This window comes from Micromonospora sp. NPDC007208, from assembly GCF_042869175.1.
GTDB classification, from domain to species: Bacteria; Actinomycetota; Actinomycetes; order Mycobacteriales; family Micromonosporaceae; genus Micromonospora; species Micromonospora foliorum.
This window is the reverse complement of the sequence record NZ_JBIAFG010000016.1, coordinates 113,294-170,238: the sequence shown is the minus strand read 5'-3', so window position 1 is coordinate 170,238 and position 56,945 is coordinate 113,294. Positions and strand designations below refer to the sequence as shown.

52 protein-coding genes and 2 tRNA genes (2 of these 54 running past the window's edge) are annotated in these 56,945 nt (G+C 71.2%); 22 read left to right on the top strand and 32 right to left on the bottom strand.

The genetic code is table 11. The features are described from left to right. Positions 1-668 carry the 5' portion of a hydroxymethylglutaryl-CoA lyase gene (locus ACFYL6_RS26795; protein ID WP_387175374.1) on the bottom strand. Its footprint begins 244 nt before the window's first position, so 668 of the gene's 912 nt are visible here — the first part of the coding sequence; the start codon lies at positions 666-668; the stop codon falls past the left edge of the window. Positions 669-1,539: 871 nt separating this feature from the next. Here ACFYL6_RS26795 and ACFYL6_RS26790 point away from each other — a divergent pair. Further along, on the top strand, positions 1,540-2,397 hold the full coding sequence (locus ACFYL6_RS26790; protein ID WP_387175311.1) for a hypothetical protein: 858 nt from the start codon (positions 1,540-1,542) through the stop codon (positions 2,395-2,397). A gap of 224 nt (positions 2,398-2,621) precedes the next feature. Here ACFYL6_RS26790 and ACFYL6_RS26785 read toward each other — a convergent pair whose 3' ends face one another. The 4 genes from ACFYL6_RS26785 to ACFYL6_RS26770 all read right to left on the bottom strand — a co-directional run bounded on the left by ACFYL6_RS26785 (position 2,622) and on the right by ACFYL6_RS26770 (position 9,407). Then, complete coding sequence (locus tag ACFYL6_RS26785; RefSeq protein ID WP_387175309.1) at positions 2,622-3,959, bottom strand: acetyl/propionyl/methylcrotonyl-CoA carboxylase subunit alpha; 1,338 nt, start codon at positions 3,957-3,959, stop codon at positions 2,622-2,624. 71 nt (positions 3,960-4,030) lie between these two features. Continuing rightward, complete coding sequence (locus tag ACFYL6_RS26780; RefSeq protein WP_196928917.1) at positions 4,031-4,630, bottom strand: TetR/AcrR family transcriptional regulator; 600 nt, start codon at positions 4,628-4,630, stop codon at positions 4,031-4,033. Between the two features lie 101 nt (positions 4,631-4,731). Beyond that, positions 4,732-7,617 carry a hypothetical protein gene (locus ACFYL6_RS26775; RefSeq protein WP_387175307.1) on the bottom strand — a complete coding sequence of 962 codons (2,886 nt, stop codon included), beginning with the start codon at positions 7,615-7,617 and terminating at the stop codon, positions 4,732-4,734. A 2-nt stretch (positions 7,618-7,619) separates the two neighbouring features. After that, complete coding sequence (locus ACFYL6_RS26770; RefSeq protein ID WP_387175305.1) at positions 7,620-9,407, bottom strand: HSP90 family protein; 1,788 nt, start codon at positions 9,405-9,407, stop codon at positions 7,620-7,622. Positions 9,408-9,528: 121 nt separating this feature from the next. On the opposite strand from ACFYL6_RS26770, the gene ACFYL6_RS26765 reads away from it, so the two are divergent. Beyond that, positions 9,529-10,752, top strand: coding sequence for an MFS transporter (locus tag ACFYL6_RS26765; RefSeq protein ID WP_387175303.1), 1,224 nt, complete (start codon positions 9,529-9,531; stop codon positions 10,750-10,752). Here the strand turns inward: ACFYL6_RS26765 and ACFYL6_RS26760 are convergent. Next, positions 10,749-11,906, bottom strand: coding sequence for an FAD-dependent oxidoreductase (locus ACFYL6_RS26760; protein WP_387175301.1), 1,158 nt, complete (start codon positions 11,904-11,906; stop codon positions 10,749-10,751). The genes ACFYL6_RS26765 and ACFYL6_RS26760 overlap by 4 nt on opposite strands. A 106-nt stretch (positions 11,907-12,012) precedes the next feature. Here ACFYL6_RS26760 and ACFYL6_RS26755 point away from each other — a divergent pair, with 106 nt between their 5' ends. From ACFYL6_RS26755 to ACFYL6_RS26745, 3 genes are all read left to right on the top strand, one after another. Then, positions 12,013-12,594: a TetR family transcriptional regulator gene (locus tag ACFYL6_RS26755; protein ID WP_387175299.1), complete on the top strand. Its 582-nt coding sequence runs from the start codon at positions 12,013-12,015 to the stop codon at positions 12,592-12,594. A gap of 70 nt (positions 12,595-12,664) precedes the next feature. Then, entirely contained in the window at positions 12,665-13,213 is a 549-nt protein-coding gene (locus ACFYL6_RS26750) for a SigE family RNA polymerase sigma factor (protein WP_387175297.1), read from the top strand. Further along, entirely contained in the window at positions 13,210-14,403 is a 1,194-nt protein-coding gene (locus tag ACFYL6_RS26745; RefSeq protein WP_387175295.1) for a hypothetical protein, read from the top strand. Before ACFYL6_RS26750 ends, ACFYL6_RS26745 begins: the two co-directional genes overlap by 4 nt. Before the next feature lie 50 nt (positions 14,404-14,453). Here ACFYL6_RS26745 and ACFYL6_RS26740 read toward each other — a convergent pair whose 3' ends face one another. The 7 genes from ACFYL6_RS26740 to ACFYL6_RS26710 form a co-directional block, all read right to left on the bottom strand. Continuing rightward, entirely contained in the window at positions 14,454-15,356 is a 903-nt protein-coding gene (locus ACFYL6_RS26740) for a sulfurtransferase (RefSeq protein WP_387175294.1), read from the bottom strand. Between the two features lie 96 nt (positions 15,357-15,452). Further along, complete coding sequence (locus ACFYL6_RS26735) at positions 15,453-16,844, bottom strand: hypothetical protein (protein WP_387175292.1); 1,392 nt, start codon at positions 16,842-16,844, stop codon at positions 15,453-15,455. 129 nt (positions 16,845-16,973) lie between these two features. Beyond that, positions 16,974-17,420: a hypothetical protein gene (locus ACFYL6_RS26730; protein WP_387175290.1), complete on the bottom strand. Its 447-nt coding sequence runs from the start codon at positions 17,418-17,420 to the stop codon at positions 16,974-16,976. A gap of 2 nt (positions 17,421-17,422) precedes the next feature. Next, a complete protein-coding gene (locus ACFYL6_RS26725) occupies positions 17,423-18,190 on the bottom strand; it encodes an SGNH/GDSL hydrolase family protein (RefSeq protein ID WP_387175288.1) in 768 nt (255 codons plus the stop codon). Between the two features lie 172 nt (positions 18,191-18,362). Next, complete coding sequence (locus tag ACFYL6_RS26720) at positions 18,363-19,520, bottom strand: hypothetical protein (protein ID WP_387175286.1); 1,158 nt, start codon at positions 19,518-19,520, stop codon at positions 18,363-18,365. A 226-nt stretch (positions 19,521-19,746) separates the two neighbouring features. Then, on the bottom strand, positions 19,747-20,934 hold the full coding sequence (locus ACFYL6_RS26715) for a hypothetical protein (RefSeq protein ID WP_387175284.1): 1,188 nt from the start codon (positions 20,932-20,934) through the stop codon (positions 19,747-19,749). Further along, positions 20,931-21,461, bottom strand: coding sequence for a SigE family RNA polymerase sigma factor (locus tag ACFYL6_RS26710; protein ID WP_387175282.1), 531 nt, complete (start codon positions 21,459-21,461; stop codon positions 20,931-20,933). The genes ACFYL6_RS26715 and ACFYL6_RS26710 overlap by 4 nt, the downstream gene beginning before the upstream one ends. Before the next feature lie 142 nt (positions 21,462-21,603). Between ACFYL6_RS26710 and ACFYL6_RS26705 the strand changes: the two genes are divergently transcribed. The 4 genes from ACFYL6_RS26705 to ACFYL6_RS26690 are packed head-to-tail and all read left to right on the top strand — an operon-like array spanning position 21,604 to position 24,982. After that, positions 21,604-23,373 carry a proline--tRNA ligase gene (locus tag ACFYL6_RS26705; RefSeq protein ID WP_387175280.1) on the top strand — a complete coding sequence of 590 codons (1,770 nt, stop codon included), beginning with the start codon at positions 21,604-21,606 and terminating at the stop codon, positions 23,371-23,373. 57 nt (positions 23,374-23,430) lie between these two features. Further along, a complete protein-coding gene (locus tag ACFYL6_RS26700) occupies positions 23,431-23,856 on the top strand; it encodes a CBS domain-containing protein (protein ID WP_030487636.1) in 426 nt (141 codons plus the stop codon). A gap of 35 nt (positions 23,857-23,891) precedes the next feature. Further along, the gene (locus ACFYL6_RS26695; protein WP_387175278.1) at positions 23,892-24,320 is read left to right on the top strand and encodes a SufE family protein; all 429 of its coding nucleotides are present in this window, start codon (positions 23,892-23,894) and stop codon (positions 24,318-24,320) included. 20 nt (positions 24,321-24,340) lie between these two features. Then, complete coding sequence (locus ACFYL6_RS26690; protein ID WP_387175276.1) at positions 24,341-24,982, top strand: DsbA family protein; 642 nt, start codon at positions 24,341-24,343, stop codon at positions 24,980-24,982. A gap of 73 nt (positions 24,983-25,055) precedes the next feature. Here the strand turns inward: ACFYL6_RS26690 and ACFYL6_RS26685 are convergent, their stop codons facing one another. From ACFYL6_RS26685 to ACFYL6_RS26670, 4 genes are all read right to left on the bottom strand, one after another. Next, positions 25,056-25,604, bottom strand: a complete 549-nt coding sequence (locus ACFYL6_RS26685) for a YbaK/EbsC family protein (protein WP_387175371.1) — start codon at positions 25,602-25,604, stop codon at positions 25,056-25,058. Between the two features lie 95 nt (positions 25,605-25,699). Continuing rightward, positions 25,700-25,894 (bottom strand): hypothetical protein, encoded by a 195-nt coding sequence (locus tag ACFYL6_RS26680; protein WP_030331904.1) that lies wholly within the window; start codon positions 25,892-25,894, stop codon positions 25,700-25,702. Positions 25,895-26,002: 108 nt separating this feature from the next. Continuing rightward, a complete protein-coding gene (locus ACFYL6_RS26675) occupies positions 26,003-27,391 on the bottom strand; it encodes an MFS transporter (RefSeq protein ID WP_387175274.1) in 1,389 nt (462 codons plus the stop codon). A 59-nt stretch (positions 27,392-27,450) separates the two neighbouring features. Further along, entirely contained in the window at positions 27,451-27,711 is a 261-nt protein-coding gene (locus ACFYL6_RS26670; protein WP_238661476.1) for a hypothetical protein, read from the bottom strand. Positions 27,712-27,917: 206 nt separating this feature from the next. Here ACFYL6_RS26670 and ACFYL6_RS26665 point away from each other — a divergent pair, with 206 nt between their 5' ends. Continuing rightward, complete coding sequence (locus tag ACFYL6_RS26665) at positions 27,918-32,387, top strand: HAD-IC family P-type ATPase (protein WP_387175369.1); 4,470 nt, start codon at positions 27,918-27,920, stop codon at positions 32,385-32,387. Positions 32,388-32,477: 90 nt separating this feature from the next. On the opposite strand, the gene ACFYL6_RS26660 is transcribed toward ACFYL6_RS26665, so the two are convergent. Beyond that, complete coding sequence (locus ACFYL6_RS26660; RefSeq protein ID WP_387175272.1) at positions 32,478-33,677, bottom strand: DUF418 domain-containing protein; 1,200 nt, start codon at positions 33,675-33,677, stop codon at positions 32,478-32,480. Positions 33,678-33,785: 108 nt separating this feature from the next. Between ACFYL6_RS26660 and ACFYL6_RS26655 the strand changes: the two genes are divergently transcribed. Together ACFYL6_RS26655 and ACFYL6_RS26650 are read left to right on the top strand one after the other, a co-directional pair. Continuing rightward, complete coding sequence (locus tag ACFYL6_RS26655; protein ID WP_387175270.1) at positions 33,786-34,544, top strand: TetR/AcrR family transcriptional regulator; 759 nt, start codon at positions 33,786-33,788, stop codon at positions 34,542-34,544. Between the two features lie 98 nt (positions 34,545-34,642). Next, positions 34,643-35,443, top strand: a complete 801-nt coding sequence (locus tag ACFYL6_RS26650) for an MBL fold metallo-hydrolase (RefSeq protein WP_387175268.1) — start codon at positions 34,643-34,645, stop codon at positions 35,441-35,443. 120 nt (positions 35,444-35,563) lie between these two features. Here ACFYL6_RS26650 and ACFYL6_RS26645 read toward each other — a convergent pair whose 3' ends face one another. The 8 genes from ACFYL6_RS26645 to gyrB form a co-directional block, all read right to left on the bottom strand. Further along, positions 35,564-35,983 carry a CBS domain-containing protein gene (locus ACFYL6_RS26645; protein ID WP_387175265.1) on the bottom strand — a complete coding sequence of 140 codons (420 nt, stop codon included), beginning with the start codon at positions 35,981-35,983 and terminating at the stop codon, positions 35,564-35,566. A 79-nt stretch (positions 35,984-36,062) separates the two neighbouring features. Further along, positions 36,063-36,371: a hypothetical protein gene (locus tag ACFYL6_RS26640; RefSeq protein WP_387175263.1), complete on the bottom strand. Its 309-nt coding sequence runs from the start codon at positions 36,369-36,371 to the stop codon at positions 36,063-36,065. Positions 36,372-36,402: 31 nt separating this feature from the next. Beyond that, positions 36,403-36,478, bottom strand: a tRNA-Ala gene (locus ACFYL6_RS26635). A gap of 43 nt (positions 36,479-36,521) precedes the next feature. Beyond that, a complete protein-coding gene (locus ACFYL6_RS26630; protein ID WP_209444550.1) occupies positions 36,522-36,650 on the bottom strand; it encodes a DLW-39 family protein in 129 nt (42 codons plus the stop codon). A gap of 42 nt (positions 36,651-36,692) precedes the next feature. Continuing rightward, positions 36,693-36,766: transfer RNA gene (locus tag ACFYL6_RS26625), tRNA-Ile, on the bottom strand. Between the two features lie 151 nt (positions 36,767-36,917). Beyond that, complete coding sequence (locus ACFYL6_RS26620; protein WP_387175261.1) at positions 36,918-37,829, bottom strand: DUF3566 domain-containing protein; 912 nt, start codon at positions 37,827-37,829, stop codon at positions 36,918-36,920. Between the two features lie 4 nt (positions 37,830-37,833). After that, positions 37,834-40,356, bottom strand: coding sequence for a DNA gyrase subunit A (gyrA, locus tag ACFYL6_RS26615; protein ID WP_124776802.1), 2,523 nt, complete (start codon positions 40,354-40,356; stop codon positions 37,834-37,836). A gap of 130 nt (positions 40,357-40,486) precedes the next feature. After that, on the bottom strand, positions 40,487-42,433 hold the full coding sequence (gyrB, locus tag ACFYL6_RS26610; protein ID WP_238657700.1) for a DNA topoisomerase (ATP-hydrolyzing) subunit B: 1,947 nt from the start codon (positions 42,431-42,433) through the stop codon (positions 40,487-40,489). Between the two features lie 522 nt (positions 42,434-42,955). On the opposite strand from gyrB, the gene ACFYL6_RS26605 reads away from it, so the two are divergent. Then, on the top strand, positions 42,956-43,510 hold the full coding sequence (locus tag ACFYL6_RS26605; RefSeq protein ID WP_387175258.1) for a hypothetical protein: 555 nt from the start codon (positions 42,956-42,958) through the stop codon (positions 43,508-43,510). Here the strand turns inward: ACFYL6_RS26605 and ACFYL6_RS26600 are convergent. Then, positions 43,495-43,971 carry a MarR family winged helix-turn-helix transcriptional regulator gene (locus ACFYL6_RS26600; RefSeq protein ID WP_387175256.1) on the bottom strand — a complete coding sequence of 159 codons (477 nt, stop codon included), beginning with the start codon at positions 43,969-43,971 and terminating at the stop codon, positions 43,495-43,497. The genes ACFYL6_RS26605 and ACFYL6_RS26600 overlap by 16 nt on opposite strands. 125 nt (positions 43,972-44,096) lie before the next feature. On the opposite strand from ACFYL6_RS26600, the gene ACFYL6_RS26595 reads away from it, so the two are divergent. Then, complete coding sequence (locus ACFYL6_RS26595) at positions 44,097-44,324, top strand: hypothetical protein (protein ID WP_387175254.1); 228 nt, start codon at positions 44,097-44,099, stop codon at positions 44,322-44,324. A 9-nt stretch (positions 44,325-44,333) separates the two neighbouring features. Here ACFYL6_RS26595 and ACFYL6_RS26590 read toward each other — a convergent pair whose 3' ends face one another. From ACFYL6_RS26590 to dnaA, 5 genes are all read right to left on the bottom strand, one after another. Further along, positions 44,334-44,945: a DUF721 domain-containing protein gene (locus tag ACFYL6_RS26590; RefSeq protein ID WP_387175252.1), complete on the bottom strand. Its 612-nt coding sequence runs from the start codon at positions 44,943-44,945 to the stop codon at positions 44,334-44,336. After that, positions 44,935-46,068, bottom strand: a complete 1,134-nt coding sequence (recF, locus tag ACFYL6_RS26585; protein WP_387175250.1) for a DNA replication/repair protein RecF — start codon at positions 46,066-46,068, stop codon at positions 44,935-44,937. The genes ACFYL6_RS26590 and recF overlap by 11 nt, the downstream gene beginning before the upstream one ends. Before the next feature lie 16 nt (positions 46,069-46,084). Continuing rightward, positions 46,085-46,957 carry a phosphogluconate dehydrogenase (NAD(+)-dependent, decarboxylating) gene (gene gnd / locus ACFYL6_RS26580; RefSeq protein WP_112583933.1) on the bottom strand — a complete coding sequence of 291 codons (873 nt, stop codon included), beginning with the start codon at positions 46,955-46,957 and terminating at the stop codon, positions 46,085-46,087. A gap of 40 nt (positions 46,958-46,997) precedes the next feature. Next, a complete protein-coding gene (dnaN, locus tag ACFYL6_RS26575; RefSeq protein ID WP_387175248.1) occupies positions 46,998-48,131 on the bottom strand; it encodes a DNA polymerase III subunit beta in 1,134 nt (377 codons plus the stop codon). 775 nt (positions 48,132-48,906) lie between these two features. After that, positions 48,907-50,736, bottom strand: coding sequence for a chromosomal replication initiator protein DnaA (dnaA, locus tag ACFYL6_RS26570; RefSeq protein WP_387175367.1), 1,830 nt, complete (start codon positions 50,734-50,736; stop codon positions 48,907-48,909). Between the two features lie 625 nt (positions 50,737-51,361). Between dnaA and rpmH the strand changes: the two genes are divergently transcribed. The 8 genes from rpmH to ACFYL6_RS26530 form a co-directional block, all read left to right on the top strand. Beyond that, positions 51,362-51,499 carry a 50S ribosomal protein L34 gene (gene rpmH, locus ACFYL6_RS26565; protein ID WP_007453904.1) on the top strand — a complete coding sequence of 46 codons (138 nt, stop codon included), beginning with the start codon at positions 51,362-51,364 and terminating at the stop codon, positions 51,497-51,499. 34 nt (positions 51,500-51,533) lie between these two features. After that, entirely contained in the window at positions 51,534-51,950 is a 417-nt protein-coding gene (gene rnpA, locus ACFYL6_RS26560; protein WP_387175246.1) for a ribonuclease P protein component, read from the top strand. Further along, positions 51,947-52,243 (top strand): membrane protein insertion efficiency factor YidD, encoded by a 297-nt coding sequence (gene yidD / locus ACFYL6_RS26555; protein WP_238660497.1) that lies wholly within the window; start codon positions 51,947-51,949, stop codon positions 52,241-52,243. The genes rnpA and yidD overlap by 4 nt, the downstream gene beginning before the upstream one ends. Positions 52,244-52,245: 2 nt before the next feature. Continuing rightward, positions 52,246-53,235: a membrane protein insertase YidC gene (gene yidC, locus ACFYL6_RS26550; RefSeq protein ID WP_387175365.1), complete on the top strand. Its 990-nt coding sequence runs from the start codon at positions 52,246-52,248 to the stop codon at positions 53,233-53,235. A 212-nt stretch (positions 53,236-53,447) separates the two neighbouring features. Next, entirely contained in the window at positions 53,448-54,065 is a 618-nt protein-coding gene (locus ACFYL6_RS26545) for a R3H domain-containing nucleic acid-binding protein (RefSeq protein ID WP_091397533.1), read from the top strand. A gap of 4 nt (positions 54,066-54,069) precedes the next feature. Beyond that, positions 54,070-54,924, top strand: a complete 855-nt coding sequence (gene rsmG / locus ACFYL6_RS26540) for a 16S rRNA (guanine(527)-N(7))-methyltransferase RsmG (protein ID WP_387175243.1) — start codon at positions 54,070-54,072, stop codon at positions 54,922-54,924. Between the two features lie 256 nt (positions 54,925-55,180). Beyond that, positions 55,181-56,506, top strand: coding sequence for an AAA family ATPase (locus ACFYL6_RS26535; RefSeq protein WP_387175242.1), 1,326 nt, complete (start codon positions 55,181-55,183; stop codon positions 56,504-56,506). A 27-nt stretch (positions 56,507-56,533) separates the two neighbouring features. Beyond that, positions 56,534-56,945: the 5' end (the start) of a ParB/RepB/Spo0J family partition protein gene (locus ACFYL6_RS26530; protein ID WP_387175240.1), read on the top strand. The gene runs 605 nt beyond the window's last position; only the first 412 of its 1,017 coding nucleotides appear in the window; the start codon lies at positions 56,534-56,536; its stop codon lies beyond the right edge, outside the window.

The following is a 56,945-nucleotide window of genomic DNA, read 5'->3' as shown; positions in this document are numbered from 1 at the left end:
CCCAGCTCCAGCGCGGTCAACAGGTTGGCCAGTGCCGTACCCCTGGTGTTGTGGAAGTGCAGCAGGACCGGCACGTGCGCGTTGCGGTCGCGTACCGCGGTCAACAGCTCGCGGACCCGACGCGGGGTGCCCATGCCGGTGGTGTCACCGAACGCGACCCGGTCCGCGCCGTCGCGGACCACCCGGTCCACGATCCCGGCCACCCGCTGCGGGTCGATGTCACCCTCGTAGGGGCAGCCGAAGCTGGTCGCCACGATCACCTCGACCCGCGCCGACGCACCGTGCAGCAGGTCGATCAGCTCGGCGATGTCGTCAAGCGACTCGTCGGTGGACCGGTTGACGTTGCGCCGGTTGTGCGTGTCGCTGGCCGAGACCACCACCTCGATCTCGGCGAACCCGGCGGCGAGGGCGCGCTGGGCGCCCCGGGTGTTCGGCACCAGGGCGGAGTACCGCACCCCGTCGGCCTTCACCGCCCGCTGCCACACCTCGTCGGCGTCGGCCATCTGCGGAATCGCCCTGGGGTGCACGAACGACACCGCCTCGATTCGGCGTACGCCGGTGCCGGAGAGGGCGTCGAGCAGCCGCACCTTGGCGTCGACCGGGATCGGGTCCTCGTTCTGCAACCCGTCCCGCGGCCCAACCTCGCGGATCGACACGGAGTTCGGCAGGTCCGTCACGGGGTCACCTCACTGTCTGCTCTGTTGCGGCAACGGTAGCGACACCGGCACGCGTAGTCGCAACCACCAGGGGCGGCACGACACGATGCGCGATGGCCACCCGCTCGGATGGCCCTTTTGGCCAGCAATCGACCACCCTTTGGCGGATGAATCAGGTCAGAAGGATGTCATCACCGGCAGCGCCATGGATGTGCGGGCGGCAGGGTGGCTACGTTGGTGCCGGCGTGACGACAGGGCCGGCCATCGGCTCGACCCCATCGTCAGGACGCCTCCGGTGGTCAGCGCTGCGTCGGTCCTTCCAAGAGCTCCGCAGCGCATCGGAGTGCGGTCGAGAGGGCGCTGGCGCATGCGGCGGCGTCCTCCCGACCCACGATCAGGGCCATCACCACGGCACCATCGGTGCCGAGCGACGCTTTCCGCAAGGTTCCGACCATACGTCGTTCCGTGCTCGGCGACCGCCCACCATTACCGTTCATCCGTCTGCCTCCCCGGCGTCAGTCGACAATTGCGATGGGGTTATCAGTCGCTGGAACTTCCACGACTGTTCCCGCAATCCGGATTGAGCGCGGGACGTTTCCCATCCGCTACGACAACGACGTGATCCGACGGACATGACGATCTTCTGACCGGGTTCTCGCCAGGCCGCCCGGCCAACCACCAGGAGCAAGCGGCAGTCCAACAAGGACCGAGCCAGAACCGTTCCGATACAAGGGTTCAGCCCCCGGCCAGCGACCCGGCCAGAATCTGACTGGCGACACAGCGCGCAATACCCGGATGGTTGATCGGAGGCGGTACAAATACTGGTCCGAGTCATGTGAGCTCTTGGAAGGACCCGCATGACCACCGCATTGAGGGGACCGACGTGACCACCGAAGCCGATCCACCGCTCCCATCCGAGGAACGCACCCAGAGACACCGACTCGTCCCCCGAGCCATACTCGAAGCGCAATACCGCAAGCGCTATCACAACCTTGCCGTGTCGGCGTACGGGCTGGCGGTCCGCGAGATCGTGGAGGCCTGTCCCGAGATCGGGCCGATCGACACCTGGCAGAAGTTGGCCGACCGGAGCTTCCCACCCCGACCCGATCGGGACGGAGCCAGTCGGGCCAAGAAACTGACCCGACTGCGTAAGAAGCTGTCGCGCCACTTCACGGCCGAAAGCAAGGGCCCGCCCTGGCAGACGGTGATGCTGGTGGTGGATCACGCACTACCGGCAGAGCTCCGGCGGGAGAAGCTGGCCCAGCTCGCCGATCTGTACGAGCTGGCGCGCGGGGAGAAGCCGCCGATCGGGACTCGCGACGAACGATCCGAGGAGGCGACCAGGGCGCAGGGCGGACAGGATCTCGTACAACGACTACGCCAGAGGATCGCCGAGCTGGAACGGCGCGAGCTGGCCCTCATGGTGGAGGTCAGCGAGTTGCGGGGCGAACAGGTCGGCCAGCCGGTCAGCCATGCACCGAGGTCAGACGAACTGCCCCGGCAGCGCGAGCCGTTGAAAGGCCCGCCTACCGGGACTCCCAACACGAGGCACTTCCCGACCAGCCAGACCAGAACGGGCGATCCAGCACAGGGCCACTATCGAGGGGCACCATGGCTGGACACCAGCTTCGTCGCGCTACGCGAGCAGAGCAGAGTGGAGCCGCCGAGTCTGGTCGATCGGCCCTGGCACAGCCAGCGGCCGAAGATCGACGGCGCCAACGACTTGCGCCACCGCCGGTAACCCGACCACTCGACGGCCGTACAGCCCGCACCGCCTCGTCGATCACGGAGTTGTGGTGGGTGACAAAGTGCCCGCATCACAACAATTCAGGCAGCACAACTCCATGATCGACGGACCGCCCCCGCGATCTTGCACTTACTGTCCCGACTGAAGGGGCATTCAGCGCTTTTCGACGACCGAAACTGCAAGATCGGCGCGGGTGGGCGTTGATCAACAAGGACGGGTCAGCGCATGCGGGAGACGATTCCGGTGTCGTAGGCGCCGGAGAGGAACTCCTCGTTGGTCAGCAGCTCGGCGAAGAAGGGGACGTTGTTCTTCGGGCCTTCGATCTGGAAGGCGGCCACCGCCTCCTTCGCACGTTCGAGCACCTCGTCGCGGGTCGCGCCGCTCACGATCAGCTTGGCCAGCAGGCTGTCGTAGAACGGGGTGACCGTGTTGCCCTCGGTGTAGCCGGAGTCCACCCGGACACCCTCGCCCGTCGGCTCGACCCACGTCCTGATCACACCAGGGCCGGGCAGGAAGCGCTTCGGGTCCTCCGCGTTGATCCGCATCTCGACGGCGTGGCCGCGCGGGGTCAACGCGTCCGGGTCGAACGTCGGCGCCAGCCCGGAGGCTACCCGCAGTTGCTCCTCGACCAGGTCGATGCCGTAGACGTACTCGGTCACCGGGTGCTCCACCTGCAACCGCGTGTTCATCTCCAAAAAGAAGAACTCGCCGGTGGTTGGGTCGAGCAGGCACTCCACAGTGCCGGCGTTGCGATAGCCGACCGCCTCACCGGCCCGCACCGCCGCCGCCAGGAGACGCGACCGCAGCTCCGGCGAGACCGCCGGCGACGGGGACTCCTCGACCAGCTTCTGGTTGCGCCGCTGCACCGAGCACTCCCGCTCGCCGAGCGCCACCACCCGACCATCGGCCAGGCCGAGGATCTGCACCTCTACGTGCCGTACCCGGGGAAAGTACCGCTCGATCAACACCGAACCGTCGCCGAACATCCGCTCGGCGAACGCGCGCACCTTGTCGTACTCGGTGCGCAGCGCCGCCTCGTCGACGGCCACCCCCATGCCCATGCCGCCACCGCCGGCGGCGGCCTTGACCATCACCGGGTAGCCGATCTCGGCGGCGGCGGTCACCGCCGCGTCCAGGTCGGCCGCCGGGTCGGTGGTGCCGGGCGCGACCGGAACGCCGGCCGCCGCCATCAGGTTCCGGGCGTTGATCTTGTCGCCCATCGCGGTGATCGCGTCCGCGTCGGGCCCGACCCAGATCAGGCCGCTCGCCTCGACGGTACGGGCGAACTCGGCGTTCTCCGACAGGAAGCCGTACCCGGGGTGGATGGCCTGCGCGCCCGTCGACTTCGCGGCGGCGAGGATCGCCTCGGTGTTGCGGTAGCTCAGCGCCGGGTTCGGTGGACCGATGAGGACCGCCTCGTCCGCCTCCGCGACGAACGGCAGGTCGGCGTCGGCCTCCGAGTGCACCGCGATCGCGCGGATGCCGAGCCGCTTGGCGGTCCGGATGATCCGGCGTGCGATCTCGCCCCGATTGGCGACCAGCAGTGACTCGATCATGTTTCCTCCCGGCGTCCGGATGGTGGGACGATGTCAGGGAATCATGACCGGCACGGTTCTGACGAGTCGGCTCAGGCCAGCAGTGCGGCCAGGGTCGCGCCGCGCAGCAGCTCGGCACGGCGTCGCCGGTCCACCTCGCCACCGAGGAACGGGGTCGAGTTCATCAGGCCGAACGCCGCGTGCGCGAGCACCCGCGCCTCACCGTCGGGCATGCCCGGGTGCAGCGCGGTGAGCACGGTCACCCACTCCTCGACGTAGAGCCGTTGCAGGCGACGGATCCGCCGCCGCGGCTCCTCGGGCAGGCGGTCCAACTCGTGCAGGTGCAACGCGATCACCGCCGGGTTGGCCAGCGCGAACTCGACGTGGTAGTCGATCAGCGACTCCAGTACGCCGCGCGGGTCGTCCGAGCGCCCGGCCGCGCGTTCCCGCCCACCGGCCAACAACCCCTCACTGACCGGAATCAGCGCGGCGGCCAGCATGGCCTCCTTGCCGGCGAAGTGGTGGTAGAGCGCCGGACCAGTGACTCCGGCGGCCGCGCCGATGTCGTCCATCGACACGCCGTGATAGCCACGCGCCGCGAACAGACCTACCGCGATCTCCAGGATCTCGTCCTTGCGGGACCTGCGCCGGCCCGCACCCGCCGCGCCCCGTGCCTGCTGCTCCACCGTCACCGGACAAGCCTAGACCGCGAGGAGCCCGCGATGGTTGCCGGTCAGTTCCGCCCACCCCGGGCCGGGCCGCCCCTGACCTGGCCAGGGGCGGCCAGCGAGGGTCAGTCGTCCTGGTCCAGGTCGTGCTCCGCCCGCACCGCGGCGGCCTCCGTGGGCCGATCGAGCAGATCCAGCGCCCGAGCCAGCAGCCAGGCCGTCTGGCGGACCTGCCGCGATCCGGCCGGCAGCCCACCGAGTACGCGGCGCAGCAGCGGTTCCGCCTCGGCCGGCCGGTCCAGGCGCAGCAGCAACTCACCGACCAGGACCTCAACCTGGGCGGCCTCGCCGAACGCCTCGATCGACCGCAACCGGTCCGGCACCCCGGTAAGCCGGCCCAGCGCCTCGTCCAGCCGGTCCTCCCCGGTGAGGACCCGCGCTCCGGCCTCGGCCGCCATCGCCAGCTCGTACGTCACCGGCGGCTCGGCCTGCCCGGCCAGCTTCGCCGCCAACCCGTCCACCACCTCGACGGCGCGCAACGCCGCGTCCCGGTCGTCGGCCCAGAACCAGGCGTACGTCTCCCGCCGGCGGGCGCGCAGCTCGTCCAGCGGCAGGTCACCGAGCCGGTACGCCTCAGCGGCGGCGGCGAACCGCTCGCCCGCCGCCGCGTCCCGGTCGGCGTCGTAGAGGATCCCGCCGGCCTCCTCCAACACCTGCGCCCGGTGCGGAAGGTTGTCCGGTCCATCCAGGTTGCTGGCCAACTGCTCCAGCAGCGCCAACGCCGGGTCGATCTCACCAAGTCCGGCGTAGACGCCGGCCAGCAAATGCCGGCAGCGATCGGCCTCCGCCTGGGCGCCCAGCCGATCCAGACCGAGCACGGCCTCCTCGGCGACCTCGGCGGCCTCGGCGAGCCGGCCCACCATCCGGTACGCGTTCGCCAGCTCCCACCGCAGGAACGCGTCCCCCTCGGCGCCCCGCTCCACGCACAGCGTCACCGCCTCGACGAAGTCGTCCACCGCGTCGACGGCCCGGCCGGCCGACAACAACGCCCGCGCTCGGGCGACCCGCACCGGCAGCTCCGCGTCGGCCGGTGCCGCCTCCAACGCCTCGTCGCAGGCCGCCACGGCGTCCGCCGGATCATCGACCAGCCGCGCGTACGCCAGGCAGGCACCCGTGATCAGCTCGTCGACGCCCAGCTCCCGGCCGATCCGGCGAGCCTCGTCGACGACGGCGCGGGCCTCGTCGACGCGGTCCAACTGCTCCAGCAGGTGCCCCCGGTGCAGTGCGATCCGGGCCATCAGGTGCCGGTCACCGCCCGCGTCGGCCGGTACCCGGTCGAGTGCGGCGAGCGCGTCCGCCCAACGCTCGCGATGCAGCAGCGCCAACGCCACCCGGTCGTGTCCGGCCGCCCGCTGCCGGGCGTCGCCGAGCCGGTCCAGGACCTCGGCCGCCTCTCGGGCCAGCAGCAGCCCTTCCTCGCCGGCCTCGTCGGTGCGGGTCAACAGCACACCGAGCCGCCCGGCGACCGTCTGGGCGGGCACCTCCTCGCCCGCCTCCCGGTACAGCTCCAGCGCCGCCCGGTTCAGCTTGACCGCGCCCTCGATGTCGTCCTCGTCGCCACGCTCCGCCGCCCGCAGCGCCAGCCGGTGCGCGGACGTGCGTGCCGGCAGCTCAGCGGAGCCGAACCGGTCGTCGAAGGCGACAAGCGCCGCCCGGAAGGTGGCCCGGTCGTGCCGGCCCCAGCTCTGCTCCGCGAGGTCCAGCAGCTCGTCCGGGCCGGCGTCGGCGGGCACGGTCACGGCGGGTCGTTCACCCTTACCGGTTCGCACGCGCTCGGTGGACGACACCGGTGTGCCCGGCCCGACGATCGGCTCGTCCCCGACCGGGCGTTCCGGGCGGCTCGGGCGGCGGCGGATGCTCGCCGACAACGGCACATGTTCCCCGCTCGCCTGCACGGTCAGCCGGCGGGCGATCCACTCCGACTGGTGGGTGGTGCCGTTACGGGCGTCGAAGCGGGCGGCCAGACCGGTCGCGGTGTCGGCCAGCTCGTCCGCCAACGACGCCGCCGCCACCTCAGCGGCCGGCCGCCCCTCGGCGGCCCGGCGGTACACGGTCGACGCGCCGGCCTGGCGCAGCGCCGCGGCGGCGGCCGCGGCGAAGTGCATGGCGGCGGCCGGCGACGGCGGCCGGTCCAGCCAGTCCAGGTGCCGCTCGACCAGCTCCAGCGCCCGCGCCCCGTTGCCGGTCAGCGTGCAGAACTCGACGTGGTCCGCGATGTCCCACAGGTTGGCGAGGTTGCCGCGCAGCCGGCGGTACGCCTCCCGGTGCGCGTCCCGCGCCTCCTCGGCCCGCCCGGTCCGCAGGTACGGCAGAAGCAGCGCGGTGAGGATCGACTGCGGCTGCTCGTTGCAGTTGAGCCGGCCGGCGAGCACCGGCTCGGCCAGCTCCACCGCGTCGGCGTCCCGCCCGGTGTCGGCGAGGTAGCCCACCTGGCTCGTCGGGTCACAACCGGCGCAGTCGGACAGGTCGTCGCGCGGGGTGGTCTGCCAGAGCCGGTACCAGTGTGCGGCCACCTCGGCGTCGCCCACGTGGTCGGCGACCCGGAACCGGTGCTTGTGGACGGTCTGCAGGCTGTGCCCGCCAGCCCGGTAGCGGCGTTCCATGTCGTCCAGCACGGCGTACGTGCGGTCGAGCGGCACCTCCGGGAAGTTCAGCAGGCCGTTGACCATGTACTTGAAGTGCCAGAGCAGGTTGTGCAGGTGACGCTGGTGGTACGGCTGCGGGTCCCTGTCGAACTCGGACAGGCACCAGGAGAAGGTCACGAAGGACTTCGCCGGTTCGCCGCCGTAGATGTAGCCGGTGGTGGCCTGCATCCGGGTGACGAACGCGAGGTGCCGGTCGTCGGCGGCGTCCACCCGGCGCAGCAACTGCTCCAGCGCGGCGATCTGCCCCGCCCCGTACGGCATGTCGGAGATACCGCGCAGCACCCGCCACAGATCCTCGTCGCTCATGCTCACTCCCGTCCCGGGACAGCCCGGCCGAGCAGGCCGAGGAAGGAATCGTTCAGCAGCGCGGCATCGGCCGCGCGGATCGGATGGTGGCCGAGCAGCAGGGCCTGCCCGTACAGCGCCTCGACGGCGAGGCCGACCAGCTCCGGGTCGCTCAGCATGGCCACCCGTCGGACCAGCGGGTTGCGGTGGTTGAGCACCAACTGCGGACGGTCCGGTGGGGCGGTGGCGGCGAGCGCGTCGAGCACTCCACCCCACAGCTCGTCGGCCCGGTCCCGGCTGGCCGCGAGCTGGTCGTTGAACGCGGCCGACCTGCTGACCAGGTAGAGCGCGGGCAGCGACACCGGGTCGTACGCCCGGATGACCACCTCGCAGCCGGAACGCTCGACGGCCCGCTGCGCCGCCGCGAGGAACGGTCGCAGCGCCAACTCCACCTGCGGGTCGAGCGCGTCGAACCGGGTGGTGAGGTCGCTGGGCTCCAGCCGCTCGATCAGCACCGAGCGGTCCACCGCCGGCAGCCGCTCGATCAGCTCGGTGTCGTAGGTGTAGCCGGCGTTGACCACCGCCAGGTCCTGCGCGGCGGCCACCGCGGCGAGCTGACGGAACTCGTCGAGGCTCGCCGCGTAGCGGACCACGCCGTAGCGCTCGCGGAACTCGGCGAGGGTGAGTGTGCCGACGTTGGTGTCCATGGGCCACCACCTGTCGACCAGCCGGAGCATCTCGTCGTCGTGCAGCGCCAGGGCCTTCACGCCGAGGTGGTGAACCTGGAGGAACTCGGCCAGCCGGTGCGGGTCGTGCCGGGCCAGCCGGACCAGCCAGCCGCGGACCTGGTCGCCGAGCGCCTCCCGGGTCGCGGTCAGCAGAGTGTCCTCGTAGAGGGCCTCCCGGCTCGCGGTCGGGCGCAGCTCGGTCGCGTCCACCACGCAGTGCGCGAAGAACGCCCACTCCGGCAGCAGCCCGTCGGCGTTCTCGGTGAGCAGCATCCGCTTGAGGTAGACGCGGTGCCCGGCCCGGGCCGCCGGGTTCACCGGGGTCGGCAGGATGACGGCGACGCCGGTCAGCCCGGCCTCCGGCACGGCCAGCGGCAGCACGTCGAACGGGTCCACGCCGAGCGTCTCCCGGGCGTACCGGATCAGCGCCGCGCGGTCCAGTGGCGCACCCGGCGTGGTCGGCCAGGGCGGTTCCCCGGTGGTGGTGACGACGTCGCCGACGCGGACGGTGACCGGCAGCAGCGCGCCGAAGAGCCGGGCCAGGTCGGTGACGGTCGGGGTGGTGAACCACTGGTCCGCGTCGCGGCGGGGCACCAGCGTGACAGTGGTGCCGGGCTCGGCGCGGGCGGCCTCCGGCGGGGCCACCGTCACCGCGTAGCGGCCGTCGGCGTACCCGGTCCAGCGGACCGTGGGGTTGTCGCCGTGCCGGGTGAGCACCTGGATCTCGTCGGCCACCAGGAAGCAGGAGAGCAGGCCGATGCCGAACTGGCCGAGGAACTCGTGTCGGGAGAAGCCCAGCTCGTCGCGCTTCGAGCTGCGGCCGATGGTGGCCAACAGCTCGTGCACCTGCGCCTCGGTCAGGCCGATGCCGGTGTCGTGTACCCGGAGCGTGCCGTCGCCGGTGCTGTCCGGGGGTTCGATGCGGACCAGCGCCGGCGCGTCCGGTTCGGCCCTGCGCCGGGCGGTGATCGCGTCCACCGCGTTCTGGAGCAGTTCGCGGACGTAGACCCGCGGGCTGCCGTAGAGGTGATGACTGAGCAGGTCGACCACGCCACGTAGGTCGACCTGGAAAGTGTGGTCCACGCCTGATGTCTCCCCGGTCCCGATGCCGGCGCTCACCGTACCCATGATCACCGACAGGCGCGGTCCCCTTTTCGCCCGGCGACTTGACCCTCGACCGGGTCGAACCGGCACGGTCGCCGGCATGACTTCCCCCGCTCTGGGCCGGGACTTCCGGCTCCTGTGGTCCGCGGCCGTCTCGTCCCGGTTCGGAGACGCGCTGCGTACCCCGGCACTGGCCCTGTTGGCCGCGACCGTGACCCGCGACCCGCGGGTCATCGCGGCGGTCACCGTGGCGGCGCAGTTGCCGCCGTTGCTCTTCGGCCTGCTCGGCGGCGTGTACGCGGACCGCTGGGACCGCCGTCGGACGATGGCAGTGGTGGACGGGGTCCGCGCTGTCGTGGTGGCGGCGCTGGCCGTGGTGGTCGCGCTCAACCGGGTCAGCGTCCTGCTGCTGCTGGTGGCGGCGTTTCTGCTCGCCACGTTGGGCACTCTCTTCGACTCGGCCTCGTTCGCGCTGCTCCCCGCGTTGGTGCCGCCGGACGCGCTGCCCCGGGCGAACGGCCGGCTCCAGGCGGGGTCCGCGGTGGCCGGTGGCTTTCTCGGGGCACCCGCCGCCGGTGTCCTGTTCGCCGTCGCCCCGACCCTCCCGTTCGCCCTCGACGCCGTCACCTTCGCGGCGGCCGCCCTGCTCGTGCTGGCCCTGGCCCCGGTCGGGAACGCGAACGCACGGCCGAGGACCCGGCGCGGCTCGGTGTGGAGCGAGATCGTCGAGGGGCTGCGCTGGCTGCGGGCGCACCGGACCCTGTGGCGGGTCACGGTGCTCACCGCGGCGAGCAACCTGGCGATCAGCGGAATCATGGCGGTGCTGGTGCTCTACGCGCTGGACGTGCTGCGGGTGCCGCCGGCCGGGTACGGGCTGTTCACCGCCGCCGCCATCGTCGGAGGTGTGGCGGGGGCGCTCGGTGCGGGTCGGCTCGCCGCCCGGCTCGGCACGGTGCCGGCGCTGCGCGTCGTGCTGGCTGTGGAGACCGTGGCGCTGACCGGCTTCGCGCTGGCCCGGCACCCGGTGTCGGGCGGGATCGCACTGGCCGTCTTCGCCGCCGGCACGGTGGTGTGGAACAGCCTGTGGGCGTCGTACGGACAGCGGAACGTGCCGAGCGAACTGCTCGGCCGGGTCGGTGCGGCCCAGCGGATGGTCGGTCTGCTCACCGCACCGCTCGGGGCGGCGCTCGCCGGGCTGGCCGCCGCGGCGTACGGCACGGTGCCCGTGGCGGGCGCGGCGGCGGGGACGTTCGCGCTTGTCACGCTCGCCGCGTGGCGGACGCTGCGACCGGTCGCCCCCGCCGTGCTGAGCGGCGCGGCCTAACCCGGCGTCCGCTCCCGGTGCGACAGCCCGGACAGGCGCAGCGCGATGCGCCGACGGGCCGGTGGGACGGCACCGAGCAGCCGGAGCAGCACGTCCCGGGCGGGCCGACGGGCCGGGGAGACGCCGGCCAACCTGGTCAGCCCGGCGGCGAAGCTCAGCACGTCCTCGGCCATCGGCCGCTGCCGGGCGGTGTAGTCGTCGAGCAGCGTCTCCGGGCCACCGTCGAGCACGTCCGCCACTGCGGTGCCGAGCGCGACCGCGTCGCAGATGCCGAGGTTCATGCCCTGCCCGCCGGCCGGGCTGTGCACGTGACCGGCGTCGCCGGCCAGCAGCACCGGCCCGGCTCGGAAGGTGTCGGCGATCCGGTGGTGCACCCGGAACCGGGAGCCCCAGAGCACCTCGGTCACCCGGTCGGGTCGTCGCGCCGGGCCGCGCTCGTCGAGCAGCGCCTGGAGGTAGGACGCGTCGGGTTCGGCCGGGGCGGTCTCCACGGCCGCTACCAACCGGACCACCCCACCGGGGAGAGGTGCCCAGACCAGCGGCCCGGATCGGGCGAGGAAGAGCGCCGCCTCGTCGCGGGGCAGCACGCTGCGCACCCGCACGTCGGCGAGCACGAAGGACTCCTCGTCGCTGCCGCCGGTGAAGCCGATGCCGGCCAACCGCCGGACCGTGCTGTGCAGGCCGTCCGCGCCGACCACGAACCGGGCGCGCAGCGCCTCCCCGTCGACCTGGGCGAGTATGCCGTCGCCGGCGCGGCTCAGCCCGGTGAGCTGGCACGGCCGTCGTATCTGGACACCGAGTTCGGCCAACTCCTCGGTGAGCACGGCCTCGGTGACCGCCTGGGAGACCAGCAGCGCGTAGGGGAAGCGGGACGGCAGCTCGTGGAACGGCACCGACAGCAGCACCCGGTCCCGGTCGCGCACGGTGAAGCGCGGCGTCCGCACCGCCTGGGCAATCAGCGGCGCCGCGGCGCCGATCCGGTCCAGAACCTCCAGGGTGTACGCGTGCACGACGGCGGCGCGGGAGGTCGTCGGCGGCTCGGCCAACCGGTCCAGCACGGTCACCTCGACCCCGCGCCGGGCCAGTGTCAACGCGGTGGCGAGACCGGTGGGGCCGGCGCCCACCACCAGGACGTCGGTGCTCGTGGGCAGCATGGCCACCTCCAGAAGACCTTTGCCAACGCCTGTTGGCAAACACTTGTTGGCAAAGCTAGAGCCCGCTCGATTGTGTGTCAACAGTTGTTGGCATACGGTCGTTGGCATGCCCCCTTCCGCCCAGACGACCCAGCCCCGCCGCTCCGACGCCACCCGGGCGGCGATCCTGCGGGCGGCCCGGGAACGGTTCGCGGCGGACGGCTACGAGCGCGCCACCATCCGGGCCATCGCCGCCGACGCCCAGATCGACCCGTCGATGGTCATGCGTTACTACGGCAGCAAGGAAGGGCTCTTCGCGGCGGCGGCCGAGTTCGACCTACGCCTGCCCGACCTGGCCTCGGTGCCGCCCGCTCGACTCGGTGAGGTGCTGGTCCGGCACTTCCTGGCCCGCTGGGAGGGTGACGAGACCCTGGTGGCGCTGCTGCGGGCCGCCAGCACCAATCCCGGCGCGGCCGAACGCATGCGCGGCATCTTCGCCGACCAACTCACCGCCGCCGTGGCCACGTTCGGCGGCGATCCCGCGGTGACCGCCCAACGAGCTGGCCTGGTGGCCAGTCAGGTCCTCGGCCTCGCCTTCACCCGGTACATCGTCCGCCTGCCCCCCATGGTGGACACCACGCCGGAGGAGTTGGTCGCCTGGATCGCGCCGACCCTCCAGCGCTATCTGACCGGAACGCCACCGAGCTGACCCAACCTTTTCCCACCTCCCGTGCGTCTGCCAGGTGACGCGTACACCGCGACGGCCGGGAGGGGGGCGGATGGCGCCGACGAGGGACGACGGACGCGACGGCTACCTCACCTTCGTGGAGAACCACCAGCACCGGCTGCTCCGCGCGGCCTACCTGATCTGCGGCAACCGGCACCAGGCCGAAGACCTCCTCCAGGACGCGCTGCTGAAGCTGGCGCTGCGCTGGTCCTCGGTCCGCGACGGCGACCCCGCCGCGTACGTGCGGGCCATCCTCTACCGGGACTCGGTGTCGTGGTGGCGTCGTCGACGGCGGGAGTGGCTCAGCGCCGCGCCGCCGGACCAGGTGGCCCACGACCGGGACGGCGCGCTACGGCTGACGATGCACGACGCGCTGGGCCTCCTGCCGCCACGGCAGCGGGCCGTACTGGTGTTGCGCTACTACGAGGACCTGACCGAGGTCGCCACCGCCGAGGCGCTCGGGGTGACCGTCGGCACCGTGAAGAGCCAGTGTCACGCCGCGCTGCGCCGACTCCGCGAGGTCGCCCCGGACCTCGCCCGCGATGCCCGACCGAGCCGAGGCTCGGCCGATCTGGCCAGCGGTCTGGAGGTGAACCCGTGAACGAGCAGGAACTGCGCCGACTGCTGACCGTCACCGTCGAGGACGTGCTGCCCAGCCAGCCGGCCGCCGCCGGGTGGGAGCGGGCTCGACGGACCCGGCGTACCCGGCGGGCCGTCGGAGTGGTCGCCCTGGCCGTGGTGCTGGTCGGTGGCGGCACGGTGGCGGCGCTGCGACCGCCCGCCGATCCGGCGCCGGTCCCTCCGGTCGGCCCGACGGTGACCCCGACCGTCGACCCCACCCACGCGGGTCCGGTGCAGAAACCGCCCGCCGAGCTGACCTACCCGCCCGATCCGTTGGCCCGGCTCGGTGACCCGGCGACCGTGCCGCTCTCCGAACGACCGGTCCAGCGGGCACTGGCGCTGTTCCAGCCGGTGGACGAGGAGTACCACGCGAACGGGCCGGTCCGGGTGCTCGGCAACGACGGCGTGGTGCGCAGCCTCGACGTGGTGACACTGGCACCGACCCGGGACGCGGGAGGCAACGAGGCGCCCGCGCTGAAGCCGGGGGTGCTGTCGCCCGACGGCCGGTCGGCCGCGTTCGCGCAGACCAAAGAGCTGATCATGATCGACCTCACCACGGCGGCCGTCCGCCGGATACCGCTCGACGGCTACCTGGAGCAGGTCGTGTGGGCGCACGACCGGGTGCTGGTCGGGGGCGACGACCGGACGTACGCGGTGGACCGGGCCACCGGGGCAGCCAGCACGATCGACGTGTCGACCTGGGAGTTGATCGCACCCGACCCGGCGGCCGGCCGCGAGGCCCCGTTGATCGACATGTACGGCGAGGGGACCGGCCTGAAGCTACGCACCCGGACCGCCCGGGAGGGCGAACTTCGCTCCGAACAGCCGGTCAACCGCTCGGCGCTGCCGTCGCCCTACCAGGTCAACGAGTTCTACGGCCGGGGCTGGCTGCACGGCGAGCGACTGGCCCGAGCAGCCTGGATCACCAGCAGCGAGATCGACGGTGCCGAGGGGGCGGCCGTGCTGGACGCGCGAACCGGCGCCGTGCTCCACGTGCTCGACCTGGGCCGGGACCGCGCCAAGGGCTGCTGTGTCGTCCTGGGCTGGGACAACAAGGGTGCGGTGCTACTCCGACTGGAACCGGCCGCCCTGGCGCGCTGGCATCCGGAGACCGGCGAGATCACCGGCATCGTCCGCGACCTGCGCGGCGTGATCGCACTCGCGGGCTGAGACACCGTCCCCGCGCGACGTTCACTGTCACGCGGAGACGGTGGTGCCGCTCAAACGGCCAGGCCGCCGGGCTGGTCGCCCTTGACCACTGGTGCCCGGACCAGGTTGCCCCACTCGGTCCACGAGCCGTCGTAGTTGCGCACCTGCGGGTAGCCGAGCAGGTGCCGCAGCACGAACCAGGTGTGGCTGGACCGCTCGCCGATCCGGCAGTACGCGATCACGTCGTCGTCGGGGCTCAGCCCGAGCTGGTCGGCGTAGATCGCCTTCAGCTCGTCGGCGGACTTGAACGTGCCGTCCTCGTTGGCGGCGGACTTCCACGGTTTGCTGACCGCGCCCGGGATGTGCCCGCCGCGCAGCGCACCCTCCTGCGGGTAGTTCGGCATGTGCAGCGTCTCGCCGGTGTACTCACTTGGCGACCGGACGTCGACAAGTGGCCGGCCCGAGGCGACGTGCGCCATGACCTGCTCACGGAAGGCCCGCAGCGGCGCGTCGTCCCGGAGCGGCACCGGATAGTCGGCGCGCGGACGAGCCGGCTTGTCGCGGGTCAGCTCGCGTCCCTCGGCGATCCACTTCTGCCGGCCGCCGTCGAGCAGCCGCACATCGGCGTGGCCGAAGAGCGAGAAGACCCAGAGGGCGTACGCGGCCCACCAGTTGAAGTTGTCGCCGTAGAAGACGACGGTGTCGCCCCGGCCGATGCCCTTCGCGGCGCACAGCTCGGCGAAGCTCTTGGCGTCCAGGTAGTCCCGGGTGACCTGATCGTTCAGCTCCAGGTGCCAGTCGACCTTGACGGCGCCGGGAATGTGACCGGATTCGTAGAGCAGCACGTCCTCGTCGGACTCGACGACGACGAGACCCTCGTCGCCCAGATGCTCGGCCAGCCACTCGGTGGTGACCAGCCGCTGCGGGTCCGCGTACGACTGGAGGCGGGGATCGGGATCGTTCGGCACAGACATGATCCCCAAGGTACGCCGGATCGCCCTCGACGACCGCTGTAACGGGACCGGCCCACCACCCGCACGGGGTGGTGGGCCGGCCGGCCGGTCGGTGGGTTACTGATCGCCCGCCTGGCCCGGGCCGCCCACCACGTTGCTCGGCGGCTGGTTGCCGACGAAGAAGATGAAGGACGCCGAAGTCGACTGGGTGCCGTTCCGGTCGATGCTCCAGACGGAGAGCATGGTCAGCCCGGCCTTGGTCGGCGTCCAGGTCACCGACGCGGTGCCGTCGGCCGCCGCGGCCACGGTGCTGGTCGCCGTGTTGAAGCTGTAGCGGTAGCTGACCACGTCAGGCTGGCGTGGGGTGAAGGTGAAGACACCCGGCACGCCCGGCCCTCCACTGGTGCCACCCTGCCGATAGACCGTCGCGGTGATCTTCGGGGTGGTGGACAACGCGAAGGTGCTCGTCGTGGTGGCGGTCACACCGTCGGCGGTCACACTGGTCACGGAGAGCGTCCGGTTGCCGCCCCGGGTCGCGGTGACGGTCAGCGTGGCGGTGCCGTCGGCCGCCGCCTCCACCGTCTGCTCGGGGTCGCCGTCCAGCTGGAACCGGTAGCGGACCACCCCTGCCATCTGCGGCTGCACAGTGAACGTGGTCGGCACGCCGATCTCGGTGAGTCTGCCGGTGATGATCGGCGCGACGTCGCTGGCCCGGAACTCGTACCGCGCCTCGGGCGACCTGTTCCCGGCCGCGTCCAGGCTCCACACCATGAGGGTTTTGGGTCCCGGATTCGGGCGGAGCGTGACCGTGGCCGATCCACCGGGTTGGTCTGCCAACACCGTGTGGACGCCGTCGCCGCCGAGCAGCTCGTACCGGAAGCCGACCGCGTCCGGGGTCGCCGCCGCGTCGAAGGTGAACTGACCCGGCAGGGCCGGGTGCCAGCCCTCGACCGGGAAGTCGGTGGAGGTGACGACCGGCGCGACCTCCGGACCCTGGAAGTCGGTTCGGAGATAGCAGAGGCCACTCCACTCGCCGGTCGCCTGGCTGTCCGCCGACCGGACCTGCCACGCGTACACCCGGTCGTGGGTGAGCGTTTCCCGTTCGAAGAGGGCGCTCTCCCGATCGCCCTCCCGGCCGTTGAACCCGAGCCGCTCGACGCGAGCCGCCGGCTCGTCCACCGGCCAGAGCGCGAAGGTCGCGGTCAACCGGTCGGTGCCACCGTTCACGTCGACGTCCGGGTCGTGCAGGATGGCGGAGAGCGTCAGGTCGTCGTTCTGCCACAACTGGTACGGCTCGGCCGTCGTGCACGGCTCGCCGGAGGTTTGCAGCTCGGTCGGCACACCCGGCGGCTGGTTGTCGCCGGCGGAGAGCGCGTACCGGACGTCGTTCGCTGCGGCCGGCGCGGCCGTGAGCGTGAGCGTCCCGGCGGCGACCGCCACGGAGAGCCCCGTGGCCAGCAGTGCCCGGACCTGTCTTGCGGATGCCGTCGTGCCAGGTATGAGGGTCATCCCTCATCCACCTTTCCCCGATGTCCCCGCCTTCCGATCAGCGGGGGCAGCGGATGCTATCGAGGACGGCGGACATCGGGCGACCCCGATTCGATCGACATGATCCACAGTGGAGGCGAATCGACCTGTTCAGGCGCGGCGGTGGACGATCCGACCGGCGACCACGGTCACCAGACAGGTGCCGTCGACGTCGTGCACCGCGAGGTCGGCCCGCCCGTCCGGACGCAGCGTCGGTGCCACGGCGGTGGGCAGCACCAGCAGGTCGCTCCGCTCGGCGGCGGCGCGCAGCGCCGGGTCGGCCAGGTGTTCGGCAAGCACCGCCGTCACCCCGGTACGCAGCAGCGCGTGCACCCGTTCGCGCGGGGTCGGCGCGGGCGGCAGCGGCCGGTCGTGCAGCAGACCCGGCCCCAGCGTGCCGGGCCAGCGGCGAACCCGGGCACCGGCGTACGCGGACCTCAGCTCGGCCAGCGGACCGACGGCCTCGACCCGGTCGCCACTGACCAGCACGGCGTGCTCCGGTACCGGCTCGCCGTCCCGGTCGCGGCGCAGCAGTGCGGCGGTGTGCAGGGTGAGCACGCTCAGTCGACGAGCGGGCCGAGTAGCGGGCGCTTCGCCGTCACCGTGTCGCCGGACGACCGACCGGTCAGCCGCCGCTTCACCCAGGGGGCGAGGTGCTGACCGGCCCACCGCAGGTCGGCGGCGCGGGCGGCCAGCCACGGCGAGGGCGCCGGGTGCGGCGGGACCATCAGCCACTCCTCGTCGCAACCAACCCCGAGGGCGTTCAACACCTGCCCGGCGACCCGACGGTGGCCGGCCGGGGAGAGGTGCAACCGGTCGGTGCTCCAGAGCATCGGGTTGAGGAACGTGTCGTCGGCGTACAGGTCGACCATGATGGCGCCGTGCCGCTCGGCGGTCTCGCCGACCGCCTGGTTGAGCAGCTGCACCCGGGGGGCGACGAGGCGTTGGCCGGGCAGTCGGGCCATCACGTCCGCGAACCGGAAGAGGAGCACGTCCGCGCCGCCCGAGCGCAGTTGCCGGACCACCTCGTCGAAGCGGGCGACGAGCGTGTCCGGGTCGAAGGTGCGACGCAGCACGTCGTTGCCACCGGCCGCGAAGCTGATCAGATCCGGCTTCATCGCCACGGCGGAGGGCACCTGCTCGGCGACCACGCTGGGGAAGAGCCGGCCCCGGATGGCCAGGTTGGCGTACCGGAAGTCGGGCCCCGCGTCGGCGGCGAGCCGGGTCGCCACCAGGTCCGCCCACCCCCGGAAGGTCCCGTCCGGGTACGCGTCGTCCATACCCTCGGTGAAGCTGTCCCCGACCGCGACAAAACTGCGCCAGCGCACCCGCGCCTCCCTCACGCCACCCGTTGCCTGCGGCGACCAGTCTGTCACCGCAGGAACGCCTGGCACCGCCCCGATTCCACGACGTGTCGGAGGTCATGGCGCACACGACGGAGGGACCGGCCACCCCCGTGAGTGGCCGGTCCCTCGTACCCGGTGGCAGTGCACCGGTGGCTCAGCCCAGCAGTGCGCCCCACCGCTGGCCGTCGGGCCCCGACGCGGCGGCCAGCACCCGGCCGCTGCGGGCGTACCTGACCAGCCGGTACGCCGGCGCGTCGTCGCCCGCCGCACCCGTGCTGACCTGGACCACGAGGCCGCCGTCGGCCAGGACGACCCCGTCGGTGGCTTCGCCGTGCCCGGTCGGCTGCTTCCACGCCGGGTCCAACGGCGTCAGCTCGGTGACGGCTCCGCTGGCGGCGTCGAGCCGGTAGTTGCGGAACCGCCAGCCGCAGCTGCATCCCCCGGGGCTGGTCGTGTGTGCGCTGATCACCAGCGTCCGGCCGTTGCCGGAGATCGCAGCCACTTCACCGATGACGAGGCCGGCCGGGATGCGCGGGCTGATCGAGCGGGTGTCGCCACGTTCGTTGCGGATGCGCACCGTCCGATCGGTGAACTGGGCGATCCATCCGCCGGACACCGTCGGGCACTTCGCCTGGCGGTTGGCGAGCACCTTCCGCCCGGTCCCGTCGGCGTTGACCGCGATGAGGGTTATGTCCTTCTCCCGGCCCAGGCCGTACAGCACCCGACCCGAGTCGAGCCAGCTCGGCGCGCAGGCCTGCTGACCCTGGGTCGCGATGGCGTGCCGCTTCGTGCCGTCGAACCCGCTGATCACCAGCCGACCGGCGGACTCTTCGAGCCAGGCCGCTCGCCGGCCGTCCGGCGAGATGGCGGGCGGGCTGATGATGGCCTTGCCGTCGTAGGGGCGGCCCTCGCGCACCAACTGCCAGCTCCCACCGGGGGTACGCCGCCAGATCCGGGCCGGGTCGTTCTGCTTCTGGCCGTTCTCCTCGGCGGTGTACCAGGTCAGCTGCGGCCACTGCGTCGAGCCGACGGCCGGGCGGGCCGACGCGACGGCCGGCGCCGCCGAAGCCGTATCCGGCACGGAGCCACCCGTGCCGGCGGCCGAGGTGTCGCCGGTCGTGGGAGCGGGGGTGGCGGTGGCGGTGGCGGTGCCGGTTTCGGTTTCGGCCGGAGCGGGCGCGGCCTTCGGGTCGGCGGTGCCGCAGGCCGCGGCACCTAACGCCAGGAGCAGCAGGGCGGCCGTACCGGCGAGCGCGCCGGAGCGGCGGGACGAGGCGGGACGGGTGGTGTGGGTGAACGGGCCGAGGCTCATCGTTTCCATCCTTTGTGGAGGTTTACCGTGCCTGACACCACCCAAGACGAGCCCCTGGCCGTGGCGAGTTGCCGCCGCAGGGCGCTACTACCGGACAGTCGGATCCGCTCGCACCGGCAACCTTTTCCGCAGTTCACCGACGGTGATCAACACCGGCCCGCCGACGGTGCGCGGACGCGGAAAGAGCGGGCCACCCGAGGGTGGCCCGCCCTTCTCGCGCTGATCGTCAGTCGACGACGGCCAGGATCTGCATGTCCTTCAAGCTCGCCGGCTCGGCGGTTTCGGAGACCTTCTTCCCGTCCTCGTCGACGAGCAGCACCGCGTACCCGCTGCCGGCCTTGACCCGCACGACCATCGACCCGTCCGACTGGAAGTAGACCTGTTCCAAGGTGCGCCCACCCAACGGCAACGAGACCTGCTTGCCCGTACGGGTGTCCAGCACCGCGTTGACCCGCAGTTCACGAGCGATGTCGCCGGACTCCTCGCCGGGCTTCCTCCGCAGCAGAGCGATCTGAGAGCCGTCCGAGGACAGGCTGGCAATGTCGTGGGTGAGCCAACTGTTCATGGAGAAGCCGGGAACAACCCGCTTCTTCGTGCCGTCAGTGGCATAGAGGGTGACCCCGATGTCGACGGCCACGGCGATGGTTCGACCGTCCGCCGACCAGAGGGCGTGGCAGCCGCGGACTTGACCGGGCCACCAGGTGACGGTCCGCTTGTCGCTGCGGGTGTCCAGCACTCCGCGCCGAACGGGCTCACCTGTCGCCGTGGCGGCCTCCACGAACAGCAGGTGCCGCCCATCCGGCGACCAGACCGGGGAACAGCTGCTCGCCACGTCCGAGCGCATCTCCTGCCTATCGGAGCCGTCGGCGTCGGCGACTACGAGGGTGCTTTCGTTGCTGTCGTCACTCTCCACCCAGGCCACTCGGCGCCCGTCCGGCGAGATGCTCGCGTTGCTCGCTGCCGGGCCTGCGGGCAGAGCCAGCAGTCGCACCGGACTGTCGCCAGGTCGCCAGGACCGCAGGTTCGCCGTCTCCGCCTCGACAACCGTGGCGGGGCCGTAGAAGAGCTTGCCGAACTGCACGGACGGGGTGTTCGTGCCCGTCCCGCCGCTGGGCGGGATGCCGGCCGGGTCGCCGGCGCTGGTGGAGGGCGTCGGGGTGGGCGACGAACTCGGCGTCGGCGATGCGGTGACCGACGGGGTGTCGGCGGGCAGCGGGTTCGGGGACCGGTCCGGTCGAATGGCGAAGGCGGTGCCGGTCGCCACGGCGATCAGCACCAGCGCGGCGGCCGACGTGGCCACCGCCCGTTGGATACCGAGCCGGCGGGACGTACGCAGCGTGCGGTCCCGCAGGTCGACCGAGGTGACCTCGTCGGCCAGGGCGGTCAGGTCGAGCCGGAGGCGCTGGTCGTTCATCGGGTGCTCCCTTCCAGGACGTACAGCTCGGCGAGTTCGGGTGCGACGGCGCGCAGCCTGGCCAGTGACTTGGCCGTCTGGCTCTTCACGGTGCCGACCGTGACGCCGAGCAGGTCCGCCGCCTCCGCCTCGGTGCGGTCCTCGAAGAACCGCAGCACCAGCACGGCACGTTGCTTCGGGGAGAGCTTCGCCAGCGCCGCCCGTAGGGTGAGCCGCAGACTGGTCTGGTGGGCGTGGTCCGGGGCCGAGTCGCCTCCGCGTGGCTCGGGCAGGTCGCCCGGCATCGACTCGGGTACCCGGCGCCGTCGCCACCAGGACACCTGTAGGTGGTACATGATCTTGCGGGTGTACGCCTCGGCGTTGCCGCTGTGGTGCAGGCCGTTCCAGGAGCGGTGGGTCCGGGCCAGGGCCGACTGGACGAGATCCTCGGCCAGGTGCTGGTCGCCGGTGAGCAGGTAGGCCGAGCGCAGCAGCGCTGGCGTGCGGGTACGGACGAACGAGTCGAACTCACTCAGCAGAGGGTCCACACGGGCCGATCCTTGGGGTCAGGGTGCAGTGGGCTTGGTGTCATTGCAGACGTCGGCAACGGTGCCGATGGTTGCCGGCGGTGGTTGCCGCGCGGATCGAAATGGATCGCTCATCCTGTCGCACCGGTCGTAGGCTGCTCGGATGCTGCTACGCATGTCGACCCTGTTGCTGCGGACCCTGCGCGAGGATCCGGCCGACGCGGAGGTGCCGAGCCACCGGCTGCTGCTGCGCGCCGGCTACATCCGTCGTGCCGCACCGGGCGGCTACACCTGGCTGCCGCTGGGCAAGCTGGTGCTGGATCGGATCACCGAGGTGGTCCGGGGCGAGCTGCTCGCGATCGGTGACCAGGAGGTGCACTTCCCGGCGCTGCTGCCCGCCGAGCCGTACCGGACGAGCGGCCGGTGGACGGAGTACGGCGACGACATCTTCACCCTCGCCGACCGGCGCGGCGCCGAGCACCTGTTGGCGCCCACCCACGAGGAGATGGCGGCGCTGCTGGTCAAGGATTTGTTCACCTCGTACCGGGACTTCCCGGTGACGCTCTTCCAGGTGCAGACGAAGTTCCGCGATGAGGCGCGCCCGCGTGCCGGGTTGCTGCGCGGCCGGGAGTTCCTGATGAAGGACGCGTACTCCTTCGACCTGGACGAGGCGGGGCTGCGGGACGCGTACGGACGGCATCGCGCCGCGTACCGGCGGATCTTCGACCGGTTGGGGTTGGACTACACGGTGGTGCAGGCGATGTCCGGCGCGATGGGCGGTTCCGCGTCGGAGGAGTTCCTGGCTGCGACACCGGTCGGCGAGGACACCTTCGTGGGCTGCACCTCCTGCGCGTACGCGGCCAACACCGAGGCGGTGGCCACCCGTGCGCCGAGCGCCGGTGACCCGAACACGCAGCCGGCCGTCGAGGTACACGACACTCCGGAGACCCCGACTATCGCGAGCCTGGTGGAGTTGGCCAACGCCCGCCGGTTGGGCGGTCGGGACGGCTGGACCGCCGCCGACACCCTGAAGAACGTCGTCTTGTCCGTTCGTGAGCCGGGCGCAGACCGGGCCGAGCCCCTGGTCGTCGGTCTGCCCGGTGACCGGGAGGTCGACCTGAAGCGGGTCGCTGCCGCACTGCACCCCGCGCAGGTGACCGTCTTCGAGGAGTGGGCCGATCATCCGGAGTTGGTTCGCGGCTACCTCGGGCCGCAAGTGCTCGACAAGCTGGGCATCCGTTACCTGGTCGATCCTCGGGTGGTGGCCGGGTCGGCCTGGCTGACCGGGGCGAACGAGCCGGGCCGACACGCGACCGACGTGGTGTGCGGCCGGGACTTCACTCCCGACGGCACGATCGAGGCGGCCGACGTCCGCGCCGGCGACCCGTGTCCGGACTGCGAGGCGGGCGAGCTGACCATTCGGCGGGGCATCGAGATCGGCCACATCTTCCAGCTCGGCCGCCGATTCACCGACGCCTTCGCGGTCGACGTGCTCGGGCCGGCCGGCAAGCCGGTCCGTCCGACCATGGGCTGCTACGGCATCGGGGTCTCCCGGGCGGTGGCGGCGGTCGCCGAGCAGCACCACGACGACCGGGGTCTGGTCTGGCCGGCGGCGGTCGCGCCGTGTGACGTACACCTGGTGGTTGCGGGCAAGGGCCCGCAGCTCGACGCGGCGCTGGAGCTCGGCGGGCGCCTCGCCGCCGCCGGCCTGCGGGTGCTTGTCGACGACCGCACGCACGTCTCCGCCGGGGTCAAGTTCACCGACGCCGAGCTGATCGGCATCCCCCGGGCCGTCGTGGTCGGCCGCCGACTCTCCGACGGGTACGTCGAGCTGCGCGAGCGGGCCGGTGACGGGCGCACCGAGCTGCCGTTGGACGGGCTGGTGGATCGACTCGTCCGCGAGGTGGCCCAGGAACGTGCGAGCCTGGTGTAGCTGCGGTGTCACGGGGTAGTGCAGTCGGATCGGGTGGATACGTCTTCGGAGGCTCTCATGACCGGTTACCGGGTCAGTGACGTGATGACCAAGCAGGTCGTTTACCTGCCGGCCGAGACCACCCTGGACGAGGCGGCCAGGGTGATGAAGGAGGCCGACATCGGGGATGTGGTGGTCACCGACGGCGCCAGCCTCGCCGGCATGCTCACCGACCGCGACATCGTGGTGCGGGCCGTGGCGGAGAACAGCTCCCCTGCGGCCACCACCATCGGCTCGATCGTGACCCGCGAGGTCGTCATGATCGAACAGCACTGCACGGCGGGTGAGGCGGCGGCGCTCATGCGGGATCGGGGCATCCGACGCGTGCTGGTCTGTGACAGTGATCGCAAGCTGGTGGGGATCGTCTCCCTCGGTGACCTGGCCATGCAGCTCGACCCCACCAGCGCGCTCAGCGAGATCAGCGAGCAGTCGCCCACGGTGTGACCGAGGCTCTCCCACGACGGCGGTAGCCTCGACGCATGGCTGACATGCCGGCCCGACTGGCCGAGATCGTCGACGAGTTCGCCGCCGCGCCGCGCGACCTGGTGTTGGAGATGCTCCTGGAGTACGCGGACGTCATCCCGGCACTGCCGGAGGGTGCCGCGGAGCGCGAGGGCATGGAGCAGGTGCCCGAGTGTCAGACGGCGTTCTTCCTGCGCGCCCGGGTGACCCCGGAGGGCACCGTGGAGACGCTCTTCGACTGCCCACCGGAGGCGCCCACCACCCGGGCGTTCGCCGGGATCCTCGCCGAAGGGCTGTCGGGGGCGAGCGCCGAGCAGGTGCTGGCCGTGCCGGACGACCTCTACCAAAGGATGGGGCTGGCGCAGGCGATCAGCCCACTGCGGATCCGCGGAGGCACGGCGATCCTGGGCCGGCTCAAGCGGCAGATCCGGGAACAACTCGCCTGACCGCGAGGTTGCCACCGATCATGGAGATCGAGATCTACGCGGACGTCATCTGCCCGTGGTGCTACATCGGCAAGCGCCGCCTGGATGAGGCCCTCGCCAGCTACGAGGGCGACGTGACGGTCCGCTACCGACCGTTCCAGCTCGACCCGTCGCCGGTGCCGCAGCCCGTTCCACTGGTGGAGGCGCTGGCCGGCAAGTTCGGCGGCCCGGAGCGCGCCCGGCAGATGGTCGACCACGTGACCCAGGTCGCGGCGGCGGACGGGCTGCGGCTCGACTACGACCGCGCGGTGATCGCCAACACGTTCGAGGCGCACCGGCTGGTCTCTTGGGCGACCGACCAGGGCAGGGCGGCCGACATGGTGGAGGCGCTCTACCAGGCGCACTTCAACCACGGGGTCGACGTGGGGTCGCGGGAGGCGCTGGCCACCCTGGCCGGCGAGATCGGCCTGGACGCGGCCGACGCGCGCCGGTTCCTCGACTCCGACGAGCGCGTCGCCGACGTCGCCGCCGACCTGGCCGCCGCCGGGGATCTGGGCATCACCAGCGTGCCGACCTTCGTGCTGGCCGGGAAGTACGCGGTCTCCGGCGCGCAGGAGGTGCAGACGTTGCTCGCCGCGCTGGCCGAGGTCGAGCAGCGCGAGTCCGCCGCCCACTCACACTGAGTAACCAACTACCGGTAGTCGGCATCGATGATCACGATGTTTCACGTGCAACAACATCGATGCCGATGGCTGGTCAGGCCGGCCTGGCCAGCCCTTCCACCACCTGCGCTCCCGGCAGCGCGCCCAACGCCGGCCCCGGCAGCGCGATCTTGCTGTGCCGTACGCCGGACCCGACGATCACGTGCGGTGTGGCGATGACCCGCGAGTCCACCAGGATCGGCCACTGCGCCGGCAGCCCGATCGGGGTGATGCCGCCGTACTCCATGCCGGTCAACTCGACCGCGTCCGCCATCGGAGCGAAGCTCGCCTTGCGGACGTCCAGCGCCCGGCGAGCCACCCCGTTCACGTCGGCCCGCGTCGTGGCCAGGACGATGCAGGCCGCGTAGCGGACCACGCCCTCACGCTTGCCCGCCACCACGACGCAGTTGGCCGACACGTCAAGCCCCACCTCGTACGCGGCGCAGAACGCCGCCGTGTCGGCGAGGTCGGCGTCGATCGGCGCGACCAGCACGTCGTTGACGTCCACCGGCGCCTCGGCCGGCCACTGCGCGATGGCCTCCGCGACCGGCGGGGCGAGCAGATCCAGGCGGGCGCGGGCCGGTTCGGTCTTCAGCGTTCCCATCACGGGTGCGATCCTCGCATCCGCGGCGCTGAACCGCCCGGCGGCTCCCCGGCCGCCCGGCGACGCCACCGGCCCGGGCCGGATCGATCCGGCGCTCAACTGCCGGCGAGGAAAGCGTTGTCGCGCATGAAGGAGCGGTCGCGGGCAGCCGCCAACTCCTCCTCGCGCTGGGCCTTGGCCCGTTGCAGCTCCAGATCCTCGAACGCGTGCCGGACACCCAGCCGGATCACGCCGTAGAGGAAGACGAAGCCGAAGACGTAGAGGATCACCGTGGTGACGACAGCGAACATGGCGTCACGGTAAGACGAACGTGAACCGTTGTTGCTCTCATTTCCGCCCCGTTCCCCCGTACGTGTCGGCCAGGTGGTCGGCCAACGGGACGCGGCCGAATCCACGGATCACCCGGCCGGTCGCACGCCCCCACCCACCACGACCCGGCCCGCCAGCAGCGCTCCGAGCAGCGCCAACCCCGCGGTCACCACAAGCGTCGTCGTGTAGCTGGCCGGGCCTGGCGCACTTCCCGCCGCCAACACGGCCCCGGTCAGCGCGAGCACGGTCGCCGCGAAGAGAGAGTCGCTCAGCTGCAGTGACGAGCTGTTGCGGCCCTGCTCACCCGGCGCGGACAACTCCAGGGTGAGCACCGACAACGACGGATAGAGCAGCCCCATGCCCAGACCCGCGACCGCCCAGCCGAGCACGGCGACGGCCACCGGCAACTCGGGCCGGACGGCCAGCGCGACCGTCGCGGTGCCGACGGTGATGCAGATCAGCCCGGCGCGCGGCAGGCTGGCCCGCGACACCGGCACCGGGATCCGGCCCTGCAACCAGGAACCCGCCGACCAGGCCAGCGCGCCGACGGTGAGGACCAGCCCGGCCGCGGTCGGCGAGAGACCCCGTTCCCGGGAGAGCATCAACGGGATGACCACCTCGGCACCGACGAACGCCGCCGACGCCAGGCCACGCAGTCCCACGACGGTGGGCAACCCGCGCGCGGCCCGGAGAAACCCGGCCGGCAGCAGGCGCGGGCCACAGACCAACAGGCCGACCACGGCGAGCGCCACCAGCCCCAGGGCGGTGGCGCCGCGCTGCTGTCCCCCGATGTGCAGCAGCGCGGCACTCACCGCGGCCCCGCAGGCCCAACCGATCCGCGCGGCCGCACCCGCCGGCGGGCTCGTTGCCGCACTCCGGGCCAGCGACCGCAGGCCGGGATGGATCAGCAGCACCGCCGGCACGGCCACCGCCGGCACCGCCAGGAACACCCACCGCCAGTGCAGGTGCTGCACGATCAGGCCGGCGACCGCCGGCCCGACCAGCGACGGTACGACCCACGCCGCCGCGAACGCCGCGAAGATCCGCCGGTGCAGTTCCTGCGGGTACGCGTGCCCGACGATCACGTAGAGCGCCACCGAGAGCAGCCCGGAACCGAAACCCTGCACGACCCGCCCGACGACCAGGGCGCTCATCACGGGGGCGGTCCCGGCGATCAGCAACCCGACCACGAACCACCCGACGCCGTGCCACATCGGCCCCCGCGGACCCCGCGCGTCGCACCAGATGCCGGAGACCACCATGGCGAGCACGCCGGTGGCGAACGGGCCACCGAATGCGATTCCGTACAGCGCCAACCCGTCCAGGCTGCGCGCGACGGTCGGCATCGCCGTACCGACCGCCAACGCCTCGAACGCGAGGAGTGAGATCAACGCGACGCTGCCCACCGTCATCGCGCGCAGCCGGGGTGCGAAGAGTCCGGGTGCGGCGGGTAGGGCGGTGACGGCTGTGCTCGGCATCGACCGAGCATGCGACCTCAACCCTGATTCAGGTCAACCGTCAGGTGAGCCGGCTCTCATCAGGCGTCCTGCAGCGCCTCCCCGACACCGCGCACCAGCCCGGAAAAATGCTGGTCTGCCAGCAGGTGACCAGCGGTGATCACCACGGCGATCGGCCACTCGATGACCTGTAGCGCGGCGAGCACCCCGAGCCCGGCGTAGTAGGCGACCTTGTCCGGGGGCGGCACCGCCACCTCACCCAGCATCGGCAGTTGAACCCGCCGGCTGTACATCTTGACGTTCTCCCGTGAACCGTTGAGATGTCGCGTCAGCGTGCTCATGCCGGCCTCCCCATGTCCGGTGATGGTCGTCGGTTTCCACGGCCCACCCCGTCCATGCGCCAGCGACGGCGGAAAATTCCGCCGGTCAGGGGGCATAACGGATGGCAGGTCGGGAAGCCAGGCCGCCGGACGTGAGTGCGGTGGGAGGACGACATGGCCAAGGTCAGGACCAGCGGCAACAGGGGCCCGTCCAGCCGTACGCCTCGATGACGGCGGCGGGTCGCGCTGCCGGCCGCATTCTGCCGACCTTCGGCGTACCGCACCTGGTCGGCGAGGCGTCCCGGTCGGTCAGTTCGGCCGCGACCCGGCTGGCCCGGACGGCCGGGCTGACGCGGCGTCGGGTCTGGTCCCGGCCGGGCCGCCACCACATCGAGGTGCACGGTGTCTGCCAGGACGGCGGGAACCGGCTGGCCCGTCAGGTGGAGGGCGCGCTGGAGCGGATGCCCGGGGTTGCCTGGGCCCGGGTCAACGCACCCTCCGGCCGGGTGGTGGTCGCCGTCCAGACCCCCGAGCCGACGATGCGCGACCTGATCGCCACGATCGACCGGGTCGAGCGGACCTGTGACCACGAACCCGACCCGGAGATCCCACCGCCGCACCCACCCGAGGAAGGGCCGCGCACCCCGCGAACCCTCGGCGCGCTCGCCTCGGACGCGCTGGGTCTGACCATCTCGGCGGCCACCCGGATCCTCCCGTTCGCGCCGCTGCCCGGCGAGGTGGCCGGTCTGCTCTCCGCAGTGGATCTTCAGCCGAAGCTGCACGAGTTCATCGGCAGACGGCTGGGCTCCGACCCGCGCGCGGACGTCCTCTTTCCACTGGCCGAGGCCGTGGTGCAGGGCCTGACCGGCCGCTGGACGGGGATCGTCCTGGACGGTGCGCAGCGGGTGGTGCAGTGGGGCGAGGCGCGGGCCCAACTCTCCGCCTGGGAGCGGGCCGAGCCGCGACTGACCGGCGACGCCGAACGCGCCACCGCCCGCTGGCCGGTGATCGACCGCCCCCGGCCGAAGCCGGACGGCCCGGTCGAGCGGTACGTCAACCGCATGCTCGCCGCGGGCGCGGCCGCCGGCGCGGCGGCGGCGCCGTTCGCCGGCCCGAAGCGGGCCATCGCGCTGGGCCTGTCCGCGCTACCCAAGGCGCCCGGCAGTGGCCGCGAGGGGTACGCGGCTCAGCTCGGCCGGATGCTGGCCCGGCGCGGAGTGATCGCCATGGACCGGAGTGTGCTGCGGGAACTGGACCGGATCGACACGCTCGTGCTCGACGCCGCGGTGCTGGGCTCGGACCGGGGCGTACTGGCCGATCTGGCCCCGGCGTCCGACGCGGACGTCGACCAGGTGGCCGAGCGAGCCTTCGCGTTGTTCGACCCGGACGACCCTGCCGCTTCCCGTGCGGCGGACGGCTGGCGGCTCGCGCCGCTGGACCGGATGCCCGCGAGCGACCCGGACGACATCCCGGACGCGGCCCGGCTGCGCTCCGCCGGCGGCCAACTCCTCGGCCTCGCCCACGGCGACCGGCTCGCCGCCCTGTTGCGGGTCGAACCGGAACCGGCGCCGGGCGTCGACGGCCTGCCCTCCGCCGCCCGACACGCCGGCCTACGGCTGGTCGTCGCCGGCGGTGACGAGCAGCGGTACGGCTTCGCCGACGCGATGCTGCCCGGCGGGGACCAGTTGGCCGAGTCGGTACGCACGTTGCAGCGCGACGGCGCGGTGGTGATGCTGGTTTCCGCGGACCGGAAGGCGCTCGGCGCGTCCGACTGCGGTCTCGGGTTCGCCGCGCCGGAGGAGCTGCCGCCGTGGGGCGCGCACCTGCTGGTCGGCGCCGACCTGCGGGTGGTGGCGCTGGTGATCGAGGCGACCGGGGTGGCCCGGCGCACGGCTCAGCAGAACATCCGGCTGTCCATGGCCGGCACCGGTCTCGGGGCATTGGGCGCGTTCACGGCCCCGCCGCCCCAACTGCCGCACCGGGCGCTCGTGGCGGTCAACGGCGCGGCCGGGCTGGCCTTCGCCAACGGGGTCTGGCAGGCCCGCCGGTTGCACGACCAGTCGGACACGCCGGCGCCGGTGGCAACCGCCTGGCACCTCATGCCCGTCGGCACCGTGCTCGACCACCTACGCTCCACCCCGGACGGGCTGGCCAGCGCCGAAGCGCAGCGCCGACGCCACGGCTCCGGTGACAACGGCGGCGCCGCACCAGGTGGTGGGCTGCTGCGCGCCTTCGTGGACGAGTTGTCCAACCCGCTCACTCCGGTGCTGGTCGCCGGGGCGGTGCTCTCCGCGTCGTTCGGCTCGCTCGTCGACGCCGCGCTGGTGGGCAGCGTGGTCGGTGGGTCCGCCCTGATCGGGGCGGTGCACGAGCGCAACACGGAGCGGTCGCTGGCGGCGCTGCTGTCGCGGTCGGCGGTGACCGCACGGGTCCGTCGGGACGGCGCCGAGCAGGTTCTCGCCGCCGAAGACCTGGTCCTGGGGGACGTCATCACCCTCGAACCGGGCGACTCGGTGCCCGCCGACTGCCGGGTGCTCGAGTCGGTGGGCCTGGAGGCCGACGAGTCGTCGCTGACCGGCGAGTCGCTGCCGGTCGCCAAGTCCAACCGACCGGTGGTCGCCGCGGCCATCGCCGACCGACACTCGATGCTCTACGACGGCACCACCGTCGCCGCCGGGCACGGCACCGCCGTGGTGGTGGCGACCGGCAACGACACCGAAGCCGGGCGCAGCCTGGCGTTGGTACGGCAGGCACCCCCGACCAGTGGGGTGGAGGCTCGGCTCGGCTCGTTGACCAGCGCGGCCATCCCGGTGGCGGCCGGTTCCGCGGTGGCGGTGGCCGGCGCGGGTCTGCTTCGGGGCGTACCCCTGGCCGAGACGGCGGCGACCGCCGCGAACCTCGCCGTGGCGTCGGTGCCGGAGGGGCTGCCGTTCCTGGTCAGTGCGGCGCAGCTGGCCGCCGCCCGGCGGCTGGCCGAGCACGGCGCGTTGGTCCGTAACCCGCGCACCATCGAGGCGCTGGGCCGGGTGGACGTGCTCTGCTTCGACAAGACCGGCACCCTCACCGAGGGCAAGCTGCTGCTCGCCGGGGTCGGCGACGGCGTCGGCGACCGGTACGCCCCGCTGGACCGGTTGGACGACCGGCTCCGGATGACGTTGGCCGCAGCACTGCGGGCCACCCCTGCCGCGAAAGATCCGGAGGAGTTGGCGTTGCAGACCGACCGGGCGGTCCGGCGGGATGCCGGTGAGGCCGGGGTGGTGGAGCAGACCGGTGCGGCCGGGTGGCGGGCTGCCGGAGGGCTGCCGTTCGAGCCGTCCCGCGGCTACCACGCGAGCGTCGGGCAGACCGATGGTCAGCTGTTGTTGAGCGTCAAGGGCGCTCCGGAGACGGTGCTGCCGCGCTGTTCGTCCCGGCGCACCGACGGTCGTCAGGAGCCGCTGGACGACGCCGGCCGTGCGGAGCTGGAGCGGATGCTCGCCGACCGGGCCGGGGCCGGAAACCGGATCCTGGCCGTCGCGGAGTGCCCGGTGAACGACCCGAAGGTGACCGACGGGGACGTTCGAGGGCTGACCTTCGTGGGTTTCCTGGCCCTCGCCGACGGTGTCCGGGAGAGCGCCGCCCCGGCGGTACGCCGGATCCGGCAGGCCGGTGTGCACACCATCATGATCACCGGTGATCACCCGGCCACCGCCGAGGCGATCGCCGCCACCATCAGCGAGCACGACGAGCAGCGGGTGGTCACCGCCGGCGAACTCGACCAACTGGACGACGACGCGCTAGCCGAGCGGTTGGCCAACACCGATGTGGTGGCCCGCTGCACCCCGGCCCACAAGGTGCGGATCATCCAGGCGTTGCAGAAGTGCGGCCGGACCGTGGCGATGACCGGCGACGGTGCCAACGACGCGCCGGCGATCCGGCTGGCCGACGTCGGCATCGCCCTCGGCCAACGGGGCACGCCGGCCGCCCGCGCGGCAGCCGACCTGGTGGTCACCGACGACCGGCTGGAAACCATCATCGCGACCCTGATCGAAGGACGGGCGATGTGGTCGTCGGTGCGGCACGCGCTCAGCATCCTGGTCGGCGGCAACCTCGGCGAGATCGCGTTCAGTGTGCTCACCGCCGCGGCGACCGGCCGCTCCGCGCTCACCGGACGACAACTGCTGCTGGTCAACCTGCTCACCGACCTGGCACCGGCGCTCGCCATCGCGGTCCGGCCACCCGCGTCGGACCGCACCGACGCGCTGCTCCGGGAGGGCCCCGACACAGCGCTCGGTGAGAGCCTCACCAGGGAGATCGGGCTGCGGGCGGCAGCCACCACGCTGGGCGCGACCGCGGGCTGGACGTTGGCCCGCTACACCGGACGCCGTCAGCGGGCCGGCACCGTCGCCCTGGTGTCCCTGGTCGGCACCCAACTCGGGCAGACCATCCTGGCCGGCGGCACCAGCCCGGCCGTGCTGGCCTCCACAGCGGCGTCCCTGGGCGTGCTGGTCGTGGTGGTGCAGACGCCGGGGGTGAGCCAGTTCTTCGGCTGCACCCCGCTCGGGCCGGTGGGCTGGACCATCGGGGCCGGGTCGGCGCTCGGCGCGACCTTCGCCAACGGCGCGCTCACCAAGCTGGTGGAACGTCTCCCGGCAGCCCGCCCCAACCGGACCGGATCCGGTGCCGAGCCTGCGGCGGACGGCGGTTCCGCCGACTGACCGGCGGCACGCGGTGCCGGGTGAAAAGCCGATTTCTCGGTGCTGGTGGTCACGACCCACCAGCACCGAGGCGGCTTCATGCGGCGGCGATCACGTCCGTGGCCCGTAGGTCAGGCGGCGCAGGACGACCTCGGCGGGGCCGGGCCGCTTGCGCTTGTCGAGCTGACGCGCGATCAGGACGGTGGCGAGCCAGACGGCCACCGCGATGATCAGACCGGTCACCGTGGGGCTGCCGAACCGGTCGCCGAGGGCGAGCGTGAAGGGCGCGAGGAGGACGAGCCAGGCCACGGACTGGAACAAATATCCCGACAGGGAACGCTGGCCCAGGGCTGCGAGAGCGCCGACGACCGGGCCGGATCGGCTGACGCGCATGGCGATCAGGCCGAAGACGGCCACGTAACCCGGTCCGGCGAACATGCCGCTGGCCCCGTGGAGCAGCAGCATCAGACTGGCCGCCGACTCGTCGACGTGCAGCCATCCGGCGCTGACCAGGGCGGCCGGGAGGCCTCCGGCGACTGCGCTGCCGAGGCCGAGGACGGCGGTCCAGGTGAGCAGGGTCCGGTGTCGGGCCGGCTCTTCGAGGACACGGCGGCGAGCGGCCCACATGCCCAGCCAGGCGATCATGATGAAGGGCAGGACGGTCAGCGTGTGCACCGGCCATTCGCCGAGGCGGTCCAGCATGGACGCGACGTAGTCGGGCGCGGCGAGAGAGTCGACGTGGCCCGACGGCAGTGGCGCCGACCCGCCCGGCCCGCCGAGGATCCCGCTCACCACCATGGCGCCGATGACCAGCAGTTCGACCGCCGCGAGCGCCCAGAGCACCAGCACGACGCGGTGGAACCTGTCGCCGCGGCGCAGCAGCAACAGGGTCATCGCGATCCCGACGATCCCGTACGCGCCGAGGAAGTCGCCGTAGTACAGCAACGCGGCGTGCGCGAACCCGAACACGACGAGCCAGAGGTTACGACGCAACAGCACGGAGCGGACCTGCTTCGCCGTGGCACCGGAGGCGTCCTGACGGCGGGCGAGTTGGACGAGGCCGTAGCCGAACATCACCGCGAAGACGGGATAGCCGCGGGCGTGGACGAGTTCGAAGAGCAGGAAGTTGAGGCCTCGGTCGATGCCTTCCGGCGTGGCGTCGAGGCCGGGCTCGCCGGCGAAGACGACTCCGGCGACGTTGGCCAGCGCGATGATCAGCAGCATCGCTCCTCGGGCCAGGTCCGGCGCGAGGGCACGCTCGGCGCGTAGCACCGGCCCTCTCGATGTCCGCGGTGCGGTGTCAACGCTCATGGTCGTCTCCCCGTGACTCGGCATTAGTTTCAGCGAGAAAGTATCACGCGTACACTAATCCTGTCTGTCATGATGTTGACGTAACCTTCCGGGCGAACGTGGGAGCCCATGACCAGCGACGATTTCGTTCCGGCGCCGCTGCGCCGGCTGTGGGGAATGTCAGAGTCGTCGCGTCTCGGACGGCCCGCGTCCCTCGACGTCAACGTGGTGGTCGCCGCGGCGGTGGAGATCGCCGACCGCGACGGGCTCGACGGCGTGACGCTCCCCAAGGTCGCCAAGAGCCTCGGCTTCACGAGCATGTCGCTCTATCGGCACGTCGGCTCCAAGGACGAACTGCTCACCCTCATGGCCGACGCCGCCCTGGGCCCACCGCCGGACATCGCCGCCCCCGACTGGCGGGAAGGGCTACGCCGTTGGGCCTTCGCGCACCGCGCGGTGCTTCAGCGTCGGCCGTGGCTGGCGCGCGTGCCCGCCGCCGGACCGCCCTCCGGTCCGCACCAGATCGCCTGGATGGAGGCCGCGCTGGCGGTCATGTCCGGCACCCCCCTGGACTGGGCGCACAAGATCGGTGCGATGTCACTGATCAGCGGCTACGTGGTCCAGTCGGTACGGCAGTACGGCGAACTCGCCGAGGGCAGGGCCGCCGGCCAGGGTCAGGCCGACGCCGAACGCGACTACGGCCGGGCGCTGGCGCGACTCGTCGACCCCGACCGCTTCCCCGAGACAGCCCGGCTGTTCTCCTCGACGCTGTTCGAGGCGCCACCGTCCGACACTCCTGACGAGGCGATCGCCGACGCGGACTTCTCCCTCGGGCTGGAGTTGATCCTCGACGGCGTCGCCGTCCGGATCGCGCGCTCCGACCCCTGAAACCACCCGCGTGCTCTGGCCGGCCCGTCAGCGGCGCCCGGAGCTGGGCCGCATGCCGACGGCGCATCGGGGTACCGGAGCCGGAGGAGGTGGGCACGATGGCGGAGCAACCGCAGGTGACGTTCATCGGTACCGCGACGACGGTGCTGCGGATCGGCGGCTTCACCCTGTTGACCGACCCGAACTTCCTGCACCGGGGTCAGCGGGCGTACCTGGGCAAGGGGTTGTGGTCGCGCCGACGCACGGACCCGGCGTTGCGGATCGCCCAACTCCCAGAACTGGACGCGGTGGTCCTCTCCCACCTGCACGGCGACCACTTCGACCGGGTGGCCCGTCGGGAGCTGGACCGTGAGCTGCCCATCGTCACCACCCCCGCGGCAGAACGAAAGCTGCGTCGCTGGGGCTTCCGGGCCGCCCAGGGCCTGCCGACGTGGTCGTCCCGGGAGCTGCACCGCGACGGTACGACCCTGCGCCTGACCTCGATGCCCGGGCAGCACGGCCCAGGTGCGCTGGACCTGTTGATGCCCGACGTGATGGGCACGATGATCGACGTGGAGCGTTCCGGGCGGCGGGAGTTCCGGCTCTACGTCACCGGCGACACCCTCAACCAGCCGCTACTCAGCGCCATCCCCGAACGCTTTCCGGACATCGACGCGATGCTGATCCACCTCGGCGGCACGAAGGTCGCCGGGATCCTGCTCACCATGGACGCCCGCCAGGGTGCGGACCTGGTGGAGCTGATCCGTCCGCAGCTGACCGTGCCGATCCACTACGACGACTACCCGGTGTTCCGCTCCCCGCTGGCGCACTTCGTCGACGAGGCCCGCCGCCGAGGTTGGGCGAAGCAGGTGCGCACCATCGCGCGCGGCGAGACCGTCCCGCTCGTCCAGCCTGCCTGACCTGCCCTGCCGGTTCCGGCGGCCGAATGACTAGGCCGACCTGCCGACACGGTTGGCCGGCCTACGCGAATCGCCGCCGCCCGGCGAACCGGCGGCGGCGATCATTGACAGGCGCGATGGTCAGCCGCGCTCGGAGATGGCCTCGATGAGGTCACCCACGGGGCGCTCCGGCAGGGAACGAGCCACGTCGGCCACCGCCACGATGCCCACCAGCTCGTGGCCATCGATCACCGGCAGTCGGCGTACCTTGTGCTGGCCCATGGTGCGCAGGATCTCGGCCGCGTCGTCGTCCGCGCCGATGGTCACCGCCTCGCCCTGGGCCAGCTCACCGGCCGTCACGTTGGCCGGGTCGCGACCCTCGGCCAGCACCTTCACCACGATGTCGCGGTCGGTCAGCATGCCCTTGAGTCGGTTGTCGTCGCCGCAGATCGGCAGAGCGCCGACCCCCAGCTCGGCCATCCGCTTCGCGGCCGACTTCAGGTCGTCCTGCTCGCGGACACAGGTCACGTCGTTCGTCATGATCTCGCGTGCCGTAGGCATTGGTCTGACACCTCACTTCCGGGGGTTGTTGCCGTTTCTCCTACCCCGGTCGGTCACCGCCATGCCGCCTGCTTCGCTGTTACCGCTCGTCGGCGTGGAAACGATCCCGGGCCGGGCCCTGCTCGGCCCAGCAGTGGCCGCCCCTGAACTCCACACCAGGGATGCCGTCGACGAGCCGGCTGATGTCCGCGACACTGGCCAGCGAGGCGGTGAGATCGGCCCCCAACTCCTCGACGGCCGTGTCGACGTCGTCCTCCTCAGTGGACCAGTCGATGTCGGCGGCGCGCAGGTCGGCAACCGCGTGGCCGGTCACGGCAGAGGGATCAGTGACGATCACGTCGACCCGGCAGTAGATGTGCATGGTGATTGCCGGTGACTGTTCGCTCATCCATGGATGATGGCAGCTGGCAAAAAGGTGCTGGTGGAGCCCAGGGGACTCGAACCCCTAACCCCTGCCTTGCAAAGGCAGTGCTCTGCCAGTTGAGCTAGGGCCCCGTGAGTGGCCGCGGCGACGATTCCTCGCCGCTGGGCCGAACGATCAGCGCAGGTCGGGCGCGGTGGTCGCCTCGTGCCACAGGGCACGCTCGTCGTTCGATGCCTTGATCTTGTTGAACACGACGGCGGCCACACCGACGACGCCAGCCAGAATCAGCAGCTTCTTGAACATGGGGCAACCCCTCAAGCTCGACTACCGTCGGACGACATGCGGTGGGGCTAGATGGAATCGAACCATCGACCTCAGAGTTATCAGCTCTGCGCTCTAACCGACTGAGCTATAGCCCCGCGTTGCGACGAGCAAGATTAACCCATCCGCTCTGCCGGCCCCAAATCGGGGTCCGCGCCTGCGAGCCGGGCCCGTCGCCGCCTGCAAAACCTACCCGAGTACGGGACGCCGGAGCGACCGCTTTCCGCGGTGCCCCGGCGTCCCGGTCGCTCAGTCCCGCTCGGCGAGAGTCAGCTCGATCCCGCCGACCAGGTCGGCGCAGACGTTGTAGACGAACGCGCCCAGCGTGGCCAGCGCGGTGAACAGCACCACGTTGACCAGCCCGATCAGCGCCGAGCTGAGAATCACGCCCTTCGCGGTGATCTGGAAGCCGCTGGTGCTCTGCCCGCCGCCGGCGTTGACCAGGTCGCTCAGGCTCCCGTTGACGCTCTCGAACACACCCATCGCGTCCAGCGCCAGATAGAGCACCGAGGTGGCGACCACCACGACGATGAAGAGCACCACCGACACCGCGAATGCGAACTTCATCACGGACCACGGGTCGATCCGCTTCAGGTTCAGCCGGGCCCGGCGCGGTCCGCGGGAGGCGGCCGAGCTGACCGACGTACGCGCCGCGCGCACCGCGTCACCGACGCGGGCGGCCCCGACGGCGGACGCGTTGCCGATCCCCGGTGGCAGGCCACCGCCGCTGGCCGGACGGCCGGCTGCGGCACCACGTGCGGCGTCCGGCTGCGGCTGGGTCATCCCGGGTGTGATCCGCGGCTGGGTGCCGGTGGACCCGGTTGAGGTCGCCTGACCCGGCCGGACACCGATCGGCTGGGTGGTCGTCGGACGGGCCGAGGCTGCCGCCGCCGGACCCGGAGGATTGGCGGCGGCAGACGTCGGCGCCTCGGCGCTGGGCGCCTCGGTCTGGTCGCCCGACCCGCCATCCTCGCCCGGCTGCTCCGGCGGGGGTGTCATACCTGGAGCCCTGGTGAACTTCGGGGCAGGCGCGTCGGCGGGGACCGTCGCCCGGCCCACGGCCGCGCGGCCGGTCGCTGGTGTGCCGCCCTTGGCGGCCTCCTCGTCGACCGGTTTGGCCGAGGTCCCCGTGTTCCCCGACTTCGCCTGTGTCTCCGTCATTCAACTAGTCCTGTTCGTCAGGCTCGTCGGCATTGCGAGCAATCGCCACGATAGTCACGCCGTCCGGGAGGTCCATCAGCTTGACCCCCATTGTGTTCCGGTCACGCGTACGGCGTACAGGCTTCACCGGAGTCCGAATGACACCACCATTGCTGGTGATCGCGAACAGCTCGTCGTCCGGATCGATCACCACCGCGCCAACCAGACCACCGCGCCGTTCGGTGATCTTCGCGGTCAACACGCCCTTACCTCCCCGGCCCTGCACCGGGTATTCCTCGATCGGGGTGCGCTTCGCATATCCCCCGTTCGTGGCCACCAGAACGTCCAAACCTTCCCGCACGACTTCCATGGCGAGCAGGACGTCGTCGTCCGTGAAGCGCATGCCGATCACACCCGAGGTGGCCCGGCCCATCGGCCGCAACGCCTCGTCCGAGGCGTTGAACCGGATCGCCTGCGCCTTCTTCGAGACCAGCAGCAGGTCGTTCTCCGGCGCAACCAGCGCAGCACCGACCAGCTCGTCCTCATCGCGCAGGTTGATCGCGATGATGCCGCCGGAACGGTTGGAGTCGAACTCCTCGAGCCGCGTCTTCTTCACCAGGCCGTTCTTCGTGGCCAGTACCAGATAGGGGGCTACCTGGTAGTTCGGGATCTCAATGATCTGCGCTATCTGCTCGTCGGGTAGGAAGGCGAGCAGATTGGCCACGTGTTGGCCCTTGGCTACCCTACTGGCCTCCGGCAACTCGTACGCCTTGGCCCGGTAGACACGGCCCTTGTTCGTGAAGAACAAGATCCAGTCGTGGGTCGAGCAGACGAAGAAGTGGCTGACGATGTCGTCCTGCCGCAGCGTGGCGCCGCTGACGCCCTTACCGCCGCGCCGCTGCGAGCGGTACAGATCAACCTTGGTCCGCTTGGCGTACCCGGTGCGGGTGATCGTGACGACCACGTCCTCGCGGGCGATGAGGTCCTCCATCGAGACCTCGCCGTCGAACGGGATGATCTGCGTCCGGCGGTCGTCGCCCCACTTGGCGACGATCTCGCCCAGCTCCTCCGAGACGATCTTCCGCTGCCGCTCCGGCTTGGCGAGGATGTCCTTGAGGTCGGCGATCTCGATCTCGAGCTTGGCCAGGTCGTCGACGATTCGCTGACGCTCCAGGGCGGCGAGCCGGCGCAGCTGCATGTCCAGGATCGCGGTCGCCTGGATCTCGTCGATCTCCAGCAGCCGGATCAGGCCCTGCCGCGCGTCGTCCACGGTCGGCGAGCGCCGGATCAGGGCGATCACCTCGTCCAGCGCGTCCAGCGCCTTGCCCAGACCGCGCAGGATGTGCGCCCGCTCCTCGGCCTTGCGCAGCCGGAACGCGGTCCGCCGACGGATCACGTCGATCTGGTGCTCGACGTAGTAGCGGATGAACTGGGCCAGGTTGAGCGTGCGCGGCACGCCGTCGACCAGGGCCAGCATGTTGGCGCCGAAGGTCTCCTGAAGCTGGGTGTGCTTGTAGAGGTTGTTCAGCACGACCTTCGCGACCGCGTCGCGCTTGAGCACCAGCACGATCCGCATACCGGTACGCCCGGAGGACTCGTCGCGGATGTCGGCGATGCCGGCGAGCTTGCCCTCCTTGATCAGCTCGGCGATCCGCTCGGCGAGGTTGTCTGGATTGACCTGGTAGGGCAGCTCGCTGACGACCAGGCAGGGGCGGCCCCGCTTGTCTTCCTCGACCTCCACCACGGCGCGCATCCGGATCGAGCCGCGACCGGTGCGGTACGCGTCCTGGATGGCGGTGGTGCCGACGATCAGGCCGTGGGTCGGGAAGTCCGGGCCCTTGACGATGCCGAGCAGGGCTTCGAGGGTGGTCTCCTCGTCCTCCTCCGGGTGCTCCAGGCACCACTGCACCGCCGCGCCGATCTCGCGCAGGTTGTGCGGCGGGATCTTGGTGGCCATGCCGACGGCGATGCCCTCGGAGCCGTTCACCAGGAGGTTGGGGATCCGCGACGGCAGGATGGTGGGCTCCTTGGCCCGGCCGTCGTAGTTGTCCTGCAGGTCGACGGTGTCCTCGTCGATGTCCCGCAGCATCTCCATGGCGAGGGGGTCGAGCTTGCACTCGGTGTATCGCATGGCGGCGGCCGGGTCGTTACCCGGCGAGCCGAAGTTGCCGTTGCCGTCGACCAGCGGGTAGCGCAGCGACCAGGGCTGCGCCATCCGCACCAGCGCGTCGTAGATCGCCGAGTCGCCGTGCGGGTGGAACTGACCCATCACGTCACCGACGACGCGGGAGCACTTCACGTAGCCGCGGTCCGGACGGTAGCCGGAGTCGAACATCGCGTAAAGGATCTTGCGGTGGACCGGCTTGAGGCCGTCCCGGACGTCCGGCAGTGCGCGACCGACGATGACGCTCATCGCGTAGTCGAGGTAGGAGCGCTGCATCTCCACCTCGAGCCCGACCGGTTCGATCCGGTCGTGCGCGACCACCGCGGCGATGGCCTCGGCGGGGACCTCGGGCTCGTTCGGTGTGGACTCGGGAGAATCGGTCACTGTATACCCTTATCAGACTCAGAGTCGTTTTCGTGCTGTGGATAACGGCTGTGGATACCGGCCAAGCTGTGGATAACTCTGTGGACCGCCGGATCGGCCGGGCACTGCCCGGCCGATCCACCGCAGTCCGTCAGATATCCAGGAACCGCACGTCCTTGGCGTTGCGCTGGATGAACGACCGGCGCGCCTCGACGTCCTCACCCATCAGCACACTGAACAACTCGTCGGCGGTCGCCGCGTCGTCGAGAGTGACCTGACGCAGGGTACGCGTCGCCGGGTTCATCGTGGTTTCCCACAGCTCGGGATAGTTCATCTCGCCGAGGCCCTTGAAGCGCTGGATGTCGTCCGGCTTGGCGTTCGGCTTCTTCTGCTGGCGCAGCGCGATCAGACCGTCCCGCTCGCGGTCGGAGTACGCGTACTGGGCGTCGTCGCCCTTCTTGTTCCACTTGATCTTGTAGAGCGGCGGGGCGGCCAGGTAGACGTGCCCCATCTCGACAAGCGGACGCATGAAGCGGAACAGCAGGGTGAGCAGCAGCGTCTGGATGTGCTGGCCGTCGACGTCCGCGTCGGCCATCAGCACCACCTTGTGGTACCGCAGCTTCTCCATGTCGAAGTCGTCGTGGATGCCGGTGCCCAGCGCGGTGATCAGCGCCTGGACCTCGTTGTTCTTCAGCACCCGGTCGATCCGGGCCTTCTCCACGTTGAGGATCTTGCCGCGGATCGGCAGGATCGCCTGGGTCCGTGGGTCGCGACCCTGCTTGGCCGAGCCGCCGGCCGAGTCACCCTCGACGATGAACACCTCAGACTCGCGGGGGTCGGTCGACTGGCAGTCGGCCAGCTTGCCCGGCATCGAGCCGGACTCCAGCAGCGACTTGCGCCGGGCCAGCTTGCGCGCCTGCTGCGCGGCGATCCGGGCCCGGGCCGCCTGGGAGGCCTTCGTGATGATCATCTTGGCCTCGGCCGGGTTGCGGTCGAACCAGTCGACCAGCCGGTCGTTGCAGACCCGCTGCACGAAGCTCTTCACCGGGGTGTTGCCCAGCTTGGTCTTGGTCTGGCCCTCGAACTGCGGATTGGCCAGCTTGACCGAGATGATCGCCGCGAGCCCTTCGCGGATGTCCTCACCGGAGAGCTTCTCGTCGCCCTTGAGCAGCTTCTTGTCGGTGCCGTACCGGTTGACCACGCTGGTCAGCGCGGACCGGAAGCCCTCCTCGTGGGTGCCGCCCTCGTGGGTGTTGATCGTGTTGGCGAAGGTGTAGACCGACTCGCCGTACGACTCGTTCCACTGCATGGCGATCTCGAGGGACATGCCCTCCTCCTCGGCCTCGAACTCGACCACTGTCTTGTGGATCGGGCTCTTCGAGGCGTTGAGGTGCCGGACGAAGTCCGCGATGCCGCCCTCGTAATAGAAGGTGACCTCGCGCTGCCGGCCGTCCTCCTCCTCGGCCACCCGCTCGTCGAGCAGGTGGATGCGGAGGGCACGGTTGAGGAAGGCCATCTCCTGCAGGCGCCGGTAGATGGTCTGGAAGTCGAAGTCGACGGTCTCGAAGACGTCGGGGTCGGGCCAGAAGGAGACCGCCGAGCCGGTGCGGTCGGTGGTCTCGCCCTTCTCCAGTGAGCCGGGCTTGGAGTTGGTGTAGTGCTGCCGCCACACGGAGCCGGACTTGTGGATCTCGACGAACATCTTGGTGGAGAGCGCGTTCACCACCGAGACACCGACGCCGTGCAGACCGCCGGAGACCGCGTACGCCTTGCCGTCGAACTTGCCACCCGCGTGCAGGATGGTCAGCGCGACCTCGACACCGGGCTTCTTGAGCTTCGGGTGGAGGTCGACCGGGAAACCACGGCCGTTGTCGGTGACCCGGACGCCGCCGTCGGCGAGCAGCACCACGTCGATGGTGTCGCAGTATCCGGCCAGCGCCTCGTCGACCGCGTTGTCGACGACCTCCCAGACGAGGTGGTGCAGACCGCGCTCGCCCGTGGACCCGATGTACATACCGGGCCGCTTGCGAACCGCCTCCAGCCCCTCGAGAACGGTGATCGACTCTGCGCCGTACTCCTGCTTGTCCTGCGCTGCCACCCTCGGCCACTTTCTCGCGTCCGCCGCGCCGGTAGGGGCGCGTCGGGCGCGGGTTCGGCGGACAGGACGCGACGTCGGCGCGCGGACCGGTGCCGGAGACCTCCGGACAGCGGGTCGAACGCGCCGGTCGCCGCGGTTGCCCGCGGATCGCGATCGGCTCGACCCGACGTGGAGAATGAATCTGGGGCCACCGGCCCCGTCCCACTCCCGCACCGGGTCTTCGTCTCGCTGTCAATCCTACTGTGCCCGGAGGACAGAACCACCACTCGGCACCCTCAGAGAGGCGGCTGAGAAGTCCGTAGCCGGCAGAACCCCGCCGCCCACGACTCCCCCCACACGCCATGCCCCCATCGCACGCGCCGCCCCGGAACGGGTTGACCCGCGGTCGGGCGGGTCGGGGGTCGCGGCCGAAGCGTCCGTGCCGTACGTTTGCGGCGCCCCGGAACCAGCCTTGATCTTTACCGGTTGGAACCGGGACGATCGACCCGATCGACCCGACACGTGCTCTTTAAGAGGTGACAGATGGGGCTGGACAACGTCGCGGTGCACTGGCCGCGGACCGGCCGCTTCTACGATCCGGTCGCGCCGGCCGAGTTCGTCGACTTCGGCGAGATCGTCGATCTGCCGCGCATCTCCGCGCCGACCGCGGCGCTGGCCGAGCTGATCGCGAAGACCGGCACCATCCGGGCGACCGCGTACACCGAGTTGGTGGATCTGCTGCTCGGCCTCGAAGGTGTGTTGTATGCCACAGACGCCGCCGCCGAGGACGAGGACCCGGTGATCGACCCGGACGGGTGCTCCTGGATCGCGGGCGGCATCGAGCGCTTCGTGGCCGCGCACCGCCCGAACGGCGAGGCGGTCACCTTCGAGTCGGTGAGCACCGTGCTGCGCTCCCTGCTCGGCGACGGTCGGTTGGCCGAGCAGCAGCTGCGCTGGCTGGAGAGCCGACTGGACGCGCTGCGCGACGAGCGCGGTGACCCGCCGCAGTGGAACTTCACCTGCGCCGAGCTGGGCGTGCTGGCCGCGTTCTACCGGCGCTGCGCCGAGCGCGGGTTCGCCGTCTACGCCGACGCCTGAGTCGCCGCGTCGGCCGGTCGGTTGGCGGCCGAGATCAGCTGCGTGAGCACCGCGTGCAGGTGTTGCAGGTCCTCGACGGGCAGCCCGAGCCGCTGCACGATCGCGGCGGGGATCAGCTCGGCCTGACTCCGCAGCGCGGCACCGCTGGCGGTGAGGGTGACGGCGAGGCTGCGTTCGTCGCTCGGGTCGCGTTCCCGGCGCAGGTAGCCGGCCGCCTCCAGCCGCTTGAGCAGGGGTGACAGTGTGCCCGGGTCGAGCTGGAGCAGGCGACTGAGGTCGCGACCGGACAACGGCGCGTGCTGCCAGAGCGCCAACAGCACCAGGTACTGCGGGTGGGTCAGCCCCATCGGCTCCAGCAGCGGCCGGTAGACGGCCACCACGCTGCGCGCGGCGACCGAGAGGGCGAAACAGACCTGCTGCTCCAGGGCCAGCGGGTCGACGCCGTCCGGTCGTTCGCTCATCGGTTGCCCTCTCTGCGCACGATGACTATCGTACCGATCATTGGTACACCAACCATTGGTGCCCCAATGGTCTGCTCGTGCAACGGGCGAGCACCGGCGAGGCGACGCGGGAAAGAGGGCGGCAGATGAGCGAGGACGGCGCGGTCACCAAGGCCCCCGGCGAGGGCGGCCGTTTGATGCGGTGGGCCTTCCGGCACCTCGCCGGCCCGGCCGAGGGTGTGCAGGGCGCGGTGCAGGGCGGCTCGGCCGAGGCCCGCGAGGCGTGGAAACACGACCTGGCCGAGCGCAAGCGCTTCACCCGGGAGCAGCGGGAGCGCAAGCGGGCAGCCCGCGAGGCGACCCGGCGCGGTTGAACGGCCGGCTCAGCCGTAGGTGTCTCGTGGGCCCCGGCCGCGTACCCGGCGTGGGCCCTTCCCCCAGGAGGGCGCGGCCGGGCCGTGGATGTGCAGCTTGCGCACCACGTTGTGACCGACCTCGCTGGCGATCTGCTTGAGCAGCGAGCCGGCGAGCAGCCGCAGCTGGGTGGCCCAGGCGGTCGAACGCGCCTCCACGGTCAGCTCGCCGTTCTCCAACTTCACCGGGCGGCTGTTCTGCGCCACCTCCGCGCCGACCACCCGCTCCCAGGCCCCGAACACGGTGGCTTCGGCCGCCGGCTGCTGCCAGCCACGCGCCTTCACCAGCCGGTTCAGCACGGCACTGAGTGGCTGTGGATCGCGCGGGTCGGGGCCGGGGCCGGAGTAGCCGCGCAACCGCCGCCCCGAGCCGCCGGTACCGTCGCCACCGCCGGGGGAACGCCGGGCGCGGGCCGCCGCCTGCCGGCGGGACAGCGCCGCGTCGAGCACCGCCCGGGCCAGCTCCGGCCCGCTGGCGGCCGCCGCCGGCTCACCGCCCGCCGCTCCTTCCGCCGCCTTCGGGGTACGCGCAGCCGGGCCGTCGCCGGCCGCCGGTCGTTTGGGGCGTGGCTCATCCGACACGGCGTACCGTCCCTTCGCCGACCTCATAGCGGGTGCCGCGCAGGGCGGCCGGCACGTCATCGTCCACCGCGCAGGTGACCAGCAGCTGACTCGCCCCGCCCACCAGTTCCGCCAACCGCTGCCGGCGGCCGGTGTCCAACTCCGCGAAGACGTCGTCGAGCACCAGCACCGGCTCGATGCCGTCGGCGCGCAACAGGTCGTACCCGGCCAGCCGCAGCGCGAGCGCGAACGACCACGACTCGCCGTGACTGGCGTACCCCTTGGCAGGTAGCGGACCGAGGCTCAGGGCCAACTCGTCGCGGTGTGGGCCGACCAGGGTGGTGCCCCGCTCGATCTCGGCGGAGCGGGACGCGGCCAGGGCCGCCGTCAGCGCCTCGGCCAGCGCGGCCCGGTCGGTGGTCGGCTCGGCCAGCTCGATCGACGGCCGGTACGCGATGCTCGCCGCGCCCCGACCGGCGGCCACCGCGTCGTACGCCTTCGCCACGTGCGGGGTGAGCGCGGCCACCAGCTCCAGGCGGCCGGCGAGCAGCTCCGCGCCGTGCTGGGCCAGGTGGGTGTCCCAGACGGCGAGGGTGCCGAGGTCACCACCCCGGGACCCACCGGTCTTACGGGCCAGGTACGCGGTGCGCAGCAGAGCGTTGCGCTGCTTGACGACCCGCTCGTAGTCGGCCCGCACGCCCGCGTACCGGGGCTGGCGGTTGACCAGCAGGTCGTCCAGGTAGCGACGGCGCTCGGCCGGATCGCCCCGAACCAGCTCAAGATCTTCCGGGGCGAACAGCACCAGCCGCAGCGCCCCGAGCACGTCCCGGGCCCGCCGCGCCGGCGAGCGGCCCAGCCGAGCCCGGTTGGCCTTGCCGGGCACGATCTCCAGCTCGACCAGGAGTTCGCGGCCGTCGTGCACCACAGCGCAGCGGATCACCGCCGACGTGGCGCCCATCCGGACCAGCGGGGCGTCGGTGGCGACCCGGTGTGAGTCCAGGGTCGCCACGTAGCCCAGCGCCTCGACGAGGTTGGTCTTGCCGACGCCGTTGGCGCCGATCAGGACGTTCGCCCCCGGCTGGAGGTCGACGGCCACCCGCTCGTACGAGCGGAAGTCGACCAGTTCCAGCCGGTGAACGTACACAGGTTGTGGATACCGCTCAGCGCTTGTGGACGGCGTGGCCACCGAACTGCTGACGCAGCGCGGAGACGGCCTTCATGGCGGGCGAGTCGTCCTGCCGCGAGGCGAACCGGGCGAACAGCGAAGCGGTGATGACGTTCAGCGGCACGGCCAGCCGGACCGCCTCGTCGACCGTCCACCGGCCCTCGCCGGTGTCCTCCGTGTAGCCACTCAGGTCGGCCAGCTCCGGGTCCTCGTCGAGCGCCCGGTCCAGCAGGTCCAGCAGCCAGGAACGGACGACGGTGCCCTCCCGCCAGGACTTGATGACGCCCGGCACGTTGGTCACCAACTCCGAGGCGGCCATCAGCTCGTAGCCCTCGGCGTAGGCGTGCATCAGGCCGTACTCGATGCCGTTGTGCACCATCTTCGAGTAGTGCCCGGCGCCGACCGGCCCGGCGTGCACGAAGCCGAACTCGCCCTCCGGCTTGAGCGCGTTGAAGATCGGCATCAGGCGGTCCACGTGCTCCTGGGCGCCGCCGACCATCAACCCGTAGCCGTTCTGCCGGCCCCAGACGCCGCCGGAGACCCCGACGTCCATGTAGCCGATGCCGCGCTGGTTGAGCCGCTCGGCCCGGGGAGCGTCGTCGCTGAAGCGCGAGTTGCCACCGTCGATGATGATGTCGCCCTCGCCGAGCACCTCGGCGAGCTCGTCGATCGTCGCGTCGGTGACACCGGCGGGCACCATGACCCAGACCGCGCGCGGCGACTCAAGCTTCTCCGCCAGGCCGGCGAGGGTCGTGACGTCGCTGATCTGCGCGTTGTGGTCGAAGCCGACCACCTCGTGCCCGGCCGAACGCAACCGCTCCCGCATGTTGCCGCCCATACGGCCGAGTCCTACCAGGCCGAGCTGCATGTGTTTCTACCTCCGTGGATCTGGGTGTTGCTGGGCGCGATCAGCGCGAGACGCGGATCGGCATGATGAGGTACCGGTACCCCGGAATGACCTCGCCATCCTCGCCAGCGGGAGAGATCACCGCGGGCTTGAAGGCGTCGACGAAGGAGAGCACGGCCGTCTGGGCGCCCAGGTTTGCCAGACCGTCGATGAGGTACTGCGGGTTGAAGCCGATGGTCAGCGGGTCACCGGTGAAGGTGGCCTCCATCGCCTCGCTGGCCCGGGCCTCCTCGGAACCGCCGGCCTCGACCACGAGGCCGTCGGCGCTGAAGCTGAGCAGCACCGGCGTGGTGCGTTCGGCGACCAGCGCGACCCGCTTGACCACCTCGATCAGCGTGCTGACCGGCACCCGGGCCGCGGCGTTGTGCGTGGCCGGGAAGAGCGAGCGCACCGGCGGGTAGTTGGCGCCGTCGAGCAGCCGGCTGGTGGTGCGTCGGGTGCCACCCGCGAGGCCGACCATGCCCTCGCCCGCGGCGCCCTGGGCGAGGGCGAGGATGACCTCGCCACCCAGCGGACCGAGGGCCTTGGCGGTGTCGTTCAGGGTGCGGGCGGGCACCAGGGCGTTGATGCTCACGTCGGGGTCGTCCGGCCGCCACTGGATCTCGCGCAGCGCCAACCGGTAACGGTCGGTGGCGAGCATCGACAGCGTGTTGCCGGACAGCTCGACGCGGACGCCGGTCATCATCGGCAGCGTCTCGTCGCGACCGGCAGCGATGGCCACCTGGGACACCGCGGTGGCGAACGCGGCGGCGTCGACCGTGCCGGCGCTCTGCGGCATCTCGGGCAGCGCGGGGTAATCCTCCACCGGCATGGTGGGCAGGGTGAACCGGGCGCTGCCGCAGACCAGCTCAAGGTGCGCGCCGACCGCGGCGATGTCGACCGGCTTGGCCGGCAACGCCTTGGTGATCTCGGCGAGCAGGCGGCCGGAGACGAGCGCGGCGCCGTCGGCGTCGCCCTGCACCTCGACGGTCACCTGGCTGGAGACCTCGTAGTCGAACCCGGAGACCCGCAGGTTGCCGTCGGTGACGCGGAGCATCACCCCGGCAAGCACCGGTACGGATGGCCGGCTGGGCAGGCTCTTCGCGGTCCACGCCACAGCCTCGGCGAGCGCGTCGCGCTCCACTCGGAACTTCATCAATGCCTCCGCGTCGACGTCAGCGACAACTCTCTCATGCCGACCGCTGCCTACCGTCCCGCCCGACCGTGCGGGTACCCATCGCACCTTAGGGCGCGGGGGTATCGGCTGTGCGCCCGACCCCATGGATCGTGTCGATGCTGACCGGCTGATCCGACAGCGTTCGGCCCGATCCACAGAAAGCCCAACGGTGATGATTGGTTTTTGTTCTCTTAGAAGAGATAACTCATCGTCTTCATCGCACCTGTGCAAACTGTGGAAAACCGAGGTCTTCGCAGGTCAGACAGGTTATCCACCGGTGATTTAGCTGTGGAGAACCGGGGGTACAACCGGCTTGTGTGTCCACAGCCCGGCGACGCCGGCCGGTTGTCCACCGTTGTCCACCGGTTGTCCACCGGTAATCCACCGACTTTCTCCCCAAGCCTGTGGATCGCGGGGAAGATCACCATTGCCGTCATCCCCAGAACCTTCAACAGCCCGTACACAGGTTGATGATGATCGGTGGATAACTCGACCGTCGTCCCCAGGCGTCCACAGCTTCGTACACAGGGTTTCTCCACAGCCTGTGGGTAACTGGCTGAGGACGGACCGTAGTTATCCACCGACGGTGGATAACGAGCTGTGGACAACGAGTGGAAGGCGAGGCGGTCACGGCCTCGATGCTGTGGTCTCCACCATGTCGAGAGTCCAGCTGACGGACCAAAAACAACGCCCGACCGGAGATCCGGTCGGGCGTGTCCTGCGGCTGTGCGCCGCCGTACGGCGGTCGTACGCCTCAGCTGTTCTGCTTGATCCGGTTGGTCAGCTCGGCGATCTGGTTGTACAGCGAGCGTCGCTCCGCCATCTGCTGACGAATCTTGCGGTCGGCGTGCATCACAGTGGTGTGGTCCCGGCCGCCGAACGCCTGCCCGATCCGGGGCAGCGACAGCTCGGTCAACTCCCGACACAGGTACATGGCCACCTGGCGGGCGTTGACCAGCACCCGGGACCTGGACTGGCCGCGCAGGTCCTCCAGGCTCACCCCGAAGTAGTCCGCGGTCGACGCCATGATCTGGTCGGCGTTGATCTCCGGACCGGCGCCGTCGGGCATGAAGTCCCGAAGCACCTCCTCGGCCAGCGACAGCTCGACTGTCGACCGGGTCAGGCTGGCGAAGGCGGTCACCCGGATCAGGGCGCCCTCCAGCTCCCGGATCGAGTTCGACACCCGGGAGGCGATGAACTCCAACACGTCCGGCGGGGCGTACATCCGCTCCTGCGCCGCCTTCTTCTGCAGGATCGCGATCCGGGTCTCCAGATCCGGTGGCTGGATGTCGGCCAGCAGCCCCCACTCGAACCGGGTTCGCATCCGGTCCTCGAGGGTGGCGAGCTGGCGCGGCGACCGGTCCGAGGTGATCACGATCTGCTTGTTGGCGTTGTGCAGCGTGTTGAAGGTGTGGAAGAACTCCTCCTGGGTGCGCTCGCGGTTCTCCAGGAACTGGATGTCGTCGATCAACAGGATGTCGACGTCGCGGTAGCGCCGCTGGAACGCGCTGGTCTTGTCGTCCCGAAGCGAGTTGATGAAGTCGTTGGTGAATTCCTCGGTCGAGACGTACCGGACCGAGCGGGCGTTGCCGAGTGTCGTGGCGTAGTGCCCGATGGCGTGCAACAGGTGCGTCTTGCCCAGCCCGGAGTGCCCGTAGATGAACAGCGGGTTGTACGCCTTGGCCGGCGACTCCGCCACCGCCACGCTCGCCGCGTGGGCGAAGCGGTTGGACGAGCCGATGACGAACGTCTCAAACATGTACTTCGGGTTGAGCCGGTTACCACCGGTGTCGGCACCGGGCAACCGGCGGTCGTCGCGGCCACCTGTTCGGTGGTCCACCGCGCTGCGACCCGGGCCACTGTCCGTTCCGCTATCCCGGGGAAGCGATCGGATCACGTGCTGGTCGCGCGGCGACGCGGAGTCGTCCCGGTAGCGGGGCTCGTAGGGCCGGGTGTCCGGGCCGGGTGGGTCCAGGCGGGCGGCCTGCTCGTCGTAGCCGCGCCGGTCCGGGCCCGGTCGGGGCGAGCGCATGGGCTCCGCGAAGGAGGCGCTGAACAACGCCTCCTGCCCGTCCCTGCTGGCGGGGATCAGCCCCGAGCGGTGCCCGTCGACGGGCGGCGCGAGCGGCGGACCCGCCGGTGCGGGCGGCGGACCGGGATCGGGCGTACGCGGCGCGGGCGACTGCTCGGGGATCATCGCGTCGGCCGACGGTCGAGAGCCCTGGTCGTCGTCGAAGGGTGCGACGCCCGGGCCGTCGAGGTCGAGCGGGCCGGGCTCCGGGGCGCTGCGGTAGACGGTGCCGGCCGGTCGGCCGGAAGCGTCCTCGGCCACCCGGACGGTGACCGCGACCTGGATCGGTCGGCCGAGCCGGCGGGTCAGTGCCTCGGTGATCGCCGGGCGCAGCCGTGACTCGATCACGTCGCGGGTGAACGCGTCCGGAACGGAGAGCAGTGCGGTGTCCTCGACGATCGCTCGCAGCCGGGTCAGTCGGAGATAGGCACGCTGCTGGGCGGAGATGATCTCGTCGGCGAGCTCGTCGGTCGCCGCTAACCACACTGCGGCAAGGTCGGTCGTACCGGCCACCGTCGTGCCACCCCCTCGCTTCTGCTCCCGGCCGCCGCTGTCTGCCAGCCGGCCGTCCCGGGCCCGCCGCGTTCGCGGGTGGAACAACACCCACCCGGACGGTCGACCGGTGGTCATCCACAAGTTATCCACAGCCTGTGTACCGACCGATTGTGGCCGCCGCCGGACGCGGGTGGGACCTGCCCCTGCCTGAACGGGCGCTGAAGCGGGTTCACCGTGCCGAACGATTCACTGCCGTGTCCGGTCTTGCCTGCGCGACGACCGGAGCTTCCGACGCTCACCGCAATCGGGCACGGTAACAGCGTTGTCCCTGCGCCATCAACCGGCGACGCGGCGGCGCCCTTGTCGGCATCAGCGAAAACCGCCCTCCGGCCTCGGGCGCGTCCCGTTGTCCCCTGCTCGGGGTGTTTGACGGTCATTGCCCCCCTGCGTAGGCTGGAACGGCTGCTTTCTCGCCCTCTGCTAGGGTGATGGGTGCTTGCTGTCCGCGGTCGCATCCCCGCACCGCCGAGGTCCCGCTCCGCCGGACAGCACCGATCGTGGGCCACCCTCGAGGTGGCCTGGACCACCACACGACCCCGGCGATCCCTTCGCGCGGGGCGCGTACGAAAACGGAGAGCCTGACGTGAGCAAGCGCACCTACCAGCCGAACAACCGCCGGCGCGCGAAGACCCACGGCTTCCGGCTGCGCATGCGCACCCGTGCCGGCCGTGCCATCCTGTCGAGCCGTCGCGCCAAGGGTCGCACCACCCTGTCGGCCTGAGCCGACCGGGCCGGTCCAGGGGACGTGGGCAGTCGTGCTGGCCGCCGCACAGCGACTGCGGCGCAGCACTGACTTCGCCGCAGCGGTTCGCGGTGGCCGACGCGCCGGACGTGGCGCCGTCGTGGTCCACCTGGCCATGCCGGTGACCGCCGACCCCAGCACACCGACCTCGCCGGAGCCGGTACGGGACAACAGTGCGGAGCAGTCGTCCGTGCCGTCCCGTGCCGGCTTCGTCGTGTCCAAGGCGGTCGGCAACGCGGTGACCCGTAACCGGGTCCGGCGCCGACTGCGGGCGCTGGTCCGGGAACGGCTGACGGCCCTGCCCGCCGGCAGCACCCTGGTCGTCCGGGCGCTCCCGGCCGCGGCGCAGGCGTCGTACCCTCGGCTCGCCACCGACCTGGACGCCGCCATCGCGGTCGCCAGATCCCCCCGCGAGCGGCGGTCCCGATGAGCGGCACCGAGCAGAGCAGCCCACGCCCCTCGACAACCGGTGCCAAGGTGCTGATCGCGCCCATCATCGCGTACCGTCGGTGGATAAGTCCGGCACTGCCGGCTCGCTGTCGGTTCTACCCGTCGTGCAGTGCGTACGCCCAGGAGGCGGTCGCTCGGCACGGCGCGCTCCGGGGAGCCGTGCTGGCGGTCCGGCGGTTGTTGCGCTGCCACCCCTTTCACCCTGGTGGATATGACCCGGTGCCGGAGCCGGGCGGCCGCCGCCGTGCTGATGTGACTGGAGCCCCGAATTGAGTCTGAGTCTCGACTGGATCTACTACGCGATTTCGTGGATCCTGCTGACCTGGCACTCTGCCTGGGACGCCATCGGGGTGCCCGTCGGCGCGGTGATCGGCACCAACTTCGCCTGGATCCTGTCCATCATCTTCCTGGTGGTCACCGTCCGGGTGATCCTGTTCCCGGTCTTCGTCAAGCAGATCAAGTCGCAGCGGGCGATGCAGGCGCTCCAGCCCAAGGTCAAGGAGCTTCAGGAGAAGCACAAGGGTGACCGGGAGACGCTCCAGAAAGAAATGATGGAGCTCTACAAGAAGGAGAAGGCCAACCCGCTGATGGGTTGCCTTCCGATGTTCCTTCAGATCCCGGTCTTCCTGGGTCTCTTCCACGTGCTGCGCCGGCTCGATCCGGACAAGCAGAACAAGACCCTCTACGGCTGGACCGTCGACCAGTTCCAGAGCGCCTCGCAGGCGAAGCTGTTCACCGCTCCGATCGCCGGCAAGTTCGGCTCCACGGCCGACGAGCTGGCCAGCCTCGGCGCCAACGGCAGCACCGTGAAGATCATTGCTGGTGTCCTGGTCCTGGTCATGATCGCGACCACCTACCTGACCAGCCGTCAGATGATCCTCAAGACCGGCTGGGCCGAGGACCCGCAGCAGCGGATGATCCAGCGACTGATGCTCTACGGCATCCCCGCCTCGCTTCTGATCTCCGGTGCGATCTTCCCGATCGGCGTCATCATCTACTGGGTCACCAACAACCTCTTCACCCTCGGCCAGCAGCAGTGGGTGCTGCGGAAGTTCCCGCCGCCGGTGACCGCCAAGAAGGCCGTCGCCCCCGCCGCTGCCCGCAACCCGGTGCAGCCCGCCAAGTCCGGTGGCCTGTTCGGTCACGGCAAGGCTGCCCCGCCGGCGCCGGTCAAGGCGACCGCCCCCAAGGTGGCCGGGCCGAAGCCGGGCGCCAAGCCGGTGAACAACCCGAAGAAGAGCCGCCCCGCCAAGCGGCAGGGCTGACCTGCGAGGGCCGCCGTCGGTGATCCGACGGCGGCCCGTTCCACACCGCGCAGCCGCCGTACGGCCGGCGCCGGGTGGAACCGACCGCGCACCGCGCGGCCACGGGCGACACTGCCCGTACAGACGTGCCCGTGGGCACCGGCGACCTCCCGCCGGCCCCGGGAAACCAGTCGGACCCGACGGTCCGGCCGAGCGAGTACGGAGATGAGACCGTGACCGAGACCAGCATCCCCCGCGCCGAGCAGTCCCTGGACGAGGAGGAGACCGCCACGCTCGCGGTGGACGGCGACGACACCGAAGCCGATGACACCGAGGCGGACGACGACACCGACACCGCCGCCGGCACCCGGGTGAAGAAGGCGGTGGGCGAGGGCGACCTGTTCCGGCAGAGCGAGATCGCCGCCGACTACGTCGAGGGCCTGCTCGACATCCTCGACTACGACGGCGACATCGACGAGCTGGTCGCCGCCGGTCGTCCGATGGTCGAGGTGGTCGGCGAGCGGCTGCAGAATCTGGTCGGTCAGCGCGGGGCCACCCTGGAGGCGCTCCAGGAGCTGACCCGCCTTGCCGTCTTCCGGCAGACCGGTACGCCGAGCCGTCTGCTGCTCGACGTCGGTGGCTACCGCGCGAACCGCCGCAAGGAACTCGCCGCGGTCGCCAAGAACGCCGTCGAGAAGGTCAAGGAGTACGGCGAGCCGGTCCGCCTGGAGGCGATGTCCGCGTTCGAGCGCAAGTGCGTGCACGACGTCGTCAACGCCATGTCCGGCGTGGCAAGCGAGTCCGAGGGTGTGGAGCCGAACCGGCGCATCGTCGTACGGCCGGCGGACTGACCGGGTGACCCACGACGACATCACGGCCGACGCCGTGTCCGGCCCGGGCGGCACGCCGCCCGGGCCGTCCGCTGTCCGCCCCGCCGCCGCCGACACCGATGCCGAACCGACCGGGCGCGACACCGCCCCGTCACCGGCCGACGCGGCGCTGCCGCCCGAGCTGGCTCCGGCCGCGCTGACGCTCTTCGGCGATCGTCTCGACCTCGCCGCCGCGTACGCCGAACTGCTGGCCACCGACGGGGTGGTCCGCGGCCTGATCGGCCCCCGGGAGGCACCCCGCATCTGGGACCGGCACCTGCTCAACTGCGCGGCGGTCGCCGAGCGGATCCCGTCCGGCGCCACGGTGCTCGACGTCGGATCCGGCGCCGGCCTGCCGGGTCTCGTCCTGGCCATCGCCCGCCCCGACCTCACGGTCACCCTGATCGAGCCACTCGCCCGACGGACCTCGTTCCTGATCGAGGTCGTCGAGCGACTCGGCCTGGCCAAGTCGGTACGGGTGTTCCGCGGCCGGGCCGACGAGGCCGCCAGCGGTTCGAGCGGCCGGGATCCGATCAGTGGAGACGTGGTGACCGCGCGCGCGGTCGCGCCCCTGGACCGGCTCGCGGGCTGGAGTCTTCCCCTGGCGGTTCGCGGTGGTCGGCTGCTGGCGCTCAAGGGCTCGTCCGCCGCGGCCGAGATCGAGGAGCACGCCGAGGTGGTGGCGCGACTCGGCGGCGGGGAGCCGACCGTGCAGCTCTGCGGCGTCGGGGTGATCGATCCGCCCACCACGGTCGTGGAGATCGTCCGCGAGCGGATGGTCGGCCCTGCCCGCCCGGCGGCCAAGAAACGCGCCCGGGGCGGACGCGCCCGCCGAGGGTGACACTTCGCGCCATCGGGCTTCCGGCCGGTGGGTTGCCTCGTTGTACCGGTACGGATGGACGAGGGGATGAGAACCCGACGTGGACCGGCCGCGCCCGTCCGCCGTAGGCTGACCGCGCGTCGATAGTGTGGAGCGGGTGACGGACGTCGCGGGTCTCCGACCGCTCCCGTGGGCCGTACGCTCCCGGTTGCGGGCGTGGATGCGGCCAAGTTGACCGGGGCGCGGACCGACCATCCGAAGCGGGCAGGGATGACAGGTGCATGACGACGGCAGGTACGACGATCCACGCGTGACCGGGTCGACCAGCGATCCCGTTTCACGTGAAACCGACTACCCGAGCTGGTCGCCCGGCGCGACCGGGTCACCGACCCGACCTACCGACAGCGATCCGCCAGCAGCGCTCGACCCCCCGTCGGGCTCGGTGCGGCCAGAGGGCTCGGCCATTCCGGAGCCGGCGAGTGTTCGCCGGACGTCGGAGGCGTCGGGCCGGCCGGTCAACGCCGCCGAGGTGCGGTCGACCTCGGGTCGCCGCAACACCGCCGCGGCGGTTCGCTTCGAGGCGGCCGTGCCGCACCAACCCACCGCGGCCGTCGTTCGGGACGCCGCGCCGGTGGTCGCCGACGCACCGGTCGCTTCGACCGAGTCGTTGGCTGCCGTGGCGGCCGACCCCACGTACGTTTCACGTGAAACCCCGACGCGCGAAGAGGATGACCCACCGTTGGCTATGGAGGCGATGCGCGCCGTGCAGATCCTGAATCCCAGTGGCGAGGTGACCATGCCTCGGCCGGACCGGACCCGGGTCATGTGCGTCGCCAACCAGAAGGGCGGCGTGGGTAAGACCACCACCACCGTCAACCTTGCGGTGGCGCTCGCCCTGCACGGCAACCGGGTGCTCGTGGTCGACCTCGACCCGCAGGGCAACGCCTCGACCGGGCTCAACGTCCCACACCACACCGGAATCCCCGACGTGTACGACTGCCTGATCAACAGCGTGCCGCTGGCCGAGGTAGCACAGGCGGTCGAGGGCATCCCCAACCTCTGGTGCGTACCCGCGACCATCGACCTGGCCGGCGCGGAGATCGAGCTGGTGTCGGTAGTGGCACGGGAGTCGCGCCTGGACCGGGCGATCGCCGCGTACCCGGGCGAGTTCGACTACGTCTTCATCGACTGCCCGCCCTCGCTCGGTCTGCTCACGGTCAACGCTCTGGTTGCCGCGCAGGAGGTGCTGATCCCGATCCAGTGCGAGTACTACGCGCTGGAGGGGCTCAACCAGCTGATCAACAACATCAACCTGGTACGCCAGCACCTCAACCCGAAGCTCGATGTCTCCACCATCCTGCTGACCATGTACGACCGTCGCACCCGGTTGGCCGACGCGGTCGAGCAGGACGTCCGGAACCACTTCGGCGACAAGGTTCTCCAGGCGGTCATCCCCCGCAACGTCCGGGTCTCCGAGGCGCCGAGCTACGGCCAGTCGGTGATGACCTACGATCCCGGTTCGCGGGGCGCCACGAGTTACTTCGAGGCCGCCCAGGAAATCGCCGAGCGGGGCGTCAAGGAGCCGGTGGGCCGGAATGCGTAGTGCGGACGAGTCGCTGGGAGGCGTGGCATGAAGAACCGTCCTCGGGGCGGCCTGGGTAGGGGCCTGGGGGCGCTGATCCCGACCGGGCCGGCGCCGGGTGCCGCTGGCACCGCGACGGCCGAGCCGGAAAACGAGTACGTGGAAGAGGCAGGCAGCGTCGCCGTCGCCACGGTGCCCGCTGGGGCGCCGGCCCACGAGCCGGAGCCCGTGCTCAGCCCGGTGCCCGGTGCTCGATTCGCCGAGATCCCGGTCGATGCGATCATGCCCAACCCGAAGCAGCCCCGCCAGGTCTTCGACGAGGAGGCACTGGAGGAGCTGAAGACCTCGATCCAGGAGGTCGGCTTCCTCCAGCCCATCGTCGTTCGGCAGCTCGACGACGAGAAGTACGAACTGGTGATGGGCGAGCGGCGCTGGCGGGCCGCCCAGGCGGTGGGCCGGG

Coding starts and splice junctions, on each gene's coding strand:
- ACFYL6_RS26785 (WP_387175309.1), bottom strand. CDS start 3,959: ATGATCGAGTCACTGCTGGTCGCCAATCGGGGCGAGATCGCACGCCGG.
- ACFYL6_RS26775 (WP_387175307.1), bottom strand. CDS start 7,617: ATGAGCGACGAGGATCTGTGGCGGGTGCTGCGCGGTATCTCCGACATG.
- ACFYL6_RS26765 (WP_387175303.1), top strand. CDS start 9,529: ATGACTTCCCCCGCTCTGGGCCGGGACTTCCGGCTCCTGTGGTCCGCG.
- ACFYL6_RS26760 (WP_387175301.1), bottom strand. CDS start 11,906: ATGCTGCCCACGAGCACCGACGTCCTGGTGGTGGGCGCCGGCCCCACC.
- ACFYL6_RS26755 (WP_387175299.1), top strand. CDS start 12,013: ATGCCCCCTTCCGCCCAGACGACCCAGCCCCGCCGCTCCGACGCCACC.
- ACFYL6_RS26750 (WP_387175297.1), top strand. CDS start 12,665: ATGGCGCCGACGAGGGACGACGGACGCGACGGCTACCTCACCTTCGTG.
- ACFYL6_RS26740 (WP_387175294.1), bottom strand. CDS start 15,356: ATGTCTGTGCCGAACGATCCCGATCCCCGCCTCCAGTCGTACGCGGAC.
- ACFYL6_RS26735 (WP_387175292.1), bottom strand. CDS start 16,844: ATGACCCTCATACCTGGCACGACGGCATCCGCAAGACAGGTCCGGGCA.
- ACFYL6_RS26720 (WP_387175286.1), bottom strand. CDS start 19,520: ATGAGCCTCGGCCCGTTCACCCACACCACCCGTCCCGCCTCGTCCCGC.
- ACFYL6_RS26715 (WP_387175284.1), bottom strand. CDS start 20,934: ATGAACGACCAGCGCCTCCGGCTCGACCTGACCGCCCTGGCCGACGAG.
- ACFYL6_RS26705 (WP_387175280.1), top strand. CDS start 21,604: ATGCTGCTACGCATGTCGACCCTGTTGCTGCGGACCCTGCGCGAGGAT.
- ACFYL6_RS26700 (WP_030487636.1), top strand. CDS start 23,431: ATGACCGGTTACCGGGTCAGTGACGTGATGACCAAGCAGGTCGTTTAC.
- ACFYL6_RS26695 (WP_387175278.1), top strand. CDS start 23,892: ATGGCTGACATGCCGGCCCGACTGGCCGAGATCGTCGACGAGTTCGCC.
- ACFYL6_RS26690 (WP_387175276.1), top strand. CDS start 24,341: ATGGAGATCGAGATCTACGCGGACGTCATCTGCCCGTGGTGCTACATC.
- ACFYL6_RS26685 (WP_387175371.1), bottom strand. CDS start 25,604: ATGGGAACGCTGAAGACCGAACCGGCCCGCGCCCGCCTGGATCTGCTC.
- ACFYL6_RS26680 (WP_030331904.1), bottom strand. CDS start 25,894: ATGTTCGCTGTCGTCACCACGGTGATCCTCTACGTCTTCGGCTTCGTC.
- ACFYL6_RS26675 (WP_387175274.1), bottom strand. CDS start 27,391: ATGCCGAGCACAGCCGTCACCGCCCTACCCGCCGCACCCGGACTCTTC.
- ACFYL6_RS26670 (WP_238661476.1), bottom strand. CDS start 27,711: ATGAGCACGCTGACGCGACATCTCAACGGTTCACGGGAGAACGTCAAG.
- ACFYL6_RS26665 (WP_387175369.1), top strand. CDS start 27,918: ATGACGGCGGCGGGTCGCGCTGCCGGCCGCATTCTGCCGACCTTCGGC.
- ACFYL6_RS26660 (WP_387175272.1), bottom strand. CDS start 33,677: ATGAGCGTTGACACCGCACCGCGGACATCGAGAGGGCCGGTGCTACGC.
- ACFYL6_RS26655 (WP_387175270.1), top strand. CDS start 33,786: ATGACCAGCGACGATTTCGTTCCGGCGCCGCTGCGCCGGCTGTGGGGA.
- ACFYL6_RS26650 (WP_387175268.1), top strand. CDS start 34,643: ATGGCGGAGCAACCGCAGGTGACGTTCATCGGTACCGCGACGACGGTG.
- ACFYL6_RS26645 (WP_387175265.1), bottom strand. CDS start 35,983: ATGCCTACGGCACGCGAGATCATGACGAACGACGTGACCTGTGTCCGC.
- ACFYL6_RS26640 (WP_387175263.1), bottom strand. CDS start 36,371: ATGAGCGAACAGTCACCGGCAATCACCATGCACATCTACTGCCGGGTC.
- ACFYL6_RS26630 (WP_209444550.1), bottom strand. CDS start 36,650: ATGTTCAAGAAGCTGCTGATTCTGGCTGGCGTCGTCGGTGTGGCCGCC.
- ACFYL6_RS26620 (WP_387175261.1), bottom strand. CDS start 37,829: ATGACGGAGACACAGGCGAAGTCGGGGAACACGGGGACCTCGGCCAAA.
- ACFYL6_RS26605 (WP_387175258.1), top strand. CDS start 42,956: ATGGGGCTGGACAACGTCGCGGTGCACTGGCCGCGGACCGGCCGCTTC.
- ACFYL6_RS26600 (WP_387175256.1), bottom strand. CDS start 43,971: ATGAGCGAACGACCGGACGGCGTCGACCCGCTGGCCCTGGAGCAGCAG.
- ACFYL6_RS26595 (WP_387175254.1), top strand. CDS start 44,097: ATGAGCGAGGACGGCGCGGTCACCAAGGCCCCCGGCGAGGGCGGCCGT.
- gnd (WP_112583933.1), bottom strand. CDS start 46,957: ATGCAGCTCGGCCTGGTAGGACTCGGCCGTATGGGCGGCAACATGCGG.
- dnaN (WP_387175248.1), bottom strand. CDS start 48,131: ATGAAGTTCCGAGTGGAGCGCGACGCGCTCGCCGAGGCTGTGGCGTGG.
- yidD (WP_238660497.1), top strand. CDS start 51,947: ATGAGCGGCACCGAGCAGAGCAGCCCACGCCCCTCGACAACCGGTGCC.